52 protein-coding genes and 1 tRNA gene (1 of these 53 running past the window's edge) are annotated in these 57,671 nt (G+C 66.5%); 16 read left to right on the top strand and 37 right to left on the bottom strand.

What is annotated here, in order from left to right:
• The coding region (locus QQ25_RS31380; protein WP_234711938.1) for a hypothetical protein at nt 1-224 on the top strand (224 nt) is incomplete at its 5' end.
• A gap of 190 nt (nt 225-414) precedes the next feature.
• On the opposite strand, the gene tyrS is transcribed toward QQ25_RS31380, so the two are convergent.
• Together tyrS and QQ25_RS18390 are read right to left on the bottom strand one after the other, a co-directional pair.
• On the bottom strand, nt 415-1,710 hold the full coding sequence (tyrS, locus tag QQ25_RS18385) for a tyrosine--tRNA ligase (RefSeq protein WP_162627787.1): 1,296 nt from the start codon (nt 1,708-1,710) through the stop codon (nt 415-417).
• A gap of 18 nt (nt 1,711-1,728) precedes the next feature.
• A complete protein-coding gene (locus tag QQ25_RS18390; protein WP_039381050.1) occupies nt 1,729-2,340 on the bottom strand; it encodes a DNA-3-methyladenine glycosylase in 612 nt (203 codons plus the stop codon).
• 80 nt (nt 2,341-2,420) lie between these two features.
• On the opposite strand from QQ25_RS18390, the gene QQ25_RS18395 reads away from it, so the two are divergent.
• Genes QQ25_RS18395 through QQ25_RS18405 form a run of 3 tightly spaced genes read left to right on the top strand, consistent with a single transcriptional unit; the run spans nt 2,421 to nt 4,591 of the window.
• Nucleotides 2,421-3,206, top strand: a complete 786-nt coding sequence (locus QQ25_RS18395) for an ABC transporter ATP-binding protein (RefSeq protein WP_039380335.1) — start codon at nt 2,421-2,423, stop codon at nt 3,204-3,206.
• Entirely contained in the window at nt 3,131-3,958 is an 828-nt protein-coding gene (locus QQ25_RS18400) for an ABC transporter permease (protein ID WP_082017598.1), read from the top strand. Before QQ25_RS18395 ends, QQ25_RS18400 begins: the two co-directional genes overlap by 76 nt.
• A 6-nt stretch (nt 3,959-3,964) precedes the next feature.
• Nucleotides 3,965-4,591, top strand: coding sequence for a TetR/AcrR family transcriptional regulator (locus QQ25_RS18405; protein WP_039321246.1), 627 nt, complete (start codon nt 3,965-3,967; stop codon nt 4,589-4,591).
• On the opposite strand, the gene QQ25_RS18410 is transcribed toward QQ25_RS18405, so the two are convergent.
• The 3 genes from QQ25_RS18410 to QQ25_RS18420 form a co-directional block, all read right to left on the bottom strand.
• Nucleotides 4,574-4,792, bottom strand: coding sequence for a Trm112 family protein (locus tag QQ25_RS18410; RefSeq protein WP_003885152.1), 219 nt, complete (start codon nt 4,790-4,792; stop codon nt 4,574-4,576). The genes QQ25_RS18405 and QQ25_RS18410 overlap by 18 nt on opposite strands.
• 9 nt (nt 4,793-4,801) lie before the next feature.
• On the bottom strand, nt 4,802-5,353 hold the full coding sequence (locus QQ25_RS18415) for a hypothetical protein (protein ID WP_039321248.1): 552 nt from the start codon (nt 5,351-5,353) through the stop codon (nt 4,802-4,804).
• 76 nt (nt 5,354-5,429) lie between these two features.
• Nucleotides 5,430-8,426, bottom strand: a complete 2,997-nt coding sequence (locus QQ25_RS18420; RefSeq protein ID WP_039321593.1) for an acyl-CoA synthetase — start codon at nt 8,424-8,426, stop codon at nt 5,430-5,432.
• A 155-nt stretch (nt 8,427-8,581) separates the two neighbouring features.
• On the opposite strand from QQ25_RS18420, the gene QQ25_RS18425 reads away from it, so the two are divergent.
• The gene (locus QQ25_RS18425; RefSeq protein ID WP_039380337.1) at nt 8,582-10,375 is read left to right on the top strand and encodes an ABC-F family ATP-binding cassette domain-containing protein; all 1,794 of its coding nucleotides are present in this window, start codon (nt 8,582-8,584) and stop codon (nt 10,373-10,375) included.
• Between the two features lie 37 nt (nt 10,376-10,412).
• Here the strand turns inward: QQ25_RS18425 and QQ25_RS18430 are convergent, their stop codons facing one another.
• From QQ25_RS18430 to QQ25_RS18475, 10 genes are read right to left on the bottom strand one after another with little or no spacing between them, the layout of a single operon-like run.
• Nucleotides 10,413-11,294 carry an alpha/beta hydrolase gene (locus QQ25_RS18430; protein ID WP_039380339.1) on the bottom strand — a complete coding sequence of 294 codons (882 nt, stop codon included), beginning with the start codon at nt 11,292-11,294 and terminating at the stop codon, nt 10,413-10,415.
• A 21-nt stretch (nt 11,295-11,315) separates the two neighbouring features.
• The gene (argH, locus tag QQ25_RS18435) at nt 11,316-12,743 is read right to left on the bottom strand and encodes an argininosuccinate lyase (protein ID WP_039380340.1); all 1,428 of its coding nucleotides are present in this window, start codon (nt 12,741-12,743) and stop codon (nt 11,316-11,318) included.
• Between the two features lie 31 nt (nt 12,744-12,774).
• Nucleotides 12,775-13,974, bottom strand: a complete 1,200-nt coding sequence (locus QQ25_RS18440) for an argininosuccinate synthase (RefSeq protein WP_039321255.1) — start codon at nt 13,972-13,974, stop codon at nt 12,775-12,777.
• Nucleotides 13,975-13,997: 23 nt separating this feature from the next.
• Nucleotides 13,998-14,474 (bottom strand): arginine repressor, encoded by a 477-nt coding sequence (locus QQ25_RS18445; RefSeq protein ID WP_039321258.1) that lies wholly within the window; start codon nt 14,472-14,474, stop codon nt 13,998-14,000.
• 39 nt (nt 14,475-14,513) lie between these two features.
• On the bottom strand, nt 14,514-15,446 hold the full coding sequence (argF, locus tag QQ25_RS18450) for an ornithine carbamoyltransferase (RefSeq protein ID WP_039380342.1): 933 nt from the start codon (nt 15,444-15,446) through the stop codon (nt 14,514-14,516).
• On the bottom strand, nt 15,443-16,630 hold the full coding sequence (locus QQ25_RS18455; RefSeq protein WP_264020071.1) for an acetylornithine transaminase: 1,188 nt from the start codon (nt 16,628-16,630) through the stop codon (nt 15,443-15,445). The genes argF and QQ25_RS18455 overlap by 4 nt, the downstream gene beginning before the upstream one ends.
• Nucleotides 16,631-16,653: 23 nt before the next feature.
• Complete coding sequence (argB, locus tag QQ25_RS18460; RefSeq protein WP_039321263.1) at nt 16,654-17,532, bottom strand: acetylglutamate kinase; 879 nt, start codon at nt 17,530-17,532, stop codon at nt 16,654-16,656.
• Nucleotides 17,529-18,770, bottom strand: a complete 1,242-nt coding sequence (gene argJ, locus QQ25_RS18465) for a bifunctional glutamate N-acetyltransferase/amino-acid acetyltransferase ArgJ (protein ID WP_039380344.1) — start codon at nt 18,768-18,770, stop codon at nt 17,529-17,531. The genes argB and argJ overlap by 4 nt, the downstream gene beginning before the upstream one ends.
• Nucleotides 18,767-19,801, bottom strand: coding sequence for an N-acetyl-gamma-glutamyl-phosphate reductase (gene argC, locus QQ25_RS18470; RefSeq protein ID WP_039321268.1), 1,035 nt, complete (start codon nt 19,799-19,801; stop codon nt 18,767-18,769). The genes argJ and argC overlap by 4 nt, the downstream gene beginning before the upstream one ends.
• A 49-nt stretch (nt 19,802-19,850) precedes the next feature.
• Nucleotides 19,851-20,711 (bottom strand): MerR family transcriptional regulator, encoded by an 861-nt coding sequence (locus QQ25_RS18475; RefSeq protein WP_201774249.1) that lies wholly within the window; start codon nt 20,709-20,711, stop codon nt 19,851-19,853.
• 45 nt (nt 20,712-20,756) lie between these two features.
• Between QQ25_RS18475 and QQ25_RS18480 the strand changes: the two genes are divergently transcribed.
• Nucleotides 20,757-21,428, top strand: a complete 672-nt coding sequence (locus tag QQ25_RS18480) for a maleylpyruvate isomerase family mycothiol-dependent enzyme (RefSeq protein WP_082017601.1) — start codon at nt 20,757-20,759, stop codon at nt 21,426-21,428.
• A 44-nt stretch (nt 21,429-21,472) separates the two neighbouring features.
• Here the strand turns inward: QQ25_RS18480 and pheT are convergent, their stop codons facing one another.
• The 3 genes from pheT to QQ25_RS18495 all read right to left on the bottom strand — a co-directional run bounded on the left by pheT (nt 21,473) and on the right by QQ25_RS18495 (nt 26,051).
• Nucleotides 21,473-23,974 carry a phenylalanine--tRNA ligase subunit beta gene (gene pheT, locus QQ25_RS18485; protein WP_039380346.1) on the bottom strand — a complete coding sequence of 834 codons (2,502 nt, stop codon included), beginning with the start codon at nt 23,972-23,974 and terminating at the stop codon, nt 21,473-21,475.
• On the bottom strand, nt 23,974-25,014 hold the full coding sequence (gene pheS, locus QQ25_RS18490) for a phenylalanine--tRNA ligase subunit alpha (protein WP_039321273.1): 1,041 nt from the start codon (nt 25,012-25,014) through the stop codon (nt 23,974-23,976). Before pheS ends, pheT begins: the two co-directional genes overlap by 1 nt.
• Before the next feature lie 149 nt (nt 25,015-25,163).
• Nucleotides 25,164-26,051, bottom strand: a complete 888-nt coding sequence (locus QQ25_RS18495; protein WP_039321275.1) for an adenylate/guanylate cyclase domain-containing protein — start codon at nt 26,049-26,051, stop codon at nt 25,164-25,166.
• Nucleotides 26,052-26,278: 227 nt separating this feature from the next.
• Here QQ25_RS18495 and QQ25_RS18500 point away from each other — a divergent pair, with 227 nt between their 5' ends.
• Complete coding sequence (locus QQ25_RS18500) at nt 26,279-27,301, top strand: oxygenase MpaB family protein (RefSeq protein ID WP_039321277.1); 1,023 nt, start codon at nt 26,279-26,281, stop codon at nt 27,299-27,301.
• Between the two features lie 27 nt (nt 27,302-27,328).
• Nucleotides 27,329-28,567, top strand: coding sequence for an acyl-CoA dehydrogenase family protein (locus QQ25_RS18505; protein WP_039321279.1), 1,239 nt, complete (start codon nt 27,329-27,331; stop codon nt 28,565-28,567).
• Here the strand turns inward: QQ25_RS18505 and QQ25_RS18510 are convergent.
• The 5 genes from QQ25_RS18510 to infC form a co-directional block, all read right to left on the bottom strand.
• Nucleotides 28,564-29,013, bottom strand: coding sequence for a hemerythrin domain-containing protein (locus QQ25_RS18510; RefSeq protein WP_039380348.1), 450 nt, complete (start codon nt 29,011-29,013; stop codon nt 28,564-28,566). The two genes, QQ25_RS18505 and QQ25_RS18510, sit on opposite strands and share 4 nt — an antisense overlap.
• 134 nt (nt 29,014-29,147) lie before the next feature.
• On the bottom strand, nt 29,148-29,903 hold the full coding sequence (locus QQ25_RS18515; RefSeq protein WP_039380349.1) for a TrmH family RNA methyltransferase: 756 nt from the start codon (nt 29,901-29,903) through the stop codon (nt 29,148-29,150).
• Nucleotides 29,904-29,926: 23 nt separating this feature from the next.
• Nucleotides 29,927-30,322 carry a 50S ribosomal protein L20 gene (rplT, locus tag QQ25_RS18520; protein ID WP_039321286.1) on the bottom strand — a complete coding sequence of 132 codons (396 nt, stop codon included), beginning with the start codon at nt 30,320-30,322 and terminating at the stop codon, nt 29,927-29,929.
• 40 nt (nt 30,323-30,362) lie between these two features.
• Nucleotides 30,363-30,557, bottom strand: coding sequence for a 50S ribosomal protein L35 (gene rpmI / locus QQ25_RS18525; RefSeq protein WP_036449598.1), 195 nt, complete (start codon nt 30,555-30,557; stop codon nt 30,363-30,365).
• Nucleotides 30,558-30,580: 23 nt separating this feature from the next.
• Nucleotides 30,581-31,237: a translation initiation factor IF-3 gene (gene infC / locus QQ25_RS18530; RefSeq protein ID WP_039321292.1), complete on the bottom strand. Its 657-nt coding sequence runs from the start codon at nt 31,235-31,237 to the stop codon at nt 30,581-30,583.
• A gap of 217 nt (nt 31,238-31,454) precedes the next feature.
• Here infC and QQ25_RS18535 point away from each other — a divergent pair, with 217 nt between their 5' ends.
• The 3 genes from QQ25_RS18535 (at nt 31,455) to QQ25_RS18545 (ending at nt 36,627) form a co-directional block, all read left to right on the top strand.
• A complete protein-coding gene (locus QQ25_RS18535) occupies nt 31,455-31,814 on the top strand; it encodes a DUF1844 domain-containing protein (protein ID WP_039321294.1) in 360 nt (119 codons plus the stop codon).
• 68 nt (nt 31,815-31,882) lie between these two features.
• Nucleotides 31,883-35,218 (top strand): bifunctional lysylphosphatidylglycerol synthetase/lysine--tRNA ligase LysX, encoded by a 3,336-nt coding sequence (lysX, locus tag QQ25_RS18540; RefSeq protein ID WP_039380352.1) that lies wholly within the window; start codon nt 31,883-31,885, stop codon nt 35,216-35,218.
• Between the two features lie 74 nt (nt 35,219-35,292).
• A complete protein-coding gene (locus QQ25_RS18545) occupies nt 35,293-36,627 on the top strand; it encodes an alpha/beta hydrolase (protein WP_052235973.1) in 1,335 nt (444 codons plus the stop codon).
• Between the two features lie 61 nt (nt 36,628-36,688).
• On the opposite strand, the gene QQ25_RS18550 is transcribed toward QQ25_RS18545, so the two are convergent.
• The 3 genes from QQ25_RS18550 to QQ25_RS18560 all read right to left on the bottom strand — a co-directional run bounded on the left by QQ25_RS18550 (nt 36,689) and on the right by QQ25_RS18560 (nt 39,815).
• Complete coding sequence (locus QQ25_RS18550) at nt 36,689-37,225, bottom strand: AAA family ATPase (RefSeq protein ID WP_039380357.1); 537 nt, start codon at nt 37,223-37,225, stop codon at nt 36,689-36,691.
• A 101-nt stretch (nt 37,226-37,326) separates the two neighbouring features.
• Nucleotides 37,327-38,472, bottom strand: coding sequence for a hypothetical protein (locus QQ25_RS18555; RefSeq protein ID WP_039380358.1), 1,146 nt, complete (start codon nt 38,470-38,472; stop codon nt 37,327-37,329).
• Nucleotides 38,469-39,815 (bottom strand): hypothetical protein, encoded by a 1,347-nt coding sequence (locus QQ25_RS18560; RefSeq protein ID WP_409370994.1) that lies wholly within the window; start codon nt 39,813-39,815, stop codon nt 38,469-38,471. Before QQ25_RS18560 ends, QQ25_RS18555 begins: the two co-directional genes overlap by 4 nt.
• A gap of 61 nt (nt 39,816-39,876) precedes the next feature.
• Between QQ25_RS18560 and QQ25_RS18565 the strand changes: the two genes are divergently transcribed.
• Nucleotides 39,877-40,320, top strand: coding sequence for a hypothetical protein (locus tag QQ25_RS18565; protein WP_039380360.1), 444 nt, complete (start codon nt 39,877-39,879; stop codon nt 40,318-40,320).
• A gap of 1 nt (nt 40,321) precedes the next feature.
• On the opposite strand, the gene QQ25_RS18570 is transcribed toward QQ25_RS18565, so the two are convergent.
• The 3 genes from QQ25_RS18570 to QQ25_RS18580 form a co-directional block, all read right to left on the bottom strand.
• A complete protein-coding gene (locus tag QQ25_RS18570; RefSeq protein WP_039321308.1) occupies nt 40,322-41,545 on the bottom strand; it encodes a CHAT domain-containing protein in 1,224 nt (407 codons plus the stop codon).
• Nucleotides 41,527-43,272 (bottom strand): hypothetical protein, encoded by a 1,746-nt coding sequence (locus QQ25_RS18575; RefSeq protein WP_039380362.1) that lies wholly within the window; start codon nt 43,270-43,272, stop codon nt 41,527-41,529. Before QQ25_RS18575 ends, QQ25_RS18570 begins: the two co-directional genes overlap by 19 nt.
• 72 nt (nt 43,273-43,344) lie before the next feature.
• The gene (locus QQ25_RS18580; RefSeq protein WP_039321603.1) at nt 43,345-43,833 is read right to left on the bottom strand and encodes a lipoprotein LpqH; all 489 of its coding nucleotides are present in this window, start codon (nt 43,831-43,833) and stop codon (nt 43,345-43,347) included.
• A gap of 123 nt (nt 43,834-43,956) precedes the next feature.
• Between QQ25_RS18580 and QQ25_RS18585 the strand changes: the two genes are divergently transcribed.
• A complete protein-coding gene (locus QQ25_RS18585) occupies nt 43,957-44,322 on the top strand; it encodes a PspA/IM30 family protein (RefSeq protein WP_234711939.1) in 366 nt (121 codons plus the stop codon).
• Nucleotides 44,323-44,325: 3 nt separating this feature from the next.
• On the top strand, nt 44,326-45,495 hold the full coding sequence (locus QQ25_RS18590) for a winged helix DNA-binding domain-containing protein (RefSeq protein ID WP_039380363.1): 1,170 nt from the start codon (nt 44,326-44,328) through the stop codon (nt 45,493-45,495).
• Between the two features lie 16 nt (nt 45,496-45,511).
• On the opposite strand, the gene uvrA is transcribed toward QQ25_RS18590, so the two are convergent.
• The gene (gene uvrA, locus QQ25_RS18595) at nt 45,512-48,406 is read right to left on the bottom strand and encodes an excinuclease ABC subunit UvrA (protein WP_039321315.1); all 2,895 of its coding nucleotides are present in this window, start codon (nt 48,404-48,406) and stop codon (nt 45,512-45,514) included.
• Between the two features lie 73 nt (nt 48,407-48,479).
• On the opposite strand from uvrA, the gene QQ25_RS18600 reads away from it, so the two are divergent.
• The gene (locus QQ25_RS18600; protein ID WP_039321317.1) at nt 48,480-49,163 is read left to right on the top strand and encodes an MBL fold metallo-hydrolase; all 684 of its coding nucleotides are present in this window, start codon (nt 48,480-48,482) and stop codon (nt 49,161-49,163) included.
• 19 nt (nt 49,164-49,182) lie between these two features.
• Here the strand turns inward: QQ25_RS18600 and QQ25_RS18605 are convergent, their stop codons facing one another.
• Complete coding sequence (locus QQ25_RS18605; protein WP_003884746.1) at nt 49,183-49,626, bottom strand: universal stress protein; 444 nt, start codon at nt 49,624-49,626, stop codon at nt 49,183-49,185.
• Nucleotides 49,627-49,994: 368 nt separating this feature from the next.
• Here QQ25_RS18605 and QQ25_RS18610 point away from each other — a divergent pair, with 368 nt between their 5' ends.
• Nucleotides 49,995-51,533: a glycosyltransferase family 39 protein gene (locus QQ25_RS18610; RefSeq protein WP_039380365.1), complete on the top strand. Its 1,539-nt coding sequence runs from the start codon at nt 49,995-49,997 to the stop codon at nt 51,531-51,533.
• A 1-nt stretch (nt 51,534) separates the two neighbouring features.
• Here the strand turns inward: QQ25_RS18610 and QQ25_RS18615 are convergent, their stop codons facing one another.
• The 6 genes from QQ25_RS18615 to QQ25_RS18640 all read right to left on the bottom strand — a co-directional run.
• Nucleotides 51,535-52,383: an acyl-CoA thioesterase gene (locus QQ25_RS18615; protein ID WP_039380367.1), complete on the bottom strand. Its 849-nt coding sequence runs from the start codon at nt 52,381-52,383 to the stop codon at nt 51,535-51,537.
• A 133-nt stretch (nt 52,384-52,516) separates the two neighbouring features.
• Entirely contained in the window at nt 52,517-54,694 is a 2,178-nt protein-coding gene (locus QQ25_RS18620) for a DEAD/DEAH box helicase (protein WP_052235912.1), read from the bottom strand.
• Entirely contained in the window at nt 54,670-55,560 is an 891-nt protein-coding gene (locus tag QQ25_RS18625) for a HamA C-terminal domain-containing protein (protein ID WP_082017603.1), read from the bottom strand. Before QQ25_RS18625 ends, QQ25_RS18620 begins: the two co-directional genes overlap by 25 nt.
• Nucleotides 55,561-55,903: 343 nt before the next feature.
• Nucleotides 55,904-55,974: transfer RNA gene (locus QQ25_RS18630), tRNA-Cys, on the bottom strand.
• Between the two features lie 61 nt (nt 55,975-56,035).
• A complete protein-coding gene (locus QQ25_RS18635; RefSeq protein WP_039380368.1) occupies nt 56,036-56,803 on the bottom strand; it encodes a DUF899 domain-containing protein in 768 nt (255 codons plus the stop codon).
• Nucleotides 56,804-56,858: 55 nt separating this feature from the next.
• A protein-coding gene (locus QQ25_RS18640) for an MFS transporter (RefSeq protein ID WP_039380370.1) crosses the window boundary here: on the bottom strand, nt 56,859-57,671 show its 3' portion. It continues 594 nt past the right edge of the window; 813 of the gene's 1,407 nt are visible here — the last part of the coding sequence; the start codon falls outside the window, past its right edge; the stop codon is at nt 56,859-56,861.

A 57,671-nucleotide genomic window follows, 5' to 3' on the forward strand; every position in this document is an offset into this window, starting at 1 on the left:
AACTCTCCAAACAAAAACTTCCCAGTCCAAAAACCAGGCAGAATTCGAATCAGAAAAATCCGATCACAAACAAAAGACACCAACAAACTGGCATCAAAAAACAACAACCACACCCTAAACGGGAAAAGAGCGTGGCCAAAAAACAACAAACAAAAACCACCAAACACACTATTGAGTTCTCAAACAACACGCCCGAGTTTGTCGCGCAGAAATCCAGCGGCTAAAAGCCGCTGAGCTTACTGCGGGCAGTGAGAAGACCCACCGTAATGGGTGTCTCTCTCGGATTTCGTCTTCGCTCTCCGGCGCTTGTCCGTGTCGCTCTGACTTGGAATAAGTTACGTGAGCGCTAACAGCGAGTCAAATCGCCTGGTCACTGTCGCGTTTCCGCAGGTCAGCGGCAGGCTGCCGACGGGCCTAACCGCCCGCCCGCTCGACGCCGGCAATGTGCCGCTTGCCACGTCGCAACACGAGCCAGCGTTCGTACAGAAAATCCGAATGCTGTGGTATCCACTCGTCGCTTTCAATACGGACGTTGTTCACGTACACGCCGCCCTCGGCGACGGTGCGGCGCGCGTCTCCCTTGCTTTTGGAGAGTCCGGTGGCCACCAACAAATCGGTGATCGAATCGGGGCCGCCCGGCTTCAGTGCGGCCACCTCCCCACTGCTGGCCTCACGCAGCGCGGCGCCCAGGGTGGATTCGTCGAGTTCGGTGAGTTCGGCGCGGCCGAACAGCGCCTGGCTGGCCAGCTCGACCGCCGTCGTCGCACCTTCGCCATGGACCAACGTGGTCAGTTCGCGGGCCAGCCGTTTCTGTGCGGCGCGTTCATGGGCACGGTTCTTGGTGGCGTCGTCAAGCTCGGCGATCTCGTCCGGCGACAGGAAGGTGAACCACCGCAGGTAGCCCATCACGTCGGCGTCGGCGGTGTTCACGAAGTACTGGTACCAGGCATAAGGGCTGGTCATCTCGGGATCCAGCCACAAGTTGCCGCCACCGGTCGACTTACCGAACTTCTTGCCCTCGGAGTCGGTGACCAGTGGGGTCGTCATCGCATGCACGGTCGCGCCGAGCTTCTGGCGCACCAACCGGGCGCCGGCCACGATGTTGCCCCACTGGTCGGAGCCACCGATCTGCAGCGCGCAGCCGTACCGCTGGTGAAGTTCGACGAAGTCGTTGGCCTGAAGCAGCATGTAGCTGAACTCCGTGTAGGAGATGCCGTCGCCCTCCAACCGGCGCCGGACCGTCTCCCGGTCCAGCATCACGTTGACCGAGAAGTATTTCCCCAGGTCACGTAGGAATTCAATGGCGGACAGCTCGGACGTCCACGACAGGTTGTTCTCGACGACCGCACCGGTCGGGCTGTCGTCGAATTCGACGAACCGCTCCAGTTGTCCACGGATGCGCCCGGCCCAGTCCGCGACGGTGTCGGCGGTGTTCAGAGTGCGCTCCCCCGTGTCGCGCGGGTCGCCGATCATCCCGGTGGCCCCGCCGGCGAGCACGATCGGCCGATGACCGGCGCGCTGGAAGCGCCGCAGGGTGAGCAGCGGTACCAGGTGGCCGGCATGCAGGCTGGGCGCGGTGGGATCGAAACCCGAGTAGACCGTCATGGGGCCCTTGGCCAGGTCATTCGCCAGGGCGTCGCGGTCGGTCGACTGCGCGATCAGCCCGCGCCAGTCCAGCTCATCGAGGATTCCCATCGCTCCAGAAGTCATGCGATCAATCATCGCGTCTCAGTCGCTGGCACCGGGCGCCGGGGCGCGCGGGCTGCGCCGATACGCCGAAACCTCTCCCCGATCCGCCAGCCACAACCGCCATCTGCGGTCGGCAGCCTTGCTCACCCCGACCCGCGGCCCGTCGACTGCCGGCGCCGCATCGCGCAAGGCCAGGCGTACCGGACTGTCGGCGTCGAAGAGGTCAATTCCGTTGTCCTCCATGGTGATTCCCAGCGCCGAACAGAGGTTTCCGGGCCCTCGCGCCAGCGCGGCCGGCAAGATCGCCGGTCCGCGACGCCGGCGGGCAAGCTCAGCGCCTGCGGACACCGACGCCGCACGCAGCAGTACCGCGCCCGCGACGCCGTCGAATCCGCAGACCACATTCGCGCAGACGTGAATGCCGTGGCTGCGGTAGGTGTACAGGTGTCCCGGCGGGCCGAACATCACGAGGTTCCGCCCGCCTGCGCCACGAAAGGAATGCGAGGCGGCGTCTGGCCAGGGTCCGTCAGGTGGGCCGCCGTACGCCTCGACCTCGACGACGACAGCGCTGACTCCACGACCGGTCAGCTCGGCCCCCAACAGTCGGCGGGCCGCAAGCAGGGGGTCACCAGCCAACAGCTCGGTGCCCATCTGCAAGCCCACCCGAGCGATTCTGCACTTCTCAACAACTGCCGTTGACACCGGCCGTACGTGCGCGCATTATTCAACGCATGATGACTTCATCGATTGATGAATTCTCCCCGGAATTCCCGGCCGGCGCGGCTCCCCCGGCCATCGACATCGCCGGCCTGCAGGTCAACAGGGGTGGCAGGCCCGCGATTCGCGACCTCACCGTCCAGATCGCCGGCGGCACCATCACCGGATTGCTCGGCCCGTCCGGCTGCGGCAAGTCCACGCTGATACGCAGCATCGTCGGAACCCAGATCGTCGCGGCGGGCACGGTCACTGTGCTCGGCCACCCCGCCGGCTCGGCGCCGCTGCGCCACCGCGTCGGATACGTCACCCAGGATCCGACCATTTACGACGACCTGCGGGTGATCGACAACGTGCGGTACTTCGCGGCGCTCTACGGCACCTCGGCGGACTCGGCGGCCAATGCCATCCGATCGGTCGGCCTCGACGATCACCGCACCGCGTACTGCGGCAACCTCTCCGGCGGACAGCGCACCCGGGTATCGCTCGCATGTGCGCTGGTGGCCGAGCCCGAGCTGCTGGTGCTCGACGAACCCACCGTCGGCCTCGACCCGGTCCTTCGCGTCGACCTGTGGGAGCAGTTCAACGAACTGTCGCGGCGCGGCACCACGCTGCTGGTTTCCAGCCACGTCATGGACGAGGCCGACCACTGCGGCGACCTGCTGCTCATGCGTGAAGGACGACTGCTCGCCCACACCACCCCAGACCTGCTACGGAAGGACACGGCATGCACGTCCCTGGAGGAAGCGTTTCTCACCGTCATCCGGCGCAGCGGCTCGGACGCGACCAACCCAGCCGGCTGAGCCCGGCGGCCTATCTGGCCACGACGGGCCGGATCCTGCGGCAGCTGGCCGCCGACCACCGCAGCGTCGCGATGATCCTGGTGGTACCGAGCCTGATCATCACGCTGATGTACTTCATGTTCCAGAACGCGCCGCAATCGCCGGGCCACCCCAGCCCGTTCAACAATGCGTGCCTGATCATGCTCGGCGTGTTCCCGCTGATCGTGATGTTCCTGATCACCTCGATCACCATGCAGCGCGAACGTGTCTCGGGGACCCTCGAGCGCATTCTGACCACACCGCTACGTCGTTTCGACCTGTTGGCCGCGTACGGCACGGCGTTCTCGATCGCCGCCGCGGCGCAGGCCACCCTGGCCTGCATCGTCTCGTTCTGGTTCCTCGGATTGGACACCGCGGGCAGCCCCGGGCTGGTGTTCCTCATCGCGATCATCAACGCCGTGCTCGGCGTGGGGCTCGGCCTGTTGTGCAGCGCGTTCGCCCGCACAGAGTTCCAGGCCGTGCAGTTCATGCCCGTGGTGATCGCACCTCAGCTGCTGCTGTGCGGCATCATCGTGCCGCGCGCCGCGCTGCCGGATTGGCTTGAATGGATCAGCAACGTGCTGCCTGCCAGCTATGCACTCGAGGCACTGCAGCAGGTCGGCGCACATCCGGAGCTCACCGCCGTCGCGGCGCGGGACATCGCGATCGTGGTGGGGTTCGCCGTACTGGCGCTGGGACTGGCCGCGGCCACCCTGCGCCGCCGAACACCTTAGGTAAACGTGAGCACCCACATCGATTCCGAACGGGAACGCAAACGCCCGGGCCGGCCCGCAGGCCCGTCGGACAAGCGCGAGCGCATCCTGACCAGCGCACGGGAATTGTTCGCCCGCAACGGAATCGACAAGACATCTATCCGCGCCATCGCGGCTGACGCCGGCGTGGACGCCGCGCTGGTGCATCACTACTTCGGCACCAAGACGCAGCTGTTCGCCGCCGCGATCCACATCCCCATCGATCCGATGACCGTGATCGGAAAGCTGAAGGAAGTGCCGGTGGAGCAGATCGGGCACACCCTGCCGTCAATCCTGTTGCCGCTGTGGGATTCCGAGATCGGCAAGGGTTTCGTGGCGACCCTGCGTTCCCTCCTGGCAGGCAACGACGTGTCACTGGTGCGGTCGTTCCTGCAGGAGATCATCGTCGGAGAAATCGGACCACGGGTGGACAACCCGCCTGGGAGCTCCCGGATCCGCATCCAGTTCGTCGCATCGCAACTGGTCGGGGTCGCCATGGCGCGTTACATCCTGGAGCTGCAACCTTTCGCCACGCTGCCGGCGGATCAGATCGTCGAGACCATCGCCCCCACCCTGCAGCGCTACCTCACCGGTGATCTACCCGGACTCCCCTGAGCCCGCCAACTCCATCAGCCGACGATGCTCGGCATCATCATCGATGGCCACTGCCTCGTCGACCAAGAGCACCGGAATGCCGTCTTCGATCCGGTAGGCCCGCCGCAACCGGGGGTTGTAGAGCCAGTCCGTTCCCGCCAGCAGGAGCGGCCCGCGGTCCTGCGGGCAGACCAGGATGCTCAAAAGCTTGTCGTCGACCACCACGCGACGCTAGCCCAACGGGATCTGGATGCCACCACTCGGGCCAGGCTGGGCGCCTCCGCCCGGAATGGGGGCGATGCCCCCGGGGAACTGGCCGACCCCGGGATTGACAGCACCCTGCTGCGGGATCTGTGCAGCGGACTGCGCCTGCAACTTGCGCTGATACGACAGCGTGCTCTTGAGCGCGTTGATCAGCGGAACCTGATTGGGACGCTTGTCGAGTGCCTCGGTGATGGCTTCACGGTTGGCGTTCGACGGCTTGTAGCCCTGCTGACGCAGCTTCAGGATGTCGTGGATCAGCGTCGAGATCTGTCCACCGCCCTCGCCGGTGTCGTAGTCCTTGGCGATGATGGACAGTGCTTCGTCGGCGGTCATCTGCGGCGCTGCGGCCGGCTCTGCCCCCGGCGCGTCGGCCGCAGGTGTCGGCTGTGCGGGCTGAACGGGATCGGCCGCAGCCGTCGGCGCACCGGCGCCCACCAGGAGCCCCAGGACCAGCGCACCGCCCGTCACCGACCCGGTGACGGCCCGACGCCAGCTGTTCGCACGCGATCCCGATGTCATCGATCCTCCAGTCGTTCTGCCGTCCGCCGGAGCCTAACAGCGCATTCGTGCCCCGGCACGCCGCCGACATACCTGCCTAGTCGGTATCCGGCTCGTCGGCTGCGGCTCCTGCGACGAGTTCAGCCCGGCTGGCCGCCGTCAGTTTCTTGTACGAACCTGTATCGGCGTCGAAGTACCAGCAGTTACGCCGCCCCGCCTTCGGAATGCCTGCCGCGCGCAAAGGTGCGAGCAGCGGACGGTACGAGGCACCGAGTTCCATGTCGGCCACCACGTGCACGACGTCTGGTGGATTGCCCGCCGCCAGATCGTCCAACGCGTGCGAAAGGTCGGCGGTGGGGACGCTGCCACCGGGACGCAGCGCCAGCGCCGTCACCGCGAGTTGCCGGCCCGCCGCCTCGACGCCATAAGTGACCGACATGTCTACCGCGTCCAGACGACCGACCGCGTCGTTGACCGCCGTCGCGAACACCGCCCCCCGTTCGGTACGGATCACCGCGCCACGGTTGTCGACCAGCCAGTAATCGCCGTCCTCGTCACGACGGAACAGGAACTCGGTGGACACCCAGGTGTCGGCAGGCGCGAAAACGCCACGCTTGACCACGGCGGTCGGGTCGACCGGGCCACGCGGGTGAGCCAGCAGCACGCCGACCTCGTTGGCGTCGGCCTTGCGGACAAATCCCTGCTCGTCCTCCAGGATCAGGTCGTCGTCCGCGTCGTAGGCGGCCAGTTCGACATGGCCTCCGCCCGGCAGCGGCCGTCCCTTGCTGCCGATCTTGGCGCCCGAGACGTTGGCCAGCACGGCCTGGCCATCGGTGGTGGCGAAGAACTCCACGACCTGGGCCGGCTCGAACACGTCGACCACCCGCTTCCACAACCCGGCAGGCATGCCGGATCCGATGAACAACCGGACCGGGTGGCTTCCGGTGAGCGAGAACGACGGGTCGTCGATGACCTCGCGCAGCATGGCCCAGGTGTAGGACACGACCGTGACACCGTATTGCCGGATCTCCTGCAGAAACCGGTCCGGCTGCAAGCCGCGGGACAACGCGATACGCGAGCCGCCGACCACCGCACCGCCGAGGCTGACCAGTAGTCCTGACTGATGGTGGAGTGGGGTCAGGCAGTAGACCGTGTCGCCGCGACCGAGATTGGCCGCCGACGCGGTCCCGAAGGCCGACAACGCCCACCGGAAGTTGGTGATCTGACGCGCCACGAGTTCGCCGCCGACCTCGCTGAAGGCGACGAACGCCAGGTCGCGGGCCAGGCCCGGGTTGGGCCGGTACCAGCCGGGCAACTCGACGACGTCGGGGTCGATCTTCTCCATGTCGACGATCGACGCGACGTCGTCGTACCGGTCCAGGTGCAGGTCGCGGCTCTCCCCACCGCCCAGCACCAGCACGCGCATGTCGAGTTCGCGAGCCACATCGAGGTGGCTGGGGTCGGCGATGATCTCGGTCACGCCGCCGAGCCGGGCGGCCTCGGCCAGATCGGTCTCGGGCAACAGCACTGCCACCGCCCCCAAACGGGACAGCGCCGCGATCGCGACGAGCGCACTGGGGCGGGTGTCCATCAGGACACCGACGCGGGCACCCTGCCGTACCCCGACGTCGATCAGGCCGCGGACCACGTTGTTGATCCGCCGGTCCACCGCCTCGTAGGTGTGTACCCGGCCGTCGAACAGCAGTGCCTCACCGTTGGGCACGCTGCGTGCCTGCTCGCTCATGATCCGGCCGAGCGAGATCCGGGTGTGGTCGTTGACCTGTCCCAGCCGTGCCAGGCGCGGCAGCGTGCGGGCGGTCTCGATGACCAGGGTCCGTGCGTTCTTGTTCGCCGCCACCAACGCTTCGGCTGCCGACCGGGCGACCCCGAACGCCATCTCGGTGGCCGCCGTCGCGCCGTGGGTGACGCGGGTGGAGAACGACACCCCACCGCCCTCCGGGTGGTCTGCCGGCTGCGATCCCATGGGAACCACACCTTCCGGCATCTGTTCTCCACCAAGCCATTTCACCCATTGGGCCACCGTCGGCCAGGTCTGGTCGGAAGCCTTCGAACCCACGACCAACCCGAAATGTCCTGCCCGGATCAGGTATTCGTAAACATCCGCATCGGGCGCCGCTCGCTTGATGCCCCGGACTGCGGCCGGCTGGCCGATATCGTCGACCTCGCCGACCACCGCGAGGATCGGGCAGTCGATGTCAGAAAGGGTGACCAGGTCGCCGTGAATCGAAAAGCCGCCGGTCATCATCCGGTTGTGTGAGATGAACTGCTTGAGCAGTTCGGAGATCGCGGGTCCGGACCAGGCGATCCAGCCCTCCGAGGACAGGAACCGGCGCTGCTGTTCGCGCGGCAGCAGGGCCTCGCGGTCGTGCAACTGACGCAGGAACTCCAGACGAGACTGGGCGGTCTTGATCGGGTCGAGCATCTGGAATCCGGTGCGCGCCAACCAGCCAGGAATATCGATGCGGCTGAACACATGGTCGGCCATGAAATCCGCCGCGCCCGCAGCGACCCCGGCGGGAAGATTCATCGGCAACGCGGCCAGGGTGTCCACCGGGGCACCGAAGGCGATGATGCTGGCCAGATCCTTGGAGCGCCGGTAGGCCGCGGTCTGGTAGGCGAACATGCCGCCCTGCGAGTAGCCGGCCAGGTGCACATCGCGACCGGTGACCTCTTTGACGATGTCGATGGCTTCGGACAGCGCGACCACGTGATCGGCGAGGTTGCGCTGCATGCCGCCCTCGACCTTGTCCGGTGAGCCGAAGTCGATCACCCATGGGTCGATACCGGCCGCGTGCAGGATGCCGACAGCGCCGTCGTCGCGGGTCACATCCCACATGTCCGCCGACATCATCATCGGGTGGACCATCAGCACCGGCGGGCGCGGATCCTGGGCACCCGGGCGGGCATCCGGCGGGAAGTACCGCCGCAACCGGTACATCGGCACGCTCTGGATGATCTGAAAGGGCGACGGGACAGCGCCGGTCTCAAGGCCGCCGTAGCGCAGCACTTCCAGACCGTTCTGCGCGGTCGCCAGCAACCGCTCGACCGGTCTGGTCACTGCCGAGAAATCCACCAGCTTGCTCCCCACACGACAACTCAACCCCGACCCCCGATTGACGAGGTCATCATGGCACAACAGCAACCGATACCCGACGTGATCACCGCTACGCCGACAGCGGCCCCATGCGATGCCGTAGCTCGGGCCGCCGAACGATAGGGTCGGCGGCGATGGCACACCTGCTCGGGGGCGAAACCCTTCATTTGGAGTACCCCACCGGCGTGGTGTTCGACTCGGTCACCGTCGGCGTCAGCGAAGGCGACCGGATCGGCATCGTCGGCCGGAACGGCGACGGAAAATCCAGCCTGCTCGCCATGCTGGCGGGCCGGCTCGAACCCGATTCCGGCCGGGTGACGGTGCGCGGTGGTGTGCGGGTCGGCGTACTCGATCAGGCCGACACCCTCGACGACGCCGACACCGTCGGCCACGCCGTGGTCGGTGATGTGCCCGAACACGTTTGGGCCGGCGACCCCCGCGGGCGCGACGTCATCTCCGGTCTGCTCGGCGACCTGCCCTGGGACGCCGAACTCCGCACGCTGTCGGGCGGACAGCGTCGCCGGGTCGCCCTGGCGAGGCTGCTCGCCGGCGATCACGATGTGCTGGCGCTCGACGAGCCGACCAACCACCTTGACGTGGAGGCGATCACCTGGCTCGCCGATCACCTCAAGAAGCGCTGGTCCGCGTCGTCGGGTGGGCTGCTGGTGGTGACGCACGACCGCTGGTTTCTCGACGAGGTCTGTACGACCACATGGGAAGTGCACGACCGCATCGTCGAACCGTTCGACGGGGGTTACGCGGCCTACATCCTGCAGCGGGTGGAGCGCGACCGGCAGGCGGCCACGATCGAGGCCCGCCGGCAGAACCTGGCCCGCAAGGAACTGGCCTGGCTGCGCCGCGGCGCGCCGGCCCGCACCTCCAAACCGAAGTTCCGCATCGACGCGGCCAACGCCCTGATCGCCGATGTGCCGGAGATCCGGGACAAGGTCGCACTGCAGTCCCTGGCGGTGTCACGGCTCGGCAAGCAGGTCGTCGACCTACTCGACGTGTCGGTGAGCTACGGCGACCGCGAGGTGCTGCACCAGGTCGAGTGGCGGATCGCCCCGGGCGAGCGCACCGGCATCCTCGGCGTCAACGGCGCCGGAAAATCGACGCTGCTCGGTCTGATCGACGGGTCGGTGCAACCGACCGCGGGCCGGGTCAAACACGGTAAGACGCTGCAGGTGGCGACCCTCACCCAGACCGTGGACGAGCTTGAGCCCCACCTCGACGATCCGGTGCGGACGGTGCTCGCCAACCTGCGCACGTCGTATGTGTTCGGTACCGGGTCGAAGGCCCAGGAACTGACGCCCGGGCAGTTGCTGGAGCGCCTCGGGTTCTCCAACGCCCAGTTGTCGACACCGGTCAAGGACCTCTCCGGTGGACAACAACGTCGCCTGCAACTGCTGTTGATCCTGCTGGCACAGCCCAACGTGTTGATCCTCGACGAACCGACCAACGACCTGGACACCGACATGCTGTCGGCCATGGAGGATCTGCTCGACTCGTGGCCCGGCACGCTGATCGTGGTGAGCCACGACCGGTATTTCCTGGAGCGGGTCACCGACCAGCAGTACGGAATCCTCGGCGGGCATCTGCGGCATCTGCCCGGCGGGGTGGACGAGTACCTGCGGTTGCGGGCCGCGCATGCGTCGGCGACCGGCGCGGCGCCGGCACCGGCGTTCGGCACCGCGCCGGAAGGGCTGTCGGGCGCCGATCTGCGGGCAGCGCAGAAGGAACTGTCCGCCCTGGAACGCCGGCTGGAGAAACTGCAGCAACAGATCAACCGGTCCAGGACGGCGATGGCAGACCATGACCAGTCCGATTTCGAGGGACTCGCGGTCAAGGTGGCCGCCATCCGCGCGCTGGAGGACGAGGTCGCCGAGGTCGAGGAACGCTGGTTCGAACTCGGTGAGCAGATCGGCTAGGTTCCGCGCGATCCGGTCGGCACGAATTCGACCAGCGCTAATCCTTGCGGGCCAACGTGCGCCTCAGGAAGGCCAATTGGTCCGCGATCACTCGGTCCCGCACATCCGCGCTGTAGAAATCGAAATGCGCGACGGGGTACTCGAGTAGTTCGCCCAGCGGGGCAGCCCGCGCCAGGGCACCCGCGCTCTCCGGCGTCGTCTCGGCATCCTCTGTTCCCACGCACACCAACAGTGGGCATTCCAGCTGCGCAGCGAAATCACCTGGGCGATAACGCATCATCTCAATGAGCCCACGGGGCGCCACCTCATTGCGCCAGGTTTCACTTGTCATCGCACGAATTGCCCGTTCCGCACCGTCACCCGTCATCACCGCGAGTTCGCCCTGGACTCCGACGGCCGGGATGTAGTGGGGCCGCAGGCGCACGAAGCCCCGGCACCAATCGTCGGCCATCACTCCGAGCAGGCGCAGGGTCGACCATGTCGAGCGCCCCTGGACCTTGCGCGGAAAGCCGTTGAAGGGGATCTGAGCGACTACCGCAGCGATCCTCTGATCGCGGGCCGCCGCGGTCACCACATGCCCGCCCCCGAGCGACGACCCCCACAGCGCGATGCGGTCGCCGTCGACAGAATCCAGACCGCGGGCGCAAGCGACCGCGGCCGCGATATCGGTGAGTTGGCCGTCGATGCTGACGACTTGACGGGGATGGCCGCCGCTTTCGCCGAAACTGCGGTAGTCGAACGTGAGGGTGTGATAGCCGGCCTTTGCGAAGGCCTCCGCTGCAGCCACCAGCGCCGAGGTGTCCTGTGTACCGCCGAACCCGGTGCACAGCACGACGCAGGGCCCGGACTCTCGACCGGAAAGTCGTAGGTACCCCACGCAGCGGTCGGTACCGGACTGGAATGTGACTTGCTCAGCCATATTCCCCACGGTACGCAAGCCCTAGCGGCGCAGCCGGATTCGTAACTCCTCGGTGGTGTTTCGGACCACGCCCAGCTGCTTGGCGACCTGCACCGGTGCGGTACCACCCCGTGCGCTGCGCGCGTTCACCGATCCCTCGACGGTCAGCACCTCGCGCACCTGCGCGGTGAGCGCGGGGTTGATGGCGGAGAACTCGTCGTCGGTGAGTTCATCGAGACCGACGCCGCGCGCCTCGGCGGTCTGCACCGCGGCACCCGCGGCCTCATGGGCAACCCGGAACGGAACACCTTGGCGCACAAGCCATTCAGCGATATCGGTGGCAAGGGTGTAGCCCGCGGGGGCCAGCGCGGCCATCCTGTCCTCGTCGAAGGTCAGTGTGGCCACCAGTCCGGCCATGGCCGGCAGCAGCAGCTCCAGCTGCGCCACCGAGTCGAAAACCGGTTCCTTGTCCTCCTGCAGGTCGCGGTTGTAGGCCAGCGGTTGCGCCTTGAGCGTGGCCAGCAGGCCCGTGAGATTGCCGATCAAGCGACCGGATTTTCCGCGCGCCAACTCGGCGATGTCCGGATTCTTCTTCTGCGGCATGATGGAACTGCCGGTCGACCAGGAATCGTGCAGCGTGACGTACCCGAATTCGGTTGTGCTCCAGAGGATGATGTCTTCGGCGAGCCGGGACAGGTCCACCCCGATCTGGGCGAAGATGAACGCCGCCTCGGCAGCGAAGTCCCGCGACGCGGTAGCGTCGACGGAATTGTCGGCCGCCGCAGCGAATCCGAGATCCTCGGCGATCGCGTCGGGATCCAAACCGAGCGAGGAGCCGGCCAGCGCCCCCGAGCCGTAGGGCGAGACCGCGGTGCGATCGTCGAAATCGGCGATCCGGTCGACATTGCGCAAAAGCGGATGAGCGTGGGCCAACAGGTGATGCGCGAGCAGAATCGGCTGAGCGGCCTGCAGATGGGTCTTGCCGGGCATGATCGCCGTCGGATGCGCCGCGGCCTGGGTGGCCAACGCATTCACCACCTCGAGCACTCCGTCGGCGACGCGGCGGACGGCGTCGCGCAGCCACATCCGGAACAGCGTGGCCACCTGATCGTTCCGGGAGCGCCCGGCCCGCAGCCGGCCACCGAGATCGGGCCCGACCCGGTCGATCAGGCCACGCTCGAGCGCGCCGTGCACGTCCTCGTCGGTCACCAGTGGCTCGAAGCTGCCGTCGGCAACATCGGAACCCAGGCTGTCCAGCCCAGCCAGCAGACCGTCTCGCTGCTCATCGGTGAGCAGCCCGGCCCGGTGCAGCACGCGGGCGTGGGCCTTGGAGGCCGTGATGTCGTACGGCGCGAGCACCCAGTCGAAGTGGGTCGACTTGCTCAGCGCGGCAAGGGCGGCCGAAGGACCATCGGCAAACCGGCCGCCCCACAGCGAGCCCTCGTTGGTGGTTCCGTCGTTGGTGCTCATGTCACCCTCACTGCTCGGCGGTGCTTACTGCTTACAGACCCAGGTCGCGCTTGGCCGAGATCTTGGAGCTCAGGCCGTGCAGCTGCACGAAGCCCTTGGCCGCGCTCTGGTCGAAGCTGTCGCCCTCGTCGTAGGTGGCCAGGTTGAAGTCGTACAGCGACTCACCGGAACGACGGCCGTTGACGATGATGGCCCCGGCGTGCAGAACCAGCCGGATGTCACCGGAGACATGCTGCTGCGTGTGCTCGACGAACGCCTCCAGCGAGCGCTTCAGCGGGCTGAACCACAGGCCGTCATAGGTGAGTTCACCCCACTTCTGGTCCACGCCGCGCTTGTACCGGCCCAGCTCACGCTCCAGCGTCACGTGCTCGAGCTCGGTGTGCGCGGTGATCAGCACCATCGCGCCCGGCGCCTCGTAGATTTCGCGGCTCTTGATGCCGACCAAGCGGTCCTCGACCACATCGAGCCGGCCGACGCCCTGCGCACCGGCCCGGGTGTTGAGCTCCTGGATGATCTCCAAGACGGACGTCGAACGTCCATCTATTGCTACCGGACGGCCCTTGTCGAAACTGATGATCAGCTCGTCGGGAGCGTTGAAGTTGACCGTCGGGTCCTGCGTGTAGTCGTAGACGTCCTTGGTCGGCGCGTTCCACAGATCCTCGAGGAAGCCGGTCTCGACGGCGCGGCCCCACACGTTCTGGTCGATGGAGAACGGCGAGCGCTTGGTCACGTTGATCGGGATGGCGTTCTCCTCGGCGAACGCGATGGCCTTCTCCCGGGTCCAGGCGTAGTCGCGAACCGGTGCGATGACGTCCAGTTCTGGCGCCAGCGAGGCGAATCCGACCTCGAAGCGCACCTGGTCGTTGCCCTTGCCGGTGCAGCCGTGCGCAACAACGGTTCCGCCATGGCTGCGCGCCGCGTCCACCAGATGCTTGACGATCAGCGGGCGGCTGATCGCCGACACCAGCGGATAGCGATCCATGTAGAGCGCGTTGGCCTTGATGGTCGGCAGGCAGTATTCGTCGGCGAACTCGTCGCGCGCGTCCACCACGACGGCCTCGACCGCACCGCAATCCAGGGCACGCTGGCGGATGACCTCCATGTCCTCACCACCCTGGCCGAGGTCGATGGCGACGGCGACGACCTCTTTGCCGGTCTCTTTGCCGATCCAGCTGATCGCGACCGAGGTGTCCAGACCTCCGGAGTACGCCAGAATGACGCGTTCGGACATGAGCAATCTCCTTGTTTTGAGCGTTATTTCAAGTTCTCGATGGTGCTGGCCAGCTCGGCCCCGGTCATCGGGTCGCGCGCCACCACCACGATGGTGTCGTCACCGGCGATGGTGCCGACCACATATGGCAGGGCAGCGCGGTCGATCGCGCTGGCCAGGTAGTGCGCCGCCCCTGGCGGGGTGCGCAGCACGGCAAGGTTAGCGCTGGCGTCTGTCGACACCAGCAACTCCCCCAGCAATCGGGTCAACCGTTCGGTACCGCCGGACACACCGCGCACCGGGCTGCCGTCCTCGGGCACGACGTACACGCCGACACCGCCGTCGGCGCCGCGAAGTTTCACCGCGCCGAGTTCTTCGAGGTCCCGCGACAACGTGGCCTGGGTGACCTCGATGCCCTCCTGGCCCAGCAGCGCCGCCAGTTCGGTCTGGCTGCTCACCTGCCTGGCCGACAGCAGGGCGATGATGCGGGCCTGACGGCCGGCACGGGTGGGTGCGCTCATCGCGACGTCACCTGGGCCTTCGCTCTTCGCGCAAGTGGCTCATCGGTTCTCCAGCAACCAGACCAGCAGCGCCTTCTGGGCGTGCAGCCGGTTCTCGGCCTCATCGAACACCGCGCTCTGCGGCCCGTCGATCACCTCGTCGGTGATCTCATGACCGCGGTGTGCCGGAAGGCAGTGCAGCACAATGGCTGCCGGGTCGGCGAGCTTGAGCAGTTCGGCGTTGACCTGGAACGGGCGGAAGGGCCGCACCCGGTCGAGTCCGTCGTTCTCCTGACCCATCGAGGTCCAGGTGTCGGTGACGAGCACGTCGGCGCCGTCGGAACCGGCGCGGGCATTGTCGGTGAGCGAAACAGTCGCCCCCGTCTCGGCGGCGCGGCGCTTGGCGGCGTCGACGAAATGCGGGTCCGGTTCGAACCCGGCCGGTGCGGCGATGGTGACGTTGATGCCCGCGGTGACGCCGCCGAGCATCAGCGAGTGCGCCATGTTGTTGGCGCCGTCGCCCAGGTACGTCATCCTCAGCCCCTTGAGGCCCTCCGCCCCGCCCCGGCGCTCGGCCAGTGTCTGCAGGTCGGCCAGCACCTGGCAAGGGTGGAATTCGTCGGACAGCGCATTAATGATCGGGACGGAGGATCCCGAGGCCATGGCCGTCAGCCGCTCCTGGGCGAAGGTCCGCCACACGATGGCGTCGACGTAACGGGACAGCACCGCGCCGGTGTCCTCGAGGGTCTCCTCGCGGCCCAGTTGGGTGCTGCGGCCGTCGACCACCACGGCATGGCCGCCGAGTTGCGCGATACCCATCTCGAACGAGAACCGGGTGCGGGTCGAGTTCTTCTCGAAGATCACCGCGACACCGCGCGGACCCTCCAGTGGGCGCCGCGAGAACGGCGCCTTCTTCAGTTCGGCGGCCAGGGCGAGCACCTCGGCCTGCTCGTCGGGCGACAGATCGTCGTCGCGCAGGAAATGCCGGGTCATGAATCAGCCTCCACAGCGGTGTCGAGTACGGCGGGCAGAGCGGACAGGAACGTCTCGATCTGCGGTTCGGTGATGATCAGCGGCGGCGCCAGCCGGATCACGTCGGCGGCTGCGGCGTTGACGAGGAAGCCTGCGTCACGCGCGGCGGCCTCGACGGCCTTGGCGCTCGGCGCGGTCAGTACCACGCCCTGCAGCAGGCCCTTGCCGCGCACGTGGTCGACGAGGGGATGGCCGAGCTCCTCGATGCCGTGGCTCAGGGTCTTGCCGAGCACCCCGGCCCGGGTGATCAGGTCCTCGTCGGTCAGGGTCTTGAGCACGGCCACCGCCGCTGCGGTGCACACCGGGTTGCCGCCGAAGGTGCTGCCGTGCAGGCCGGGGGTGAGCAGGTCACCGGCCGGGCCGATGGCCAGGCACGCGCCGATCGGCAGGCCGCCGCCCAGCCCCTTGGCCAGCGTCACGATGTCGGGGGTGATGCCGTCGTGCTGATGGGCATAGAACGCACCCGTGCGCCCGACGCCGGTCTGCACCTCGTCGAGGACCAGCAGCGCGCCGTTCTTCGTGGTGATGTCGCGGGCGGCGGCCAGGTATCCGGCGGGCGGGACGACAACGCCGCCCTCCCCCATGATCGGTTCCAAGAACACCGCGGCGGTATCCGAATCGACCGCGGCCGCAAGGGCTTCGACGTCACCGTAGGGCACGTGGGTGACGTTGCCCGGCAACGGCTCGAACGGTGCCTGCTTGGCGGGTTGCCCGGTCAGGGCCAGCGACCCCATTGTCCGGCCGTGGAATGCGCCTTGCGCGGCAACGATGTTCGTCCTTCCGGTGAGCCGCGTGATCTTGAATGCCACCTCGTTGGCCTCGGTGCCCGAATTACAGAAGAACACCCGGGCCTGGCTTCCCAGATGGCCGACCAGCGCCTCGGCCAGCGCGATACCCGGCTCGGTGGCGTACAGGTTCGAGGTGTGGCCCAAGGTGTTGAGTTGGGCGGTGACAGCCTCGATTACGGCCGGATGGCGATGGCCCAGCAGATTGACCGCGATACCGCCGAGCAGGTCCAGATAGGACTTTCCGTCGGTATCGGTGACCACCACGCCGTCACCGCTGGCCAACGCCAACGGCGGGGTGCCGTAGTTGTTCATCATCACCGCTTGCCAGCGGTCCTGGAGACTGTGCTGATTCCCCAAGTCGCTACGCTCCTGCCCGCCGATCACGGTTTCACCACCTTGGTTCCGGTCCCTTCATCGGTGAAAAGCTCGACCAGCACACAGTGTTCGACGCGGCCGTCGATCACGTGCGCGCTCGGCACGCCGCCGGCCACCGCCCGCAGACAGGCCTCGATCTTGGGCACCATGCCCGATTCGAGCTTGGGAAGCAGCTGCGTCAGTGCGGCGGTGTCGATCTCGCTGACCAGCGAGGAGCGGTCGGGCCAATCGGTGTAGAGCCCCTCCACGTCGGTGAGCATGATCAGCTTCTCCGCACTCAGCGCCTCGGCCAGGGCGGCGGCCGCGGTGTCGGCGTTGATGTTGTGCACCACGCCGTCGACATCGGGGCCGATGGTGGAGACCACCGGGATACGTCCTGCCGCAATGAGATCCAGCAGCGATTCGGCATTGACATGTTCGACGTCGCCGACCAGCCCGATGTCGGTGGCCACCCCGTCCACGGTGACACTGCGCCGCACCGCGGTGAACAGATGCGCATCCTCACCGGTGAGACCCACCGCGTACGGTCCGTGGGCGTTGATCAGGTTGACCAGTTCGCGGCCCACCTGACCGAACAACACCATGCGCGCCACGTCCAGGACCTCCGGCGTGGTGACCCGGAAGCCGCCCTTGAAATCGCCTGGGATTCCCAGCTTCTTGAGCATCGCGCTGATCTGCGGACCGCCGCCGTGCACCACCACCGGGTGGATGCCGCAGTTGCGCAGGAACACCATGTCCGCGGCGAAGGCCGCCTTGAGGGTGTCGTCCGTCATCGCGTTGCCACCGTATTTGACGACGACGATCTTGCCGTGCAGTTGCTTGAGCCACGGCAGCGCCGAGGCGAGCACATGGGCCTTGACGCCGCGCTCGATGGCTTGGCTCATGAGCTGTAGGCCGAGTTCTCTTCGACATACGCGTGGGACAGGTCGGTGGTCCTGATGGATGCCGAGGCCTCTCCCACGCCCAGGTCCACGACGACGTCGATGTCCTCGCCGGACAGGTCGACCTCGCGGGCGCCCGGGGCGCCGGCCCCGTCGACACACACCGGGGAACCGTTGAACGACACGCTGATCCGTTCGGGATCGAGCTTCACCGGGGCGATGCCGACGGCGGCCAGCACACGGCCCCAGTTGGGGTCGGACCCGAACAGTGCGGTTTTGACCAGGCTGTCGCGCGCGATGACACGCGCCGCGACGAGCGCGTCGTCCTCGTTGTCAGCTCCGGCGACGGTGATCAGGATGCGCTTGGTGACACCTTCGGCGTCGGCCTGCAGCTGCGCGCACAGGTCGTCGCAGACCCTCAGCACGGCGTCATCGAGGTCGTCCTGACTCGGTGCGATCTCGCTGGCACCGGAGGCCAGGAGCAGCACGGTGTCGTTGGTCGAGCAGCTGCCGTCGACGTCGAGCCGGTCGAAGGTCAGCGCCGCGGCCCGCCGCAGCGCGGTGTCCAGCGCGGCGGCATCCGCGACCGCGTCGGTGGTCAACACCACCAGCATGGTGGCCAGCGACGGTGCCAGCATCCCGGCGCCCTTGGCCATCCCGCCGAGGGTCCAGTTCTCCCCCGATTCCACCGAATGGTGCAGCGCAACCTGTTTCGGCACGGTGTCGGTGGTCATGATGGCCCGGGCCGCGTCGTCGCCCCCGGTCAGACCACCGGCGAGCTCGTGCACGATCTCGGTGACACCGGCCAGCACCTTGTCCATCGGCAACCGGTCGCCGATCAGGCCTGTCGAGCACACCGCGACCTCGATGGCGCCGGTCTCGGTACCCCAATCGCTCAGTGCCCCGGCCACGGCCTCGGCGGTGGCATGGGTGTCCTGGAAGCCCAGCGGGCCCGTGCAGGCGTTGGCGCCGCCCGAGTTCAGGACCACCGCGCGCAACCGGCCGGTGGTCAGCACCTGCTGCGACCACTGCACAGGCGCTGCCTTGATCTTGTTGCGGGTGAACACCCCCGCCGCGGCGTAGTCCGGTCCCTCGTTGAACACCAGCGCCAGATCCGCCGCACCAGATGCCTTGATACCGGCGGCGATTCCGGCCGCCCGGAAACCGGCCGGAGCGGTGACACCCTGGGTGCGGACCAGCTTGGCGGCCTGCGTCTTGTCGGCTTGACTCGCCTCGGTCACGGTGCCACTCCCACGATCGAAAGTCCTTCGGTTTCGGGCCAGCCCAGCGCCAGGTTCATCGACTGCACCGCGGCGCCGCCGGTGCCCTTGGTGAGGTTGTCGATGGCGGCGATGGCGACAAGGGTCTGCGCCTGTTCATCCACTGCGACCTGGACCTGTGCGGCGTTGCTGCCGATCACCGAACCGGTCTTCGGCAGCTGCCCCTCGGGCAGCAGATGAATGAACGGCTCTGCGTCGTAAGCCTTTTCGTAGGCGGCACGAATCTCTGCCTCAGATGCCTCGGTGCGGGCGGTGCAGGTGGCCAGGATGCCCCGGGAGGTGGGGATCAGCACCGGGGTGAACGAGACGGTCACGTCCTTGTCGGTCACCGACCGCAGTCCCTGGGCGATCTCCGGGGTGTGCCGGTGCTTGCCTGCGATGTTGTAGGCGCGGGCCGAGCCGATCACCTCGGAGCCCAGCAGATCCACCTTGGCCGACTTCCCCGCACCCGAGGTGCCGCTGACGGCGACCACGGTGACGGCCGGTTCGACGAGGTCGGCAGCCACGGCGGGCAACAGCGCCAGCAGCGCCGCCGTCGGGTAGCAGCCTGGCACCGCGATGCGCTTGGCGCCCTTGAGCCGGTCTCGGGCACCCGGCAACTCGGGCAGCCCGTAGGGCCAGCTGCCGGCATGCGCGGAACCGTAGAACTTCTCCCAGTCGGCGGCGTCGGTCAGCCGGAAGTCCGCACCGCAGTCGATGATCAGGGTGTCGGGACCGAGCTGTTCGGCCAGCGCCGCGGAATGCCCGTGCGGCAGGCCCAGGAACACCACGTCATGGCCGGCCAGCACCTCGGCATCGGTGGGTTCCAGAATGCGTGAGGCCAACGGAAGCAGGTGCGGGTGATGCTCGGAAATGCTGGTTCCGGCGCTGGAGGCCGCGGTCAACGCCCCGATGGTCAACCGGCCGTCAGCGTAAGCCGGGTGTCCGAGCAGCAATCGCAGGATCTCTCCGCCGGCGTAGCCGCTTGCGCCGGCCACCGCTATCGAAGTCATGCGGGCAATTCTGCATTCTTATGCATGCAGTTGCAAATTCATTAACGGGCTATGCGGCGCCTACGCAGAGCGCGTCGTAGAGCCAGCGCTGAACCGACCCCACAGTAGGCGTCTCACCGGCGATTTCACTGAACAGGTTCCAGTACCGGCGGACGTCCGGATCGGTGTCCGCCCCGGCATTCGCGGTGAGCGCCCGTCGGAACCCGGGTGTGTCGGAAACCCGGCGAGCCCGGGCATGGGCATCGACGAACCGGTCGACGGCCGGTCCCTGCGAAGGTGGCTGACCAGCGCAGACAAGTGGCTGAGCCAGGTCACACGCCTCGGCGACACCGGCGACGAGGCCAGGACGATCGCTGATGCCGGCCGGCTCGAACCGCCACAGCTGCCTGGCCATGACCGCTCCGAACTCCGACCGGCGGGCGAGAGCCACAAGTTCTGCGTACGCGACGACGCGGGCTGTGCTCGTCTCGCCGGGCGGTGGCGGCACCGTCATCTCGACGAACTCGTCGAACACCGTCGTCGACGTCGCCCCGGCGAACAACCGCCGCCAGAACCCGACGAGGACATCGTGCCCGCGACGTCCGTCCTGCGCGGCGATCAGCCCTTCCAACGCTGCCCGGCGACCTTTCAGACTGACCAACTCCGCGTCGATGGCTCGTCGTTCGGCCGCCACGGCCTCACCGATCGAGGTGCGGCCCGCCAGAACATCGCCGATGGCGTTCAGGCCGAGACCGACCCCTCGGAGCCGACGAACAAGCAGCAATGACTCGACTGCGGTGGCATCGAAGACCCGGTGTCCACCGGAACTGCGTCGAGGCGCCAGGAGACCTTCGTCGCAGTAGTACCGAATGGTCCGCACCGGCACACCGGTGAGCCGCGACAACTCACCGATACTTGTGCTGTGCGTCACAATCGCTTGAACCTCCACCTGGCTGGAGTTTCTAGCGTAGGCGGCATGAACTCCGAGGACATCTGGCATGCCGTCGACACCGAAAGACGGCGCCTGCTGCAACTACTCGAACAGCTCAGCGCATCACAATGGCGCCACGCCAGCCTCTGTGACAGATGGCAGGTTCGGGACGTCGTAGCCCACGTGGCGCTCTCGACCCATGCCCATGTCGGTCGAATACTGGTCAATCTGGTGCGCGCACGGGGCAATCTCGACCGCATGGTGTGCGATACCGCCGTTCGGCACGCCGCAAGGACAAGTGACCGCGATCTGCTGGGCGAAGTACGCGGCACCGTCGGGTCCCGCTTCACCGCAGTCGGCACCACACCGACTGATCGGCTGATGGATCTGCTGGTACACGGACAAGACATCGCCGTTCCGCTGGGCCTTCATCACGAAATGCCCGCCGAGACCGCACAGCTGGCGCTCGAACACATCTGGCACCCGCGGTTCCCGTTCCGTGCGGCCACGAAGCTGGCCCCGTACCGGTTACGCGCGGTCGACACCGACTGGGCGGCCGGCGACGGTCCGCTTGTCGAGGGACCGGTTTCGGCGCTTCTCCTGCTCGCAACCGGGCGCGATGCGGCGGCCCTGCCGCAGCTACGCGGTGCCGGGGTCACCTCGTTACGCCGAGCAGTCCCCCGCGAGCGGGAGGGGCCCCCAACAGAATCGCACTGACGAGCGTCCGGTAACGCGATTCTCTGTCTGCTCGCGGGGAAAGCTCAGCCGCGAAGAACCGCGCCGACCCGCTCGGCGGCGACGGCCACGGCGGCATCGCGCGCGGCGCTGGCCTCGTCCTCGGTCAGCGTGCGATCGGCAGCCCGGAACCGCAGCGCCAGGGTCAGCGACTTGCGCCCCTCCCCGATCTGCGGGCCGGTGTAGACGTCGTACAGCCTGACGTCCTCCAGCAGTTCGCCTGCCCCGTCGCGCACCGCGTCGACGACGGCGGCCGCGGCCACCTCGTCACCGACCACCACGCTGATGTCCTGGAACACCGCCGGGAACGGCGATACCGACGGCGCCGGCAGCGCTTCGACGATCGGCACGGCATCGAGATCGAGTTCGACGGCGCACGCCCCCTTGGGCAGGCCCGTGCGCTCGATGACAGCCGGATGCAGCTGCCCCGCATAACCGACCGGGATATCGCCGACAATCACCTCGGCACAGCGGCCCGGATGCCACGGCAGCTCCTGCGCGGCGCGCAGGGTGAACTCCACCCCGGCGGCCCGGCCGATCACCCGTACCGCCTCGAACGCGTCAGCCGCTTCCACCGGACGTCCGGGACCCCACGGCCCGGCGGGTTCACGCAGCCCGGCCAGCACCGCCGCGACGTGCTGCGGCTGGCGCGGCAGCGACGCGTCCAGCCCGGCGATCTCCTCGTCGGTGGGTCTGCGGTCAGTCGGGATGCGCTCGACCGACCGGGTCTGCTCGGTGGGGTGCACCACCTCTTGAATCCCGAACAGTGCCACGTCAGCTGCACCGCGGGATACGTTGCGGCCCAAGGCCTCAAGAAGTCCCGGCAGCAGCGTGGTGGCCAGCTGCGGCCGGTCGGCCTCCAGCGGATTGAGCACCTTCGTGGCGTTGCGCCGCGGATCGTCGGCAGCAAGGCCCCACGCGTCGAACACGCCGGCAGGCAGGAACGGCGTCGGCAGAACCTCGACGAAACCGGCCAGCGCCAGTGACTTTCCGATCGCCCGGCGTCGCTTCTGCACCGCGGTCAGGCCACGCCCGGCAGGTGCCGTCGGCAGCACCGACGGGATGGACTCCAGGCCCTCCAGGCGCAGCACCTCCTCCACCAGGTCGGCACGCTGACGCATGTCGGGCCGCCAGCTGGGAGGGGTGACGGTCAATGAAGCGGAACCGGCCGCTTCAACAACAATGGCGCCGATCTGGCTGAGACGCCGTGCCGTGGTGCCCGCCGGGTACGTGACCCCGGCAGTGCGGTCGGGCAGATCGGCCGGGATCTCGACTGCCGGCTGCGACCAGTCGGTGCGCCCGTCAGCGCGCCAATCGGTGAGCGTCGGTGCGACGGTGCCGCCGGCGATCTCGGCCAGCAGCGTCGCGCAACGGTCCAGGGCCGCAACGGAAATGGCCGGGTCGACCGAACGCTCGTAGCGACGGCCGGCCTCGCTGGCCAGGTGCAGGCGGCGCTGGGTGCGCGACACCGCGGCCGGATCCCACACCGCGGCCTCCAACAGCACGTCGGTGGTGGAATCGCGCACCTCGGTGGTGCCCGCCCCCATCACGCCGCCGATCGCCGCGGTCGCGACGTCGTCGACGATCAGCACGTCCGCCGAGTTCAGGGTGCGCTCGACATCGTCGAGCGTGACGACCTTTTCGCCGTCACGGGCGAAGCGGACCGCGAAACCACCGGTGATGAGGCTGCTGTCATGGGCGTGCATCGGGTGGCCGATTTCGAGCATGACGTAGTTGGTGACGTCGACGGCCGGCGAGATGGCGCGGATGCCGCTGAGCATCAGCCTGCGCTGCAGCCACCACGGCGACACGGCCGCCGGGTCGATGCCGGTGACCGGACGTAACCCGAAGCGCTGCACGCCCGTTCTGGGCTCGACGGTCAGCGGCCAGGCCTCCCCCTCGGCGGGCAGCGGTGCCACATCGGCCAGATCGACGAAGTCGAGGTCGTGCGCACAGGCGATCTCGCGGGCCAGGCCGCGCACCGACAGGCAGTAGCCGCGGTCCGGCGTGATCGCCAGGTGGAACACCACGTCGTCGAGACCCAGGACCTCGGCGGCCGGGGTACCGGGTTCGGCGGTGCCCTCGGGCAGCACGAGGATGCCCGACTGATCGACACCCAGGTTCATCTCGGCTGCCGAGCAGATCATGCCGTCGGAAACCCTGCCGTAGGTCTTGCGCGTGGCGATTGTGAAATCGCCGGGCAGGACGGTGCCGGGCAGGGCCACCACCACCAAGTCGCCTACGGCGAAATTCGTTGCTCCGCAGACGATGTCGCGCGGCACGCCATCGACGTTCTGGACCCCGACGTCCACCTTGCAGGCCCGGATCGGCTTCTTGAACTCGGTGAGTTCCTCGATCTCGGCGACACGACCGATGGTCAGCGGACCGCTGACCGGACCGATCGGGATGATCTCCTCGACCTCGTGGCCGATCCGGATGAAGGTCTGTTCAAGCTCGTCGACCGATACGTCCCAATCCGGGGCACCGGCGCGCACGGCCTCACGCAGCCAGCTGAATGGAATGCGCATCAGGCACCGACCCCGAACGGCAGCGAGAACCGGACATCGCCCTCGACCATGTCACGCATGTCGGGAATTCCGTTGCGGAACTGCAGGGTTCGCTCCAATCCCATGCCGAAGGCAAATCCGGAATACTCGTCGGGGTCGATACCGCAGGCGCGCAACACGTTTGGGTTGACCATCCCGCAGCCGCCCCATTCGACCCAGCCGGGGCCGCCCTTCTTGCCGGGAAACCAGATGTCCACCTCGGCCGAAGGCTCGGTGAAGGGGAAGAAGTGGGGACGGAACCGGGTGCGCCCCTCGGGACCGAACTGGGCCCGCGCGAACGCGTCCAACGTGCCGCGCAGGTGAGCCATGGTCAGGCCCTTGTCCACGGCCAGCCCCTCAACCTGATGGAACACCGGTGTGTGGGTGGAATCCAGTTCATCGGTCCGGAAGGTTCGGCCGATCGAGATGATGTAGACCGGAAGCTCGCGCTCCAGCAGCGCGCGGATCTGCACGGGCGATGTGTGCGTGCGCAACACCTGCCGCGACCCATCAGGGGCGATCTGGAAGGTGTCCTGCTCGCTACGGGCCGGGTGGTCCGGCGGGAAGTTCAGTGCATCGAAGTTGAACTGCTCGGTCTCGACCTCGGGACCCTCGGCCAGTTCCCAGCCCATCGCCACGAAGGTGTCGGCGACGTTCTCGGCCAGGATCGTGATCGGGTGACGGGCACCTACCGGCTGGCGCGTCGACGGCAGCGTCACGTCGATGCGTTCGGCGACCAGCACGGCGGCGTCACGCTCGGCACGCAGTACGGCCAGCCGCTCGTCGTACGCGCGCTGAGCCTCGCCGCGCGCGACGTTGACCCGTTTGCCTGCGTCGGCGCGGTCGCTCTTCGGCAGCGTCGCCAGCGCCTGGCGGGCCAGGGCGATCGGGGCACGATCACCGAGGTGCTCGGTCTTGGCGCGCGCAAGCGCGTCGAGGTCGACGGCCTCGTCGAATGCGTGCCGGGCCGCTTTCACCGCGTCGTCGAGCGCGGCGGCGGACAAATCCTTCTCGTCACCCACTCGGCGACAGCCTCCTTGATGTCTGCGGCACCGGTGTGACGCAAGTGCTGATCATATGTGATCGGCATTCGGCCGATGACGCTGCGGTTTTGGATCAGCCGGACCCATCCGTCAACGGTGTGGGAGGCGTCGCGTCACGTGTCCGAGCGTCAGGTGGCGGGCAGCTGCCCGGAGGTTTTCACCCGGTACATCACCAGATCGTCGGGCACGCCTTCGGGCTTGTTCGAGAACATCTGCCGCCGCTGACGTTTCACTGTGACGCCGAGTGCTGCCAACTCCTCTTCGGAGATGCCCTCCAGCGTGGTGTGGGACACCACGAGCCCGCCGCTGTTGGCCCGCTCCATCACCCTGGCCGTGATGTTGACGTCGACGCCGAGCCAGTCCGATCCGATGCGTTGCGGACGTCCCGTGTGGATGCCGACGCGCATGCGCGGGGCGTAGCCGTCCATGTCGATGCCCTTAACCCCGTCGAGCGCAATGAGCATCGCTTCCAGGGCAGTGCCCGGGTCGGAGAACACCGCCATCATGCCGTCGCCCATCCGTTTGACGATGTGACCACCGGCCTCCAGCACCGGAGGCTCGATCACTTGCGCGACGCGGCGCAGCAATCGCAAGGTGGCGTCATCGCCGGAGCGCAGTGACCACGAGGAAAAACCGACGAGGTCGGTGAACGCCAGCGTCACCTCGGGATTGGCGGGCGTCCCCGAGACGCGTTCGGTGAGCGCCTGCCACACCTGTAACGCGCCCAGGCTCACCTCCCGCGAGGCGGCGTCACGGTCCAGCAGCCGGTCGGCCACCCTGGCCGCGGCCCGCGGACCGCCCACTCCCGACGCCGAGAGGCGATCCCCGAAGTCCGGATCCCCGGGAAGCGCCCGCCGGACCCGCCGGACCAGGTCGACGACGGCGGGGCTGCGATTGGCGTTCTGCAGCCACCCGAACGGGCCCGGCAGCCCGGGTCTGGATTCCGGGCGCTGTCGCGGCGCCCGCTCGATATCCCCGACTCGGCCGGACGGGTCATCGAACGGCTCGCCATCCACAGCGCAAGACTAAGCGGCTCGCCGACCGGGCGGCAATCACACCACGAGCGGGTTTGCCCACAGTCCCCCGACATCGGAAAACCTGGCTGGTCACAGCCCTGTGGCGCGAGGGTAGCCGCCGTATAACAGTGCGCGGCGACGCGCCGCGCCAATGTAGACAACGTGCGTTGTCACTACTATCGTTGGCCGCAGCTGTGATCCACGTCATGACGAGTCAGCGAGGACCAATGACCACACAAGCCACCACCGCCGGCGAACGCGATCCACTGGGCCCGGATTCGCTGACCTGGAAGTACTTCGGCGACCTGCGCACCGGGATGCTGGGCGTCTGGATCGGGGCGATCCAGAACATGTACCCCGAGCTCGGCGCCGGCGTCGAGGAGCACTCGATCCTGCTGCGCGAACCGCTGCAGCGGGTGACCCGGTCGGTGTATCCGATCATGGGAGTGGTCTACGACGGCGACCGCGCGCCGAACACCGGTGCGCAGATCAAGGGCTTCCACACCACCATCAAGGGCGTCGACAGCCAAGGACGGCGTTATCACGCGCTGAACCCGGAGACCTTCTACTGGGCGCACGCCACGTTCTTCATGTTGATCATCAAGACCGCGGAGTATTTCTGCGGCGGCCTGACCGAAGCCGAGAAAGAACAGCTGTTCGCCGAACACGTGCAGTGGTACCGGATGTACGGCATGAGCATGCGACCGGTCCCCAACAGCTGGGAGGAGTTTCAGGAGTACTGGGACGCCAAGTGCCGCGACGAGCTCGAGATCAACCGGGCCACGCTCGACATCTTCACCATCCGCATCCCCAAGCCATGGTTCGTGTTGATGCCGACGCCGATCTGGGACCAGCTCTTCAAACCTCTTGTGGGAGCACAGCGCTGGATCGCAGCGGGCCTGTTCGACCCGGCGGTGCGGGAGAAGGCCGGGATGCGCTGGACCCCCGGCGACGAGGTGCTGCTGCGGATCTTCGGCAAGATGGTGGAATTGGCGTTCGTCGCCGTGCCTGACGAGATCCGGCTGCACCCGCGCGCCCTGTCGGCCTACCGCCGCGCGGCCGGAAAGCTACCGGCCGACGGTCCTCTGGTGGAAGCACCGAGCTTCACAGCCCCGCCCCGCGACCGCTGGGGACTGCCGATGCACTACCTGCCGCGCAACAAAACCCTGCTGGACCGGGCCGGCGCCCTGGTGCACACCACGTTCTCACTGCCGGCGCTGCGGCGTCCCGCCCGCCGCCCCGCGGCCTGACTTTTGACACGTGTCTAAGCTGTCGAGATGCTTGATTGGTCAGATGTAGACATCGCCGTGCGCGACGCGGTTCGTGAGTTCGTCGACAAGGAGATCCGCCCGCACCTCGACGAGCTCGAGAGCGGCGATATGGAGCCGTACCCGATCGTGCGAAAACTGTTCGCCACGTTCGGTATTGACGCAATGGCCAAGGAGTCGCTGGAAAAGCGACTGGAGAAGCTGCGCAGCGGTGAGGCCAAGCCGTCCGGCGCGCGCGGCGGCATGTTCGGCGGCAGCGCGTCCCCGGGCATGGGTTTTGTCCTGATCAGCGAATTGTGCCGGGTGTCGATGGGCCTGGTGACCGGTCTCGGGGTCAGCCTGGGCCTGACCGTGTCGACCATCCAGAGCCGCGGCACGCTGGCCCAGCAGGAGCGCTGGCTCCCCGGCCTGGTGACCTACGAGAAGATCGGCGCCTGGGCGATCACCGAACCCGACTCGGGCTCGGACGCTTTCGGCGGCATGAAGTCCTATGTCACCCGCGATGGGGATGATTACATCCTCAACGGCCAGAAGACCTTCATCACCAACGGGCCCGACGCCGACGTCGTGGTCGTCTACGCCAAGTTAGAGGAGGGCGACGGGGCGGACAAGCGCAACCGCAAGGTACTGACCTTCGTGCTAGACCGCGGCATGGAGGGCTTCGTGCAGTCGAAGCCGTTCCGCAAGATGGGTATTCACTCGTCGCGCACCGGCGAGCTGTTCTTCAACAACGTCCGGCTCGGCCGTGACCGGCTGCTCGGAGAAACCGAAGGCTCCGAGAACGGCACCGACGAGGGCCGGGCCAGCGCGCGGTCGAACTTCTCGGCTGAACGCATCGGCGTGGCCGCGATGGCACTCGGCGTGATCGAGGAATGCCTGCGGTTGAGCGTCGACTACGCCAAGACCCGCACCCTGTGGGGCCAGGAGATCAGCCAGTTCCAGCTGATCCAGCTCAAGCTGGCCAACATGGAAGTGGCCCGGATGAACGTGCGCAACATGCTGTTCCGCGTCATCGAATCCGCGGAGAAGGGCGCCCCGATCTCGCTGGCCGAGGCGTCGGCCATCAAGTGGTACTGCTCGCAGGCCGCCACCGACGTCGCGATGGAGGCCGTGCAGTTGTTCGGCGGCAACGGCTATATGACCGAGTACCGGGTGGAGCAGTTGGCCCGCGACGCCAAGTCGTTGATGATCTACGCCGGCAGCAACGAGGTCCAGATCACCCACGTGGCCCGCGGACTGCTCAGTTAGCCCAATCCCTGGATCATTTCGCGACCCGGGTGTGCCTCGCGCCACCCGGCCATCGCGGCATCCCAGTCGGCACCGTCGAGTGCGGTGAGCGCGGCCGGGAACAAGCCGTCCTCCTCTTTGGCAATATGGACGTAAAGCTCCTCGATCTCGCGGCGAACCCGAGCTTGATCAGCGGGATCGGACACGTCGGCGACCTCGAGGAACGCGGCCAGCTCGCGGTGTTCGGCGACCAACGGATCGATGTGCTCGGCGTAGAGCTCCTCGCCGTGCATCACCGCGAACAGCCCGTTCTCCTCACCCTGCCAGTGGGAACGCAGCTCGTCGTACATCGCCGCCAGCCGCTCCCGTGCCACGTCCAGTTCACCGCGGTCCAAGGCGCGCACCGCTTCACGGCCGTGGTCGACCGCCCGCTCGTGTTCGGCGATGTAATCCCGCAGAAGTGGCATGTCCCGGCATCCGCAGTATTGGCACACGACGCGACCCTCCCAACACCATCCCAAGAGCATCGTGTCACATCGAGCGAGTGGCCACTTGTGATACCCGAATCGCGAAAAACCGTGCGCTGAGTGGCCATTCGACGCTAAGTGCGGTGGGCTCGGGCGCTCTGATACAGGCAGATCGACGCCGCCGACGCGATGTTGAGACTCTCGGAGTGGCCGGGCATCGGAATGTGTACCCGGTGATCGGCGGCCGAGGCCAATTCGGTTGGCAGGCCATGGGCTTCGGGACCGAACAGCCAGGCCGTGGGCTGCGCCAGGTCGCCGCGGGCATCGAGGTCGTCGAGGCTGGCCTCGCCGTCGATCGTGGTGGCCAGCACCTGCAATCCGGCCGCCTGCAGCCGCGTGACGGTTGCGGCTTCGTCGGGCTCGCTGATCACCCGCACGGAGAAGATGCTGCCGGCGGAGGCCCGGAGGCACTTGCTGTTGTAGGGGTCGACGCTGTTGCCGGCCAGCACGACCGCGTCGGCGCCCATCGCGTCGGCGGTCCGGATCAACGTCCCGGCGTTGCCCGGCTCCGAGATCTGCACCGCTACCGCGATCAACCGGGGCGCGGCGGCCAGAACATCGTCGAACGAGACCTCCGGCACCTCGCACACGGCCACCAGGCCCACCGGGGTGACGGTGTCCGACAATGCTTTCGCCGCGCGTTCGGTGACCAGCTGGACGGGTGCGTCACCGAGGATCGCCCAGAAGCGGTCGGCGGCGTCTTCGGTCGCGAACACCTCGGATACAAGTCCGCGCCGCAACGCAGCCTCGACGAGGTTCGGTCCCTCGGCAAGAAAGCGTGCGGCGCGGCGGCGCCCGATGTGACGCTGCAGTTTGACTGCAGCGGTCACCCGGGCAGAACGCTCGGTGAGCGTCAGGCGGCCTCGTCTGCGGACGACGGCGCGTTCACATCGGCGGGCAGCGCAGCCTTGGCGACCTCGACCAGCGCGGTGAACGCGGCCGCATCGCTGACGGCGATCTCGGCCAGGTTCTTGCGGTCCACCTCGACGCCTGCGGCCTTGAGGCCCTGGATCAGGCGGTTGTAGGTGATGTCGTTGGCGCGGGCCGCGGCGTTGATACGCGAGATCCACAGCTTGCGGAACTCACCCTTGCGGGCACGACGGTCGCGGTAGGCGTAGGTCAGCGAATGCAGCTGCTGTTCCTTGGCCTTGCGGTACAGGCGCGACCGCTGGCCGCGGTAGCCCTTCGAGGCCTTGAGGATGGTACGCCGCTTCTTCTGGGCGTTGAGTGCGCGCTTCACGCGTGCCATGGGATGTTCCTATTCTCGTTCGGTACGGGGAGCGGCAGATCTAGCCGTTGAGCAACTTGTTGACACGCTTGGTGTCGTTGGCTGCCACCACGGTGCGGCCGTCGAGCCGGCGGGTGCGCTTGGTGGCCTTGTGCTCCAGCAGGTGGCGGCGGCCGGCCTTCTGGCGCACGATCTTGCCGGTCCCGGTCTTGCGGAAGCGCTTAGATGCTCCGCTGTGGGTCTTCGCCTTGGGCATGAATCCTCAGTTCTGTGTTGAAACTAGTTCTGCGTGACGTCTGGTTCTTCTGATGCGGCTGGTGCGGCCTGCTGCCCGCCCGGGCGCTCGGCCTGCTCCGCCGCCTTGGCGCGAGTCTTCGCGCCGCGGTGCGGGGCCAGCACCATCGTCATGTTGCGGCCGTCCTGCTTGGCTGAGGTCTCGACGAAGCCGTACTCGGCCACGTCTGCGCCCAACCGCTGCAACAACCGGTACCCGAGTTCGGGCCGGGACTGCTCGCGTCCGCGGAACATGATGGTCACCTTGACCTTGGACCCGGCTTCGAGGAAGCGGACCACATGGCCCTTTTTCGTCTCGTAGTCGTGGTCGTCGATCTTGGGACGCAGCTTCTGTTCCTTGACGACGGTCTGCTGCTGGTTCTTGCGAGACTCGCGCTCCTTGAGTGCCGTCTCGTACTTGAACTTGCCGTAATCCATGATCTTGCAGACCGGGGGTTTAGCGGCTGGTGCAACTTCGACGAGGTCGAGATCGGCATCCGCGGCGACGCGGAGAGCATCTTCGATGCGCACGATCCCTACCTGCTCGCCGTTCGGTCCGATCAGGCGGACTTCAGGTACGCGGATGCGCTCGTTGATGCGGGTCTCAGTGCTGATGGGGCCTCCTATGTTGGGTCTGTTGAGGAGACCCGCCCATCCGCACATCTGCCCTGAACGAACAGAAAAGCCCTGCTCGAAGCAGGGCCCAATGCCGACCGATCACGGCTCGCGCCGCCTGTGCCTCCAACTGTGGAGCACAGAACCGGCGTCCGAGGACACCGGCCGACCGGACCGTTGTACCTTGTGGCCAACGGTGGGAGTGGGACTCCACTTGCTGTCCCTGACGTAAGCCGGGACGGTCGCGCATGACAGTCTAGCAGGCATGACGGATCCGACCGAAATGCCCGACGATGCGACGCCGCAGGTGCGGGAGCTGGCCGATATTCCCGCAGTCGAAGTGATCACCCGGTCGGCGGTCATGTTGATGAGCGCCGCGGCCGAGAAGATCGGCTTGTCCGCCGAGGATCCCGAGGATAGCCCGCACCGTGATCTCGACGAGGCCCGCCGGCTCATCACCGCGCTGGCCGGCCTCGTGACCGCGTCGGCCGAATACCTGGGGCCCCACGCGGGCCCCGTGCGCGACGGCCTCAAGAGTCTGCAGCTGGCGTTCCGCGAAGCCAGCGCGGCCCCGGACGAACCGGGCAAAGGCCCAGGCGAGAAGTACACCGGCCCGGTCTGGTAGACGCTCCCCGCGATCTCTGTGCGCGCGCTCAACCCAATTGACGGGTTGAGCGCCTATTCTCCGGGCGTATGACCGTTATCAGCGGCGGCCACCGCACCGGGCTCCAGCCCGCATCGAGGTTCTCCTGGGTACCCGCAGCAGCCGGCTGGACGGTCGGGGTCATCGCCACCCTGTCGCTGATTGCCAGCGTGTCCCAAACAGTGCGCTGGGTCATCCAGGTGCCGCGAGAGTTCGTCAACGACTACATCTTCAACTTCCCCGACACCAGCTTCTCTTGGGCCTTTGTGCTGGCGCTGCTGGCCGGGGCGCTGGCAGCCCGCAAGCGGATCGCCTGGTGGATCCTGGTGCTCTACATGGTGGGGGCCATCGGCTGGAACCTCGGCGATCTGGTCACCGGCGGCGACCCACTGGCCGAGGATGTCGGTGAGGTCATCGGCCTCGTGTTCCACGTGGCCGCCATCGCCTTCCTGGTGCTGGCCCGCAACCAGTTCTGGGCCAAGGTGCGTCGCGGTGCCCTGCTCAAATCCGCCATCGTGCTGGTGGCGGGCATGGCGATCGGCATCCTGGCCGCGTGGGCACTGCTGGAACTGTTCCCCGGCACCTTGGCCCCGGAGTGGCGGCTGCTGTACGCGGTCAACAGGGTGAGCGGATTCGCCACCGTGCCGACCGAGGTTTTCGAGGGCTATTCACATCCCTTCCTCAACGCCATTTTCGGCCTGTTCGGCGCGCTCGCGCTGATGGCCGCCGCGGTCGTGCTGTTCCAGTCGCAGCGCGCCTCCAATGCGCTGACAGGTGAAGACGAATCGGCGATCCGCGGCCTTTTGGAGGGCTACGGCAAGAACGACTCGCTGGGGTACTTCGCCACCCGCCGGGACAAGTCGGTGGTGTTCGCCCCCAACGGGCGGGCCGCGATCGCCTACCGCGTGGAGGTGGGCGTGTGTCTGGCCGGCGGCGACCCGGTAGGCGACCCCAAGTCGTGGCCGCAGGCGATCGCCGCGTGGCTGCAGTTGTGCCAGACCTATGGCTGGGCGCCGGGTGTGATGGGCGCGAGTCTGGCTGCGGCCGAGGCGTTCCGGGCGGCCGGCCTGAACGCATTGCAACTCGGCGACGAAGCCATCCTGCACCCCGAGAACTTCCGGCTGTCCGGTCCCGACATGCGCGCGGTGCGTCAGGCTGTCACCCGCGCGAGGCGGGCGGGGGCCTCGGTGCGGATCCGGCGCCACCGCGAGCTCGATCAGGCCGAGATGGCCGACGTGATCAAGCGTGCCGACGCCTGGCGCGACACCGAGACCGAACGCGGCTTCTCGATGGCGCTGGGCCGGCTCGGTGACCCGGCCGACGCGGACTGCCTGCTGGTCGAGGCGCTGCAGCAGCGCGGGGACACCTCGGAACCCGAGGTCGTGGCGTTGCTGTCGCTGGTGCCGTGGGGCACCAACGGCGTCTCGCTCGATGTCATGCGCCGTTCCCCACAGTCCCCCAACGGCACCATCGAGCTCATGGTCAGCGAACTGTGCATGCAGTCCGAAGCCATTGGGGTAAGCCGGATTTCGCTCAATTTCGCGATGTTCCGATCGGCGTTCCAGCAGGGTGCACAGCTTGGTGCGGGTCCGGTGGCCCGGCTCTGGCGGGCGCTGCTGGTGTTCTTCTCCCGATGGTGGCAGTTGGAGACCCTGTACCGGTCGAACATGAAGTACCAGCCCGAGTGGGTTCCGCGGTACGCCTGCTACGAGGATGCCCGGTTGATCCCGAAGGTCGGGGTGGCCTCGGGGATCGCCGAGGGTTTCCTGGTGCTGCCCTTCTCCCGGCGCAACAGGCAGCACACCGGCGAGCGGGTGGCGGCGCCGCCCAGTCTGGTCAACAGCGGCCGGTTGCACCATGACGGCAGCGCACCGGACCCCAACGGTCAAGCGGCGGATCTGCTCGACGACGACGACGACGATCAACAACGGCTGCCCGAGCAGGTCCGGGTCCGGATGGCCAAGTTGCGCCAGTTGCAGGCCGACGGTGTCGACGCCTATCCCGTCGGTCAGGCTCCGAGCCATACCGTCTCGGCCGCAATGGAGTCCGTCGACGGTGGCACCGTGAGCGTGGCGGGGCGGATCCTGCGGGTGCGGGATTACGGCGGCGTGCTGTTCGCCCAACTCCGCGACTGGTCGGGCGAGGTACAGCTGTTGCTCGACAACACCCGCCTGACCCAGGCGACCACGGCCGACTTCACCGCGACGATCGACCTCGGCGATCTGATCGAGGTCACCGGCGCGATGGGCCACAGCCGCAACGGCACCCCGTCACTGTTGGTCGACAGCTGGCGTCTGATCGGAAAGTGCCTGCGCCCGCTGCCCGACAAGTGGAAAGGCCTGACCGACCAGGAAGCCCGGGTCCGGGCGCGCTATGTCGACCTGGCCGTCAACACCGAGGCGCGCGATCTGATCCGAGCCCGCAGCGGCGCCCTGCACGCGATCCGGGAAACGTTGTACGCCAAGGGTTTCCTTGAGGTGGAAACGCCGATCCTGCAACAGATCCACGGCGGCGCCAACGCCCGGCCGTTCCTGACCCACATCAACGCCTACGACCTGGACCTGTATCTGCGGATCGCACCCGAGCTCTACCTCAAGCGACTGTGCGTCGGCGGTGTGGAACGGGTCTTCGAACTGGGCCGCGCGTTCCGCAACGAAGGCGTGGACTTCAGCCACAACCCGGAGTTCACCCTGCTGGAGGCCTACCAGGCCCATGCCGATTACAACGTGTGGATCGACGGCTGCCGCGAGCTGATCCAGAATGCCGCCCAGGCGGCCAACGGAGCCCAGGTGTTCAAGCGGCCACGTGCCGACGGGGTACTCGAACCGGTCGACATCTCGGGCCGGTGGGCGGTCAAGACCGTGCACGACGCGGTGTCGGAGGCCCTCGGCGAGCACGTCACCGTCGACACCGATCTGGCCACGCTGCGCCGGCTCTGCGATGCGGCGCACATCCCCTACCTGACCCACTGGGACACCGGGGCCGTCGTGCTGGAGATGTACGAGCACCTGGTCGAGGACCGCACCGAAGAACCCACGTTCTACAAGGACTTCCCGACCTCGGTGTCGCCGCTGACCCGGCCGCATCGCAGCATCGCCGGAGTCGCGGAACGCTGGGACCTGGTGGCCTGGGGCGTGGAGCTGGGCACCGCCTACAGCGAGCTCACCGACCCTGTCGAGCAACGCCGCAGGCTGCAGGAGCAATCGTTGCTGGCCGCCGGCGGTGACCCCGAGGCCATGGAACTCGACGAGGACTTCCTGCAGGCCATGGAGTACGCGATGCCGCCGACGGGCGGCCTCGGCATGGGGGTGGACCGCGTGGTCATGCTGATCACGGGCCGCAGCATCCGCGAGACACTGCCCTTTCCCTTGGCCAAACCCCGTTAGCAGGTGGTTCACAGCCGATCGCAAGATTCGGCGGCGACGATGTCGGTGTGACGTTCACCCACCACCTGTCCTTGATGCACGGCTGGGTTCCGACCAGCGTCCAAGTCGTCACCGCCGTGGTGCTGATCGCCGCCATCGGCTGGCGTACCCGCCGGTGGGCGCTCGTCTGGCTGCCGCTGGCCGCCGCGGTGGGCGGCATCCTGGTCGCCGGCACCAACTGGTACATCGAGTCCGAGGGGCTGGCGGGCAACCCTGCGCCCCGATCACTGTGGGTGTGGATCGGGCTGTCCGGTGTGGCGCTGGTGGTCCTGGTCGCCGGCTGGCGCGGCAGCCGGTGGTGGCGGCGCGGCACCGCGGTCATGGCGGTACCGCTGACCCTGTTGTGCACGGCCCTGGCGCTGAATCTGTGGGTGGGTTACTTCCCGTGGGTGCAGACCGCGTGGAACCAACTGACCGCCGGTCCGCTACCGGACCAGACCGATCAGGTCACCGTCGCCGCGATGCAACGCCGAGGCGCCATGCCCGCCAAGGGCAGTGTGGTTCCGGTCGAGATTCCCAACACCGCCTCCGGATTCCGGCACCGTGGCGAATACGTGTATCTGCCGCCGGCCTGGTTCGCCGCCAATCCCCCGCCACAGTTGCCGACGGTGATGATGATCGGCGGCGAATTCAACACTCCTGCCGACTGGATGCGGGCGGGCAACGTGATCAAGACAATGGACGACTTCGCCGCCGCCCACCACGGGTACGCGCCGGTGCTGGCCTTCGTCGATCCGGGCGGGACTTTCAACAATGACACCGAGTGCGTCAACGGCAAGCGCGGGAATTCGGCCGATCACCTCACCAAAGATGTTGTGCCCTATATGAACAGCCATTACGGCGTCAAACCGACCGCGGCCGGCTGGGGCATCGTCGGCTGGTCCATGGGCGGCACCTGCGCGGTGGATCTGGCGGTCATGCACCCCGAGTTGTTCAGTGCCTTCGTGGATATCGCGGGCGACATCGGCCCCAACTCGGGCACCAAGGCGCAGACCATCGACCGGCTGTTCGGCGGGAACGCCGCGGCCTGGGATGCCTTCGACCCGACCACCGTGATCAACCGCCACGGCCAGTACGAGCAGACGGCCGGCTGGTTCGGCGTCAACGACACCTCGACGGCGGGCAAGCCCGCGGGCCGCGCCAACGAACAGGCCCAGGCGGCCAATGCGCTGTGTGCGCTCGGTTCGAAGCACGGCATCGCCTGTGCGGTCGTAACCCAGCAGGGCACCCACGACTGGCCCTTCGCCAGCCACGCCTTCTCCTCGGCCCTGCCCTGGCTGGCCGGCGCGATCGGCACCCCGCAGGCGCCGGCGGTCGGCCTCCCCCAGTCGTCCGCCTCGCCGGCCTTCATCCAGACCGCCGCCAAATAGCGACGGTCCTGCATACGAAAACCTGTGCACCGCTTGACCCGTGGACCTCGTTGGGCACCAGTCAGGTCGTATAGGTCCCAGCGGTGACTGCTCGGTGCACGGCTTCGACGGTTTCGGAGATGTCGAGGTCGGTGGTGTCGATCGCATTCGGCGAGTAGGGGCCCAAATCGGTGAATTGGTCCCAGAGAGCCAGTATCGGCTGTTCGTCGGTGAGCACTCCCGGTTCTGTGCGCTCCTGAGCACGCTTGAGTGCGGTCCGCCGGTCGGGACGAAGCACCACGTAATGGACCGTGATGTCAGGATGCTCACGGCTGACCTGCCGGTAGTGGTGAAGCATCCACGGTCCGACGATCCCGTCGACGATGGTCGTGTAGCCACCTGCCGCGTAGCCGAAGGCCGCGGCTGCGATCACACCGACGACGGTCTGGTTCTGTCGATCAGACTCCGGCAGATAAGGAGGGATCGCACCGCTGACGATGGCATGCCAGAAATCATCGGTGTGCAGGTGCACCGCTCGGGCGTACCGAAGAGCCAGATTTCGCGCGATCGTCGTTTTACCGGAACCCGGGGAGCCGGACACGATGATGACATCGCTCATACGAACCCTTCCCATGTTCCACCGGCGTCGATGACGCGCTTGCTACCCGATTCTTCGGTGCTCCGGGAGGAGCTCGCAACGGAGTTTCTCGGCGGCTCTGCTCAGTAGTCGGATTCGGCCGCGAGTATCTCGGCGAGGAAGGCCGCGGCGGGCCGCGAATCGGACACCGCGGCGGGCCGCGAATCGGACACCGCGGCGGGCCGCGAATCGGACACCGCCGCGGCGAGCCGGGACCGCGCGAACGATCGCGCCCGGTCGCGGTCCGTCGCGGACTCGGCGGCGCCGGCAGCTCCGACCCGCACCGTGGTGTGTGACCAATCCAGATTCCAGGCCCGGGTTTCGCTGAGCGGCACGCCATCTGGATCGCGCAACGGCAGTACGGCGCGCCCCGTGGCGTCGAGGGCGCCGTAGCCGGCGCAGCCGCCACCGTGCAGTTCCACGTCGATGCCCGACGGCGAATCCGCACCTGCGAGCGCCACCTGCACCACCGCGTCCGTCCCCTCACCAGCTGCGGTGACCGACCACGCGATGGTGTCCTCGGCAGCATCGAACACTCCGGGCGGCACCGCCGACCAGTTCACGCTCGCCGATCCACCGGCGATCTGGCCGGTCGTGTTCGGTCCGCCGGCCCCGGCCGCGAGTGCGTAGTCTTCACGCCGAGCCACCGCGCTGACGTGTTCCGGCCAGTCCAAACCGATCTCGCCGGCCAATTCCCGGCACCTCTGCACCAATTCCCTGACCCGCGGATCACCTTGCCCGGCAATGGAATCGAGCGCGTCCAGGTGCGGCGCCAGCAGTCCCGCCACGTCGGAGTCGAAGGTGTCATCGGTGAAGTAGTCGTCGGCTGCCTGGGTCAGCAGCGCGACTTCCGCGTCGAGCACGGCACGATCCAGCGCCGCGATGCCGTCCCGGTCGCTGGCCGGCCACCAACGTCGTAGCCAGTGTCCGATCGCCAAACGGCGCAACGTATCCGTCGAGCCGGGCAGGAGGCCCACGCCTGGTACGTCGAGCGGTTGCCCGGGTTCGTGGTGGCGCAGCGCCTCCAGAACCGCGACATGGCCGGCCTCGCCGAGCACCTGCCACAGCCAATCCGCGCGTTCCGGATCGGTGAAGGTGATCGTCGGTGCGGCGTCCCCGTCGACCACCCACGACAGCACGGCACCGCTTACCTCGAGCACCGCCACCAGGGGTGCACCGTCGACCAGCGTGCCGGTGCTCCACAGTCCGGCGTCGTCCCCCAATTTCACTGTGCCACCTGAACTTCCAGCATCGTTTTGATCCGCTGCCGGTGATCCAGACTGACCGATCGGGCCACCCCTTCGAGCAAGGAGCGAAACTCGTCGATTTCCCCGCAGGACTCCTGCCACACGTCGCGGCCGTGCAACCGCGCCCACAACCGGCTCAGATATGGCCGCGCGAACACGCCGAGATCGTCGATGACCTGCCGCTGACGCGGGTGCACTGCCGTACCGGCCGCCAGGTAACGGCGGGCATGCAGCACATAGGCCTCCTTGGCCAGCCGGGCCTGGATACGTGCCGACAGTTGGTAGCGTCCCGACGCTGCCGCATCGAGCGGACGCAGGTCGGTGGCCACCTCGATGCCGGCGAGGAGCCCGGCCTGTTTGTCCTCGGCGAGCAACCCCCACGGCGCGCAGGCCCTGTCCACCTCCTCGGCGCACAGCAGCGGCAGATCTGGCAGTTCATCGCGGTCCATGGCCCGGCGCAATGTCCCCCGCACCCGGTCCACCACGCTGCGGTCCAGCGGACGGTCCCCGTCCCCCGGCCCGCTGATCGCCGGGGCTTGTTGCGGCAGAACCGAACTCAGCCCGATATCGACGATCGACCATGGCAGCCCGGACTCGGCCCGGCGGGCCAGGGCACCCAGGTTGTACGGGGTCGCGTCGGCCACCAAAGCCGACCACACCCGCTGCCGGGCCGCCTCGGCGCGGTGACTCTCGGCCGGCCCCAGCACTGTGGCCAGCCCGGCGAAGAACGGGCCGGTGATCGCGTCGGACGCGACAACATCGTCCCAGCTGCGCTCGAGTTGGCGCCCCAACCGCTCGACGACCTGCGGCTCGGCCACGTACGCGGTGAGCGCCTCGACCGCCGTGCGGTCACGGCCTTCATGCAGGTCGGCAAGCACCTCGGCCGCGACCTCTGCCCGGTCGGACGCCGGGGCGCCTCGCGTCACCGCGAGCTCGAAACATGCCGGGAAGTACAGCTCCTGGGCATTGCCGGTCGTGATGCGCAGCCGCCGGCGCTGCTGTTTGAGCTCGGTGAACCAGGCCGCGGCGGCGCGCAGGTGTGGCCCGTTACGCACCACCTGCTCGTGCAACTCGGCCGCGACATCGGGAGCCAGGACCGGCGCCGAGAAATGGGTGTTGCTGCGCAGCCGGAGCACCAGGGGGTCGATGATCCGTTTGACCGTCCGGCGCAGCGGCCCACCGTCGTCGCCGCTGAACACCTCGACGCCGGGACCGAGCGCGCGCCACGCCCGGTCGATCACGGCGCGGCGCGGCTGCTGCGCCGCCGCCTTCACGCCCGCATTGGGGCCTGCCGCAGCGCCGGCTGTTTCAGACCCGATGCTCACGGGCACCAGGATAGAGCCGAAGTTGGGTTCGGTAGCCGACACCCGGCAGGACCCTGGGCACATGACCGACGCCGTGCTCCTCACCGTCCTGTGCCTGATGGGCGCCGGCGCCGCGCTGACCGCCGCGCGTCGGGCCAGATGCCCGCGGCCCAACGATGAGGCCGACGAGCGTCTGGTCACCCTGGGCGAACTGGTGGCCGAATTCGATCACATGCTGGTGCGCAAGGGATTGCTGACCGGCGCCCAGGTGGCGCTGATCCGAACCGGAACCCGGTCACGCGGCATCATCACCGGTATGCGCGCCACCGGTGCGATCCGTGAGGACTGCCGCGAGGTCGAGCTCGACCTGATGGTCAGCCGCCGCGGTGGAGGTCAGTTTCCGGTACGCCAGCGCGCGCTCGTACCGGCGACAGCCCTGGCGAAAGTGACGCCCGGCAACGTGATCGAGGCCTACTACCGGCCCGGTGACGAGAGCACCGTCGCGGTGTGCGTGTCCCCGGCTTGATTCAACGGGCGCCGTCGACGGTGAACGTGGCCAGCGCCGCCCAGTGCAACGGGGTGGCGGTGCGGTCGCCGTCGCGCCACCGCCGCATCGTGGCCCGCTGCCAGCGGTTCACCGCCCGGCCCGCGTCGTCGGCGCGATGCGCCAGATCGACCCCGACGATGGTGTCCGCCATGGGATCCGCAAGGCTCGCATCCACGTCCGCAGGGCTGAACTGACGGAACCCGGCAGTCGTCGGCAGCGACCACAAGGTCGCCGTCACCGCTTGAGCGCCGCCCAGAATCATCGCCGCGACCAAGCCGGCCGCTTCGTCGAACCGGTAGTCGCCGCCGGAGGCACACGCCAGCAACGCGACTCGGGGCGGGATCGGCAGCTGAGCCGCGATCATCTCCCCCGCGCTGAGCGGCCGGTCTTCGGCCAGATGCAGGGCGGCACGGTCGGCGTGCCCGGCAGCACCGTCGGCGGCACTGGCATGCCCGACGTAGAGCAGCCGGCTCGGGTCCTGCGCGCACGCGTCGGCCAACCAGCGCCGGTCGGTGTCGGTGCGGCGGAACAGCTCGACGGCCTCGTCGACCTTCGGCAGGACGGCGTGTCCGGCCACCAGCTCACCGAAGTGCTCCGACAACGGCATCTGCGGCGACGGACGGCCCAGCACCGAGCCCAGCGCCGAATCCGGCCGCTGCCCGGGGATTCGGGGATCCAGCACCAGCACCGGCGGGCGCCCGGCGCGGTCCTGCCAGCGGGCGGGCCTACGCGGCGCGTGAACGATGTTGGGCGGCGCGGCCATCAGCACGTCGACCAACTCCATCAGGCGGAAGCTGTCGGGGCCGGGCATCGCGAGCTGCCCCCAGGGCACCCGGGCCAGCCGTGGGCTCGGCGTCACGAACAGCACCGGCCGGATGTCGGCAACGCAATCGGCCAGCAGCTGCCAGCCGGCGATGCCGATCAGATGCGAGCCCAGCAGTCGGGCCAGTTCGAGTTCGGCATCCGGCGTGGCGAATGCGCCTGACGTGACGGCCCGTTCAATTGCCTGGGCGGGTGTTTCGGTGTCCATCGGATCCGGCAGCGCCGGGTTGAGCGCGGCCTCCACCGCCTGCATGTGCGGTTCCTCTATCACCCAGGTGACCGAGCGCTCCGGCGCGCCGACCACCCGCAGGCTGACATAGGTCGCGATGCCGACGTCGGCGAACCGCATCACCAAGGTTTCGGTCACGGCCACGTCGTCCATTCCGCGCCCGGCGCGGTGACGTCCCGGCCGTACCGCTGCTGTGCCAGTTGCCGGTAGTGGCTCATGATCGGCCCCGAAGTCGGGTCCATCCGCAGTTCGGGCAGCGGTCCGAGCCTGGTCAGCGCTCCTTCACCGCCGAGCGGCTCCGCGGCGGCCGCGACGGCGAGCTGCGGCGCGAGTTCGGCCTCGACGGGCACGACGGCCGTGGCGGTTTCGGTCCAGTCGGCGGCCGGGCTCGACTCATCGGCTCGATCTGTGCTGAAAGTTCCTCGTGCGCTGTGATATTCGATCAGCTCACAGGTCAGCTCGGTATTGTCCGATTCCCAGGCCACCGCGAACGCTCCCGCCATCAAGGGCGCCGCAACGCTGTTGGCCCACCGGGCCCTGGCTCCCGCGTCGGTGATCGTGTATCGCACCGAATCAACGGCCAGCGCCGCCGGGACCTTCAGGTCGGCGGCCCGATCGAGCTTGGCCATCCCGCGGCGGTACCTGCGACTACCCGGGCGGCAGTTGAACGTGCCGGAGCCTGCGGCATGCCGAGCCTCGACCTGTTCCCAACTCTGCCCCGGTTTGCCCAAACCGTCGAAGCCCATCCCCGCCAGTGCGTCGGCGCGCCAGATGTTGCCCAGGTGCGCATCCAACCGCGCGTACTGCAACCAACTGCTTCGCGCCGAGGCATCCAGCAGGCTCCTGGCCTCGTCCACCATCGCGATTGCCTCGTCGAAGGCGCCGCGGAACAGAGCTATCCAACTCCGTTGCAACAGAATTCGGTGAATATGCAAGGGTCGGTCAATTTCGCGCCAATGCCGCTCGGCGTGCTCCCAGCATTCGTCGGCCTCCCGCAACCTGCCCAGTCCCACCCGGATCAGTCCGAAGTACAGCCAGCTCCGGGATACGTCATGGGCGCGGGCATGCTCGGCGATCACCGGGTAGGCCTCCGTCACCAGGTCCTGGGTGTCGGAGTACTGACCGGCCGACCAGGCCGCGGCCCCCCGCTCGAGCTGGGCGCGGGCGGTGGCGAGTTTCCAGTCACGGGCCTGCGCCCGGGCCCCGGCGCGGCGCAGCCATGGTTCGGCCTCGTCGAGGCGACCGGACTCGATGCAGAACCGGCCGTAGCCGAGCGCTCCGGTGACGAAAAGGTGATCGGTCTCTGCGTCGTCCGCTCCGGGCCCCGCATTCTGCAGCACGTCGAGCACCTCGGCCCACACCGGCACCGATGCGGCATACAGGTCGTCGTCGCACAGGCTGCTCGCGATCAGAATCCTGGTGTGGCAGATCAGGTTACGATGTTCGGTCCGCAAATCGTCGAAGTCCCCTGAGGTTTCGATCAGGGCCTCCAGATGAGCTGCGGCATCGTCATGATCGCCGCGGGCCGCGGCGAGCCCCGCCTCGAGGAATGCGACACGACGGGAGTACCGGCAGATCATGTGATCGATCTCGGAATCGGACATGGTGACCTGCGCGGCAAGGTCAGGGCGTTGTCCGGCCCGGATCGCGACGTAGATCGACAGACAGTCGCGGATGCGCGAAATGCTTTCCACCACACCCTCATACGCGGTGCGCACCAGGTAGATCTCACCGAGTTGGGCGAACACTTCGAGTGCGTAGTCGTCGCGGTCGGCCTGCTCGATCAGGGGCAGCAGGGACACCAGCACATCGCGCGCGGCAGTCTCGTCGGCAGCCAGCGTCAGCTGACGGGCGCGGTCGAGATCGCCGGCGATGGTCACCTGTGCACCATATAGAAAGCGGCGGGCGTGCCCGGCAAATGGTCTGCCGGGCACACCCGCCATGTCGGGAGATCAGCTGCACGACACCGTGATGGTGAACGGCTTGTTGATCATCCCGGCCATCGGGTTCTTCATGTCGGCGCCCGACGCCTCACCGGTGATCGTGTAGGTGTCGCCGTCGACCTTGACCTCGGCAGAGCCGACCTTGACGCCCATGCCCTCACTCACCGCCAGGGCGCTTCCGTCGTAGACCAGACCCAGCGATTCGACCTTCGGCGTGGCCTCGTCGGTCATCACCACGCCCAGGCCCTGCTGACCGCCGATCGCGGCGCTGGCCACGTTGATCTTGCCGCCCTGCTTCACACACGTGACCGAGTTGAGGTCGAGTCCGGCCAGGTCCGATCCATCGACTTTGACCTGGGTGTTGCTCCCCGAGCTCACCTTGGTCTCGGCCGCCGCCGGCTTGTCCGCGGGCTTGTCGGCCGCCTTGTCGTTCGAGCAGCCGACCAGCACCGCGCCGGTGGCGAGCAGTCCCATGGCACCTGCGATAACTCGATTGATGGTCATTGGATGTTCCCCTTCGTTCCACGTTGCCCCGATGGCTCCGTCGTGTCCTGAAGTCTTGGCGGGGCGTTGGGCTACCGATCCCAAGAACCGTCGGTTCCCGCAGGTAACGTGGGGTACATGACGGACCCATCGCAGCCGGACCGATCCGAAGAAGCCGAAGAAACCGGCACAGCCGAGGATTCCGCCGCCATCGAGGGCGAGGTGGTTCCCGCACCGCCGGCCGCGGGTTCTCTGCCGGGGCCTGTCCCGGGACCGGTTTCCGGGCCGGCCGACCCGGGCTACACCCCCGCCGGGGTGCCGACCTTCGATGCGGTCCGCGAGAAGATCGAGACCCGCTACGGCACCGCGCTCGGGGCGTCTGAACTGGACGCCGAGACACCTGAGGGCCGCTCCATCGAGGAGCAGTACGAGAAGCGCCAGAAGGCGGCAGCCGAGCGCTTGCAGCAGATCCGTGAGTCCATGGACAAGCGGGACGACGCCTGACCCGTGCGATCGTTCACACTCGCCGAGCGCCGAGCCCGGCTGGCCCGGCGCCATTTCCTGTGCCGACCGGCGTCCTCGGTCGTCGACACCGCGGGCGCATTCGTCGGCCTGCACGCCACTGATCCGTCGACGCCCTACCTGTCCCTGTGGGCGCGGCTGCCCGCCTTCACCATGGATGACCTGGACAAGGAGCTCTACCAGCGGCGCACGGTGCTGAAACACCTCGCGATGCGCCGCACGCTGTGGATCGTGCGCACCGAGGACCTGCCGCTCGTGCAGGCGGGGGCAAGCGACCGGGTCGCCGGCAACGAGGAGCGCAAACTCGTCGGCGACGTGGAGAAGGCCGGTGTGGCCGCCGACGGAGCCCAGTGGCTCGCCACCGCCTGCGAGGCGGTGCTGGCGTATCTGCACCAACATGGACCTACGCCCGCGGCCCAATTGCGCAGCGCACTGCCCGAACTCGCCGGCAGTTACGATCCGGCGCCCGGAAAACGCTGGGGTGGCCAAACACCGCTTTCCCCAAGGATTCTCACTGTCCTTGGAGTGCGCGGTGAGATCGTGCGCGGCCCCAACGACGGCAGCTGGACCACGTCGCGGCCACGGTGGACGGTCACCTCCGAGTGGCTGGGCGCCTCACCGTTGCCCGCCGAACCCGAGCACGCCCGCGCCGAACTGGTACGGACCTGGCTGCAGACGTTCGGCCCGGCCACCGTCACCGACGTCAAATGGTGGTTCGGCAACACCCTGACGTGGGCACGCCACGCGTTGCGCGATGTCGGTGCGGTCGAGGTCAGCTTGGAAGATGCCCCCGACACCGTGGCTTATGTGCTGCCAGAGGATCTGGAGGTCGAGCCCGAACCCGAGCCGTGGGCGGCGCTGCTGCCCGGTCTCGATGTCACCACCATGGGCTGGTTCGACCGCGAGTGGTACCTGGGCGATCACCGCCGTCAGGTGTTCGACACCAACGGCAACGGCGGGCCCACCGCATGGTGGAACGGCCGGATCGTGGGCGGTTGGGGCCACGGTGCCGACGGCCGCATCGAGCTGCACCTGCTGGAAGAGATCGGCCGCGACGGCACCCGCGCGTTGCAGGAGCGCGCTGACGCGCTGACCGACTGGCTGGCCGGGGTGCGCACCAAACCCCGGTTCCCCTCGCCGCTTTCCAAGCGCTGACGGCGCCGGCCGAGATCTAAGCGCTGACCTTGCGCCGCTTGGGTTTCGGTGCGGGCACATCGATGAGCTCGGCAAGGAACTGGCCGGTGTAGCTGTCGGGATTGGCGGCGACGTCCTCGGGTGTGCCCTGCGCGACGACCGTGCCACCGCCGGCACCACCCTCGGGACCCATGTCCACGATCCAGTCCGAAGTCTTGATCACGTCGAGGTTGTGCTCGATGACGATCACCGTATTGCCTTTGTCGACAAGGCCGTTGATCACCTTGAGCAACTTGCGGATGTCCTCGAAGTGCAGACCCGTCGTCGGCTCGTCGAGGATGTACACGGTGCGCCCGGTCGAGCGCTTCTGCAACTCGGCGGCCAGCTTGACGCGTTGCGCCTCACCACCGGACAGTGTCGGCGCCGGCTGCCCCAACCGCACGTAACCCAGGCCGACGTCGACGAGGGTCTTGAGGTAGCGGTGGATCGAGCTGATCGGCTCGAAGAACTCGGCGGCCTCCTCGATGGACAGATCGAGGACCTCGGCGATGGTCTTGCCCTTGTAGTGCACCTCGAGGGTTTCCCGGTTGTACCGGGCACCCTGGCACACCTCACACGGCACATAGACGTCGGGCAGGAAGTTCATCTCGATCTTGATGGTGCCGTCACCCGAGCAGGCCTCACACCGGCCGCCCTTGACGTTGAACGAGAACCGGCCGGGCTGGTAGCCGCGGACCTTGGCCTCGGTGGTGGCGGCGAACAACGACCGGATCTTGTCGAACACGCCGGTGTAGGTGGCCGGGTTGGACCGCGGCGTGCGACCGATCGGCGACTGGTCGACGCGAACCAGCTTGTCCAGCTGGTCGAGCCCGTTGACCCGGGTGTGCCTGCCGGGCACCTGCCGCGCGCCGTTGAGCTTGTTGGCCATCACCGAGGCCAGGATGTCGTTGACCAGGGTCGACTTGCCCGAGCCGGACACCCCGGTGACCGAGGTGAGCACCCCGAGCGGGAACGCGACGTCGATCTCCCTGAGGTTGTTCTCCCGGGCGCCGACGACGGTGACCTGACGGCGCTTGTCGGTGGGCCGCCGGATGGCCGGCACCTCGATGCTCTCTTTACCGGAAAGGTAAGCGCCGGTGATGGATTCGGGGTTGGTCAGCAGATCCTGATAGGTGCCGCTGTGCACGATCCGGCCACCGTGCTCACCCGCAGCCGGACCGATGTCGACCACCCAGTCGGCGTGCGCGATGGTGTCCAGATCATGCTCGACGACGATCAGTGTGTTGCCGAGGTCGCGCAAGCGCACGAGCGTGTCGATCAGCCTGCGGTTGTCGCGCTGATGCAGGCCGATGGACGGCTCGTCGAGCACGTAGAGCACACCGACCAGGCCGGAACCGATCTGGGTGGCAAGCCGGATACGTTGGGCCTCACCACCGGACAGCGTGGCGGCAGCCCGCGACAGTGACAGGTAGTCGAGGCCGACATCGAGCAGGAACCCGAGCCGCGACTGGATCTCCTTCAGTACCTGACCGGCGATGGCCTGCTCGCGATGGCCCAGTGTCAGCGCGTTGAGGAACTCGGCGCAGTCCGCGATGGACAGCTCCGCGACCTGCGCGATGGATTTGTCGCCGAACTCCCCCGCGGCCATGGTGACCGCCAGGATCTCGGGCTTGAGGCGCGTGCCGTTGCATTCCGGGCACGGGATGTCGCGCATGAAACCCTCGTAGCGTTCCTTCATCTGCTCCGAGTCGGTCTGCTCCATCCGGCGCTGCAGGAACGCCATCACGCCCTCGAAATCGGCGTAGTACGACCGGGTGCGGCCGTAACGGTTCTTGTAGCGGACGTGGACCTGGTGATCGGAGCCTTCCAGGATCGCCTTGCGCGCCTTGGCAGGCAGCTTCTTCCACGGGGTGTCGATGTCGAAACCGAGTTGATCCCCCAGCCCGGACAGCATCCGGGTGAAGTACTCGGCGCTCTGGCCGATGGCCCACGGCGCGATGGCCCCGCCGGCCAGCGTCAGCTCCGGGTCGGGCACGACCAGTTCGGGGTCGACCTCTTTGCGGATACCCAGGCCCGTGCACTCGGGGCAGGCACCGTAGGGCGAGTTGAACGAGAACGACCGTGGTTCAAGATCATCCACGGCCAGCGGGTGGCCGTTAGGGCAAGCCAGCTTCTCGGAGAAGCGTTGTTCCCGGTGCGGGTGGTCGTCATCGCGGTCGACGAACTCGAGCACCACGATGCCGTCGGCGAGGTTCAGCGCCGTCTCCACCGAATCGGTGAGCCGCTGCTTGGAGCTGGCCTTGACCGTCAACCGGTCGACCACCACCTCGATATCGTGCTTTTCCTGCTTCTTCAGCTTGGGCGGGTCGGTCAGCGGATGCACCACGCCGTCCACCCGCACACGGCTGTAGCCCTGGGTGTTGAGCTTCTCGAACAGGTCGACGAACTCACCCTTGCGGGTGCGGACCACGGGCGCCAGCACCTGGAACCGCAGGCCCTCGTCCATGGCCAGCACCTGGTCGACGATCTGCTGCGGGGTCTGCCGGGCGATGCGCTCACCACACACCGGGCAGTGCGGGGTGCCCGCGCGGGCGTACAGCAGGCGCAGATAGTCGTACACCTCGGTGATGGTGCCCACGGTCGACCGCGGGTTGCGGTTGGTCGACTTCTGATCGATGGACACCGCAGGCGACAGGCCCTCGATGAAGTCGACGTCGGGCTTGTCCATCTGCCCGAGGAACTGCCGGGCGTAGGCCGACAGCGACTCGACATAACGGCGCTGCCCTTCGGCGAAGATCGTGTCGAAGGCCAGCGAGGACTTCCCGGACCCGGACAGGCCGGTGAACACGATCAGCGCATCGCGCGGCAGATCGAGGTCGACTCCTCGCAGATTGTGCTCGCGGGCACCCTTGACGATAAGGCGGTCAGCCACGCGTTTCCTTTCCAACGACAGACTTCACGCCCATGCTATGTGCGGCCACCGACAAGCCCGATACGGTGGCGCTATGACCAGCCCTCACATCGCGGTTGACGATACGTACACCGGTCACCAGGAACCCGGGACCGCCGCCCGGCGCACCCTGCCGAACGCCTCGATCATCAAGGTGTCGGTCGGACCCATGGACAACAACGCCTACCTGGTGACCTGCACATCCACCGGTGACACCCTGCTCATCGATGCCGCCAACGACGCCGAGGTCCTGCTGGACCTGATCAAGCAGCACGCGCCCAAGCTGTCGCTGATCGTCACCAGTCACCAGCATTTCGACCACTGGCAGGCGCTGGAAGCTGTGGCAGAGGTCACCGGGGCACCCACGGCCGCGCACGCACTCGACGCCGAACCTCTGCCGGTCACCCCGGACCGGATCCTGGCCGACGGGGACACCGTGCAGATCGGTGATCTGACCTTCGATGTGATCCACCTACAGGGCCACACCGAGGGATCGGTCGCGCTGGCGCTCAAGTCCCCGGATGGAGTGACCCACCTGTTCACCGGCGACTGCCTGTTTCCGGGGGGTGTGGGCAAAACCTGGCAACCCGGCGATTTCGAACGGCTGCTGGGCGATGTGAGCGCCAAGGTGTTCGAGGTCTACGACGATCGGACCGTCGTATACCCCGGCCACGGCGATGACACCACGCTCGGCGCCGAACGTCCGCACCTCGGAGAGTGGCGCGAGCGCGGTTGGTAGACAGTCGGCCGGTGCGGGCTCAGCTGGTGTGGACGATGAGCACGTCGGTCTTCGACCGGCGCGCCACGTTCGCAGGCACCGAGCCCAGCAGGCGACCCGCAATGGTGCTCAGGCCCACGTTGCCGACCACCAGAAGATCCGCCTTGACGTCCTCGGCCAGCTCCACGAGCGCATCGACCGGAGCGCCGACAACCGGCCGCTCCTCGATGTCGGTGGCGCCGGCAGCCTTCGCACGGTCGGTCGCCTCGCGCAGGATCGCGTAGATCGGCGCATTGCCGGCCATCTTGTAGCCCTCGTCCTTGAGCACATCAGCGGCACGCTGATCTTCGCTCTGGGGGAAGTAGGCGGTCGCCACGATCAGCTTGGCATTCGAGCCGGCGGCAATCTGACCGGCGCGGTCGACTGCACGCAACGACGAATCAGATCCGTCCGTGCCGACCACCACGGTTCGATACGCGCTCATCAATACCCTCCCACTGTCAGTTGCAACGCCACCCGAGACAGTAACCCGTCGTCCGCTGACCAGGGGGGCGAATCACGACACCCACTCGGACAGCCGACAACTGAACCCATTTTTCGGTCCCGGAACGGCGTATCGGCCCTGATGTTAACCCTCGGAGCCACAAAATCGGTGCTGACCGTGACGTAGTCGACGCAGAGCGAATCCGGGTTGTCGCCAGGACGATTCACCGCCGTAGTGATCCAGCTCATCTATCCGTGCGCCGGTCGACACGGCGGGCAACAGCTGGGCAATAGCACTGTCGGAGAGAGCGAGTCGGAGCTCTCAGGTTAATCTTTGGCATCGGTTGAGGGGGTGGCACGGTCGCTGACGTGGATCTATCGCTGAATGAGCGCGCCGATGGCGCGGACCGGCGCGTCGATCGAGAAAGCCGACTCGACGCTCTGGCGGTGGCCGCGTTCGCCATTGTGCTGAGCGCAGCGGGGGCCGCCCGGCCCTCACTGTGGTTCGACGAGGCCGCCACCATATCGGCGGCCACCCGATCGGTTTCCCAGCTCTGGGACCTGATCGGCCACATCGACGCCGTCCACGGCCTGTACTACCTCGGCATGCACGGCTGGTTCGCCGTTTTCCCGGCGACCGAGTTCTGGTCCCGGTTCTCCAGCTGCCTCGCCGTCGGAGGTGCCGCAGGCGGAGTGGTCGTACTCGGCCGGCAGTTCAGCAGTCGGACGGTATCGGTCTGTGCGGGAGTTCTTTTCGCGATCCTGCCGAGGATCACCTGGGCCGGTATCGAGGCCCGTTCCTATTCGTGGTCGACGTTGGCGGCGGTATGGCTGACCGTTCTTCTCGTCGCCGCGATCCGGCGCGACCGCACCGCGCTGTGGGTGTCATACGGTGCGCTACTGGTGGTTTCGACCGTGCTGAACATCTTCGTGGTGCTGATGGTGATTCCGCACGCCCTGGCCGTCGCGATGCTCTGCGACCGCCGCCGCACCCGGGCAGGATGGGCTGCGGTCACCACGGCCGCCGTCCTCATCGTGGTTCCCTTCATCTCGTGGTGCCGTTCGCAGAGCTTCCAGGTGGGCTGGATCTCACCGCTGAGCCTGCGCACAGTGGCCGAAGTCGCCATGGAGCAGTACTTCGACCACAGCCTGAGCTTCGCGCTGCTGGCGGCCGCGGTGCTCATCGCACCCCTGTTGGTGAAACGGCTACGGCCGACCGATGACGGCACGCGGCGGCTCGCCCTCCTCGCCGCGGCGTGGGTGGCCGCGCCGACCGCCGTACTCTTGGTGTATTCGGCTGTTTCCCAACCGCTTTACTACCCGCGCTACCTCTGTTTCACCACACCGGCAATGGCGCTGCTGCTCGCGGTCTGTGTGGTCGCGGTGGCCCGCAGCCGGGAGTGGATCACCGCGGCCTTGGCGGTGTTCGCATTGGCCGCGACGCCGAACTACATCACGGTGCAACGCGGTCCGTACGCCAAGGAAGGCATGGATTTCAGCCAGGTCGCTGACGTCATCTCGGCGCACTCCTCCCCCGGCGACTGCGTGATCTTCGACAACACCACCTCGTGGAAGCCGGGCCCCATCCGGCCCATCACCGCCGCCCGTCCGGGCGCGTACGCCCACCTTGTCGACCCCGGTCGCGGCACGCAGGCGCCACAACGGAATCGGTTGTGGGACCAGCATCTCGGCATCTGGGGCGTCGCCGACCAGGTGCGCCGATGCACAGTCTTGTGGACGGTGTCCGAACGGGACCCTTCGGTGCCGAACCGGCAGAGCGCCCCACACCTTCAGCCCGGGCCCCGGTTGGACCGCGCCCCGGCCTATCAAGTACCCGAAAGCATGGGCTTCCACATCGTCGAACGCTGGCAGTTCAACTTCGCCCAGGTGGTCAAATCGACCCGGTGAATCAGTCGCGGCGCGCGCGACCGAAGTACACCTCCTGGGTCGCCGAGCAGGCGAGTTCACCTGACCGGTTGTAGACGGTGGCACTGGCCAGGCCGCGCCCGTTGATGCCACTGGGCGAAACCTGGTCGGACAGAACCCAATCCGTCAGATCGGCCCGGCGGTGGAACCAGATGGCGAGGTCGATCAAGGCCGAGAAGACGGTGACCTGGGTGGCACGCCGCATCGTCACCGTGGTGTCCAGCAACGCGGTGCCCGAAAAGTACGTCAGCAGACAGCTGTTGATGATCGGATCGTCGGTGACGGGTGCGGCAGGGCGCCACCACATCCGGGTGCGCTCCGGCGGTTCCGGCAGGTCGATCGCCAGCCGCGGAGGCGGGTCGATGTAACGCCGCTCGATCCACTGCGGGCGCACCCAGTATCCGCCGGCCTCATCGGCGAACGCCCGCAATTGCTCCTCCACCGGGGGCAGGGTCTCGGGGTCCGGCACCGCGGGCCTGTCTTGCTGGTAGTCCGCGGCGTCCATGGGGACGCTGAACGAGACGAGCGCTTCCAGCAACACCTCGTCGCCCTGACGGCCGATGACCCGGCGGGTGGACAGCGAACCGCCGTCGCGCAGTTTGTTCACCTCCATCTGCACCGGGTACCTGGCATCACCGGCCCGCAGCAGGTAAACGTGCAGGCTGTGTGGCAATCTGCCGTCGACGGTGCGACTGGCCGCCATGAGAGCCTGGGCAGCGATATGTCCGCCCACGATGTGATGGCTGGGGTTGTCCCGCTGCTCGGCGACGAAAATGCCGTCACCGGACTCCGCCAGTTCGAGCGTGGACAGGACGTCGGCAAGAGGCAGCATGGGCACCGCAGCATTATTCGATGCGGTTGCCCGGTCTTCGCAGCGGGGTATCAGATGGCATCATTCACCGGCAGCCAGTGCTGCACTACATGGGTCAGACGCAGTCGCAGAGCGAGGCAACACGCCGGTTACCTCACAAGGACGCTTTGAATCGAGCGAGCAACTCAACTTCAAAAGGATGAAGATGAGGATCGGCTGCTACATCAATTTCTTTCAGCGCCGCAAGCATCGCATCAAATGTCTCCGGGCGCGATTTCTGGGACAGAAGCCGTCGCGTGACTTCAGCTGGTAAGCCATACTCTTCCACGGCCAACAAGAACGGCCATGTAAACCCTGATTCTACGCGGGCAGCGTAAGGTTGATAATTGCACGGCTCGAAGCCATTCCGCACCAATACCTCGCGCGCTATTCGATCAACTACTCCGATCAGTGTCGGCAAATTATGACTAAGCCAAAACCTACAAAAGTCAAACGCCAGCTCAATCCTGTCATCAACCGTTTCATTTGGGCGCCACCATTCCCTGTCCGACCCGGTAAAGGCCTGCACGATGGAGAACATGACTCCGTCTGCCAAAGCGGCCTGACTGGCATAATAAGTCAATTGCCGCGCAGATGTGGCACCATGACCGGTGTGGCCCGAAGGCGCCAAAAACTCCCAGATAAGGTCGATTAGTTGACTTACCTGCTCGTACGAAGGATAGGGGGTCGACCAGCCGAGTTCAGCCTGATCTGACCTCGACCAGAGCGACAGATTTTCAGCCAGTGCCAGTTGCATATGGGGATCAATTCCCACATTTGCCCTGAGGACCGATTCGTCCAAAAGATCCTGGCTTAGGATTTCCGCCAAACGATTGTTACTACTATCCGTCCTGTCATTTTCATCAACAGAGATTAGTAACGAGTCGGGAGCGAGATCACTTTGACTCAGCCCCGGAAAATCGATATTAGGCAGTGAACCGGCCGGCTCTGAATGGAAGAGGTGGACTGTGCCCACGAAATGTTTGAACATTCTTCCAGCGCGGCCTCGTATGTTTGAGAACGTGAAATAATCGTACGCGCGTCTCGCGATATTTTTGTCTACGATTATCACACGCTTCGCACGAGTATTAACGCCTTCAATCAGTGAGTTTGTACAGATAAGTATGTTCAAGCCACCGTCGTTGAAGGCTTCGACCATATATTGCGAGAGCCAGCGAGGCAGGCGCCCATGGTGCAAACCGACTCCAATTTCGAGAGCATCCGGCAAGGACCAATCGAAAGAATAATTTGCTCTCAGCCAATCTGCAGCACGCCCGAGTTCGGCATTAGTGTGTTTCGCGCGCATATCTTCAACTATCCACGAAAGAATCTTCCGCGCGCGGGCAGGACTCTGACAGTAAATCAGCGTCGGGTCACTCGATTCAGAGAGTATCTGAGCCAGAAGCTCTCTGCGCTCCTCATCGTTAGTAGGTCGATGGCGGATCGTATCGGCCGCGACCGTGGAGTAGTCAGTACGGAAGAAAGCGGCTTGAACTTCGTTAGGCAATAGGCTGTCAACAGCGCTGATACTGGGTCCAGCCATGTAATACTGCGCCCCGGATGACATGAGCTTGAGGAGTGCCTGGTTCAAAAGGCTGGCGCGCGCGTTAAGGCGTACATGCCCCCTCGAGCCTTCAGTTTCCGCCAACTTGTAAAACTCGTCTATAAAGAAGAAGTCGATCCTCGGCATTTCTTCCATAGCTAAGAACCGCTCTTGCGTCATCACAAATAAGTTCTTGCTCGCGAAACTCTGACCAGGATGAGTCACGAGTTTATAGCTGCGGAATCGGCTCAGCCGGCGCCGAGTCTCGTCAATAAGGGCAATGGTCGGCACTATCAAGACAATATTGTCATAGCTGAGCGTAGAAATCAGAGAGTCTACTATCAAACTCTTGCCAAAACTTGTAGGGGCGGAGAGGATTACATTCTCTCCATTTCGCAACCGCTGATATATTTGAGCTTGAACTCGATGAAAGACGACGTCACCCATGGCTTCAGGACGATGCATTTCGAACGCCACTAAGTCGCGAAAGGGAATCTCAGTAGCATCATCCGTACCGTTGTATTCGCTCACCAGGTATGGAAAAAGGCCGTGCTCCCTTGCGAGCGCCCACAAAAGCTCGCGGTGCTGCCCGAAGTCCGCCGCCCTGTCAAGGGCGCGGATGACCAAGTCGGTCGCAGATGAATTCGACTGATTCTCGTTGGAATATGCGGCAATCTCGGCAAGCAGGTCGAATTGATTTCCGATTGCGCCCCGCAACCGCTGAACTAAGGCTTCGTAACCGCTTGCCACGCCTTAAGCCTTTCATCGAACCTGGCCAATAAATCCCTCTTTGTAGCCATTGGAAGCAGAATCAGGTGGACCCTGATCGTACGAGGTAGTTCAATCCTTCCCATCCTCCCCAGAAAAGACTCCCACTTTAACGATAGTTCTTGCCTTACGGCATCAATATATTCTGCCGTCCACGCATTGTGACTCTGTGTTACTTCACTGTCAAATGTAATAAATACCGGAATCACAACTCGCTTGAACACAGAATCGAGACTTATCGTTCGATTGAGAAGCTTCTTGACTGCTTGCTCATGCTTCCAGTCCTGCGGTATCTTATCGACAATCGCCGCGAACTCACTGCGCAGGTAATCTGCCTCCAAGTGCTCTTTGAGGCCACTCATGACCGCATACATTGCGTCCGAGCTGTCAACGTAAAACTTCGACTCTCCTAACCAAAGTTGGAACTCCAACTCGTCATCGCTATTCTCCACGATGTGGACCGCGTCGAACCCCTTGACGGTATCGTTTGCCGCGTCCTTGAAATACAATCGCGAAATTAACTTCTCGCTCAGCATAAATCGACGCAAGATAATGTGAAGTAGAAGTTCTCCAATTTCACCGCGGTTCTCGTAGTCAGTCGTTGAATAAATCCGACTTAAGGCTTTCCCTAGCATGTCGACGGCGTTGGCCCGACCCAAGCCCTGCAGTTCCGATGGCGTGAGAATCCAGTCCAGAGCCCACTGAACAAGATCATATGACAGCTGAGAGCTACGCCAAGCACCGTCTTCAAATCCTGCACAAACCCCGAGTAGAGCGACGGATTCGTGAGGCTCTTCGATGACAATTTCAAGAATGCACTCCGGAAGCACCTCGGTCGCTTCTGTCAACGCAGTCCCCCCTTAGAGGACCTCCGCCAGTCGTGCGCGGCCACAAATCCTCTGCCCAGACAAACTCATACACCTGCTAAGCGAGAAAGTATGGCACCTGCTCAGCTGAGTCAGGCATTTGACCTCGTGTTTGCACGAGAGGCGTCTGGCGCCGACACCTGTCCAGTACGGTCTCCGCTTTGCTGAGGCAGGCAGCGGCATCGCGGGGAATGAACATGCAGCCGGACGATGGTCGATTGTGCCCGCAAGCAATCGGCAGACTGAATCACGCAAGTAGTGCACTGGCCTGGACTTTCATGCCCCAAGCCAGTGCCCACTGCAAAATACCGACAATGGCACTTCGAGCGAGTGACGGGATTCGAACCCGTGTAAACGGCTTTGCAGGCCGGTGCCTGACCACTCAGCCACACCCGCGTCGATTGGTTACTGTGCCAGGCACTGAGACGCGGGGCGATAGTTTCGATCGCAATGATCACTATCTGTCGGCATCCCCTACCGGCCTGCCGACCACTGCCCCGCCCTGGGGCCACCCGGCCGGCGAGTCCTCCCACGGTTCCTGCCGCCCGTATGGGGTGAGATCCAGGAACGGGTAGCCCACCGCGCTGTGGTCCAGACCACGGGCGAAGGTCGAGTACGTATGGAAGACCTCGTCGCCGCGGCGCAGAAAGACACTGGCGCCCGGCCAGTCGCCCCGGAGGTCTTCGTCTGCGAAGCCGGCCTCCTGGAGCTCGGCGACGGACATGTAGTTGTACTCGATCGGCGCCCGGGCCGGGTCGAGTGTCACGTGGAAGTCGTAGGTGAAATCGCCATCGCGCGACGAGTACCACGGGAATGTCCAGCCGTGGGCGTCCCGGTACGCCGCGATGCTGGCATATGGTGCCCGGGAAACGCAGGCGAACGTGACGTCCTTGCCGTGCAACAGTTCTCGGTCCTGTGCGGTGAAGGTGAGATCAGCCGCGGCGGTGCAACTGGGACAGCCCTGGTCGATCGCGTCGATCCACATGAAGTGGTGGATGTAGAGCTGGCTGCGCCCCTCGAACATGTCGACGAGTCGCACTTCACCGTCGGGTCCTTCGAACGTGTAGTCCTTCTCCACCCTGACCATAGGTAACCGGCGGCGTTGGGCGTTGACGGCGTCGCGCAGGTGGGTCACCTCACGCTCGGCCGCCAGTAGTTTCGTGCGGGCCTCGAGCCACTCGTCCCGAGTGACAACGTCTGGGTAGGCATTGAGTGTCAGTGGCATCGAATCACTCCTCGAATTGGTCGTATAGGAGTGAGACCCGTGCCGTCGGGAAAACTCATCGCAGGTATTGGCGGGCACCGCGGCCGGACCGGAAGGAGGCAACCGTGCCCACCACCGCCAGCACCGCGAATCCCGCGAACAGCCAACGTGCTGCGGCAGCATCTCCGGTATCGCCGAGGTTCACGACGACACCGGCCAAGCCCGCACCGAACGCCCCACAGATCAGTTGCACGGTGTTGATCGCGGCTGCGGCGGCCGGGCCTTCACCCGGATCGTTCACACTGCCCATGGCCCAGGCGGACAGATGGGGCCATGCGATACCGATGCCGACGCCGGTGATCAGGAGCGAGACTGCCCACGCGACCACTGCCCACGGCGCCATCCCGTCCCGGATCAACAACGCACCGCCGGCCAATCCGACCGCCATCACAATGGGCGCGAACGCCACGGTGCGCGTGATCGTCCGCCGGTTCTGCAGCGATGCACTGACGATCTCCCCCGCGGTCCACCCCACCGACAACACGGCTGCGAAGAATCCGGCCATCACCGGTGTCAGGTGTGCCAACCGTTGGCCGAACAGAGGCACGTACATGTCGACCATGGTGGCGGCCATCAACACGCCGAGGCTCAGGTATATCCATTTCAGCGGCCCCGGTCCGAATGCGCTGGGCGGCAAGACCGCTGCGGCGGCGCGACGGTCGACGAACAGGAATCCTGCGACCAGCGCCACCCCAACCCCGAGCAGCACAGCCATGGCTCGCCAATCATGCGGAATACCCGCCACACTCACCGCCATCGCGGCCGCACCCAGCAGTGTGAGGGACCACACCGGAATGCCGGGTGGCCGCTCCGAAACAGCGCCTTCGCG

It is taken from the genome of Mycolicibacterium setense (assembly GCF_000805385.1).
Lineage (GTDB): Bacteria > Actinomycetota > Actinomycetes > Mycobacteriales > Mycobacteriaceae > Mycobacterium > Mycobacterium setense.

What these genes read in the sequence shown, in the direction of transcription:
- tyrS (WP_162627787.1), bottom strand. Translation starts at nt 1,710, where the DNA reads ATGACTTCTGGAGCGATGGGAATCCTCGATGAGCTGGACTGGCGCGGG.
- QQ25_RS18390 (WP_039381050.1), bottom strand. Translation starts at nt 2,340, where the DNA reads ATGGGCACCGAGCTGTTGGCTGGTGACCCCCTGCTTGCGGCCCGCCGA.
- QQ25_RS18395 (WP_039380335.1), top strand. Translation starts at nt 2,421, where the DNA reads ATGATGACTTCATCGATTGATGAATTCTCCCCGGAATTCCCGGCCGGC.
- QQ25_RS18400 (WP_082017598.1), top strand. Translation starts at nt 3,131, where the DNA reads ATGCACGTCCCTGGAGGAAGCGTTTCTCACCGTCATCCGGCGCAGCGG.
- QQ25_RS18415 (WP_039321248.1), bottom strand. Translation starts at nt 5,353, where the DNA reads ATGACATCGGGATCGCGTGCGAACAGCTGGCGTCGGGCCGTCACCGGG.
- QQ25_RS18425 (WP_039380337.1), top strand. Translation starts at nt 8,582, where the DNA reads ATGGCACACCTGCTCGGGGGCGAAACCCTTCATTTGGAGTACCCCACC.
- QQ25_RS18430 (WP_039380339.1), bottom strand. Translation starts at nt 11,294, where the DNA reads ATGGCTGAGCAAGTCACATTCCAGTCCGGTACCGACCGCTGCGTGGGG.
- argH (WP_039380340.1), bottom strand. Translation starts at nt 12,743, where the DNA reads ATGAGCACCAACGACGGAACCACCAACGAGGGCTCGCTGTGGGGCGGC.
- QQ25_RS18440 (WP_039321255.1), bottom strand. Translation starts at nt 13,974, where the DNA reads ATGTCCGAACGCGTCATTCTGGCGTACTCCGGAGGTCTGGACACCTCG.
- QQ25_RS18445 (WP_039321258.1), bottom strand. Translation starts at nt 14,474, where the DNA reads ATGAGCGCACCCACCCGTGCCGGCCGTCAGGCCCGCATCATCGCCCTG.
- argF (WP_039380342.1), bottom strand. Translation starts at nt 15,446, where the DNA reads ATGACCCGGCATTTCCTGCGCGACGACGATCTGTCGCCCGACGAGCAG.
- argB (WP_039321263.1), bottom strand. Translation starts at nt 17,532, where the DNA reads ATGAGCCAAGCCATCGAGCGCGGCGTCAAGGCCCATGTGCTCGCCTCG.
- argC (WP_039321268.1), bottom strand. Translation starts at nt 19,801, where the DNA reads ATGACTTCGATAGCGGTGGCCGGCGCAAGCGGCTACGCCGGCGGAGAG.
- QQ25_RS18480 (WP_082017601.1), top strand. Translation starts at nt 20,757, where the DNA reads ATGAACTCCGAGGACATCTGGCATGCCGTCGACACCGAAAGACGGCGC.
- pheT (WP_039380346.1), bottom strand. Translation starts at nt 23,974, where the DNA reads ATGCGCATTCCATTCAGCTGGCTGCGTGAGGCCGTGCGCGCCGGTGCC.
- QQ25_RS18500 (WP_039321277.1), top strand. Translation starts at nt 26,279, where the DNA reads ATGACCACACAAGCCACCACCGCCGGCGAACGCGATCCACTGGGCCCG.
- QQ25_RS18505 (WP_039321279.1), top strand. Translation starts at nt 27,329, where the DNA reads ATGCTTGATTGGTCAGATGTAGACATCGCCGTGCGCGACGCGGTTCGT.
- QQ25_RS18510 (WP_039380348.1), bottom strand. Translation starts at nt 29,013, where the DNA reads ATGCCACTTCTGCGGGATTACATCGCCGAACACGAGCGGGCGGTCGAC.
- rplT (WP_039321286.1), bottom strand. Translation starts at nt 30,322, where the DNA reads ATGGCACGCGTGAAGCGCGCACTCAACGCCCAGAAGAAGCGGCGTACC.
- rpmI (WP_036449598.1), bottom strand. Translation starts at nt 30,557, where the DNA reads ATGCCCAAGGCGAAGACCCACAGCGGAGCATCTAAGCGCTTCCGCAAG.
- infC (WP_039321292.1), bottom strand. Translation starts at nt 31,237, where the DNA reads ATGTGCGGATGGGCGGGTCTCCTCAACAGACCCAACATAGGAGGCCCC.
- QQ25_RS18535 (WP_039321294.1), top strand. Translation starts at nt 31,455, where the DNA reads ATGACGGATCCGACCGAAATGCCCGACGATGCGACGCCGCAGGTGCGG.
- lysX (WP_039380352.1), top strand. Translation starts at nt 31,883, where the DNA reads ATGACCGTTATCAGCGGCGGCCACCGCACCGGGCTCCAGCCCGCATCG.
- QQ25_RS18545 (WP_052235973.1), top strand. Translation starts at nt 35,293, where the DNA reads ATGCACGGCTGGGTTCCGACCAGCGTCCAAGTCGTCACCGCCGTGGTG.
- QQ25_RS18550 (WP_039380357.1), bottom strand. Translation starts at nt 37,225, where the DNA reads ATGAGCGATGTCATCATCGTGTCCGGCTCCCCGGGTTCCGGTAAAACG.
- QQ25_RS18565 (WP_039380360.1), top strand. Translation starts at nt 39,877, where the DNA reads ATGACCGACGCCGTGCTCCTCACCGTCCTGTGCCTGATGGGCGCCGGC.
- QQ25_RS18570 (WP_039321308.1), bottom strand. Translation starts at nt 41,545, where the DNA reads ATGGACGACGTGGCCGTGACCGAAACCTTGGTGATGCGGTTCGCCGAC.
- QQ25_RS18585 (WP_234711939.1), top strand. Translation starts at nt 43,957, where the DNA reads ATGACGGACCCATCGCAGCCGGACCGATCCGAAGAAGCCGAAGAAACC.
- QQ25_RS18600 (WP_039321317.1), top strand. Translation starts at nt 48,480, where the DNA reads ATGACCAGCCCTCACATCGCGGTTGACGATACGTACACCGGTCACCAG.
- QQ25_RS18605 (WP_003884746.1), bottom strand. Translation starts at nt 49,626, where the DNA reads ATGAGCGCGTATCGAACCGTGGTGGTCGGCACGGACGGATCTGATTCG.
- QQ25_RS18615 (WP_039380367.1), bottom strand. Translation starts at nt 52,383, where the DNA reads ATGCTGCCTCTTGCCGACGTCCTGTCCACGCTCGAACTGGCGGAGTCC.
- QQ25_RS18635 (WP_039380368.1), bottom strand. Translation starts at nt 56,803, where the DNA reads ATGCCACTGACACTCAATGCCTACCCAGACGTTGTCACTCGGGACGAG.